Source organism: Streptomyces sp. NPDC005706, assembly GCF_040631045.1.
Lineage (GTDB): Bacteria > Actinomycetota > Actinomycetes > Streptomycetales > Streptomycetaceae > Streptomyces.
This window is the reverse complement of the sequence record NZ_JBEXYS010000016.1, coordinates 84,594-140,379: the sequence shown is the minus strand read 5'-3', so window position 1 is coordinate 140,379 and position 55,786 is coordinate 84,594. Positions and strand designations below refer to the sequence as shown.

Here is a 55,786-nt window from a genome sequence, read left to right as displayed (position 1 = left end):
CTGGGTCTGTCCCCCGCCACGGAGGGCCGCGCCGCGGTGCTGGGCCTCGACGTGGCCACCGAGGGCGCCGCCATCCGCGAGCGGGTGGGCTACATGCCGGAGCACGACTGCCTGCCGCCCGACGTCTCGGCCACCGAGTTCGTCGTGCACATGGCGCGCATGTCCGGCCTGCCGCCCACCGCCGCGCGTGAACGCACCGCGGACACACTGCGCCACGTCGGCCTGTACGAGGAGCGCTACCGCCCCATCGGCGGCTACTCCACCGGCATGAAGCAGCGGGTGAAGCTGGCCCAGGCCCTGGTGCACGACCCGCGGCTGGTCTTCCTGGACGAGCCGACCAACGGCCTGGACCCGGTCGGCCGGGACGAGATGCTCGGCCTGATCCGCCGCATCCACACCGACTTCGGCATCTCGGTCCTGGTCACGTCGCACCTGCTGGGCGAGCTGGAACGCACCTGCGACCACGTCGTCGTCATCGACGGCGGCAAGCTGCTGCGCTCCAGCTCCACCACCGACTTCACCCAGACCACGACCACCCTCGCGATCGAGGTCACCGACAGCGACGGCCACCCGGACGGCACCCGCGCGGTCCGCGAGGCGCTCCACGCGCGCGGGGTGGACACCCACGACGAGGGCGGCGGCCTGCCGGGCGCCGGACACATCCTGCTGCTGACCGCCCCCGGCGAGGAGACGTACGACCTGGTGCGCGACGTCGTCGCCGACCTCGGTCTCGGCCTGGTGCGCATGGAGCAGCGCCGGCACCACATCTCCGAGGTGTTCACCAGCAGTGACGAGCAGCGGAAGGAGGCCGTCGGTCATGGCGGTTGAGCAGCCCGCGCCGGTGACCGCCGGCGGCGACCAGTCCCGCATCCACGACATCGGCTACCGCGGCTACGACGGCCCCCGCCTGGGCCGCGGCTACGCCCGCCGCTCGCTGTACTCGCAGTCCCTGCGCGGCGCCTACGGCCTCGGCCGCTCGGTGAAGTCCAAGGTGCTGCCGATGCTGCTGTTCGTGGTGATGTGCGTGCCCGCGGCCATCATGGTGGCCGTCGCGGTGGCCACCAAGGCACACGAACTGCCGCTCGCCCACGCCTACACCCGCTGGGCGATCGTCATGCAGGCCGTGATCAGCCTGTACGTCGCCTCGCAGGCACCCCAGTCCGTCTCCCGCGACCTGCGCTTCAAGACCGTGCCGCTGTACTTCTCGCGGCCCATCGAGACCGCCGACTACGTGCGGGCGAAGTTCGCCGCGCTCGCCTCGGCCCTGTTCGTCCTCACCGGCGCTCCCCTGCTGGTGATGTACGCGGGCGCGCTGCTCGCCAAGATGGGCTTCGCGCACCAGACCGAGGAATTCGCCCAGGGGCTGGTGTCGGTGGCCCTGCTCTCGCTGCTGTTCGCCGGGATCGGCCTGGTCATCGCCGCCGTCACCCCGCGCCGCGGCTTCGGCATCGCCGCCGTGATCGCCGTGCTGACCATCTCCTACGGCGCCGTATCCACGCTCCAGGCCATCGCCGACGTGCAGGGCAGCACCGGTACCGTCCCGTGGATCGGTCTGTTCTCGCCGGTCACCCTGGTCGACGGCGTCCAGTCCGCCTTCCTCGGCGGCAGCTCCGGCTTCCCCGGCGGCACCGGCCCGTCCCACGGCGAGGGCGTGGTGTACGTCCTGGTCGTGCTCGGCCTGATCGCCGCTTGCTACGCCCTCCTGATCCGCCGCTACAAGAAGGTGGGGCTGTGACGACCCTCAGCATCGACCACGTCTCCCGCTGGTTCGGCAACGTGGTCGCCGTCAACGACATCACCATGACCATCGGCCCCGGCGTCACCGGCCTGCTCGGCCCGAACGGCGCCGGGAAGTCCACCCTCATCAACATGATGGGCGGCTTCCTCGCCCCCTCCACCGGCTCCGTCACCCTCGACGGGCAGCCGGTGTGGCGCAACGAGGCCATCTACAAGCACATCGGCATCGTCCCCGAGCGGGAGGCGATGTACGACTTCCTCACCGGCCGCGAGTTCGTCGTCGCCAACGCCGAACTGCACGGACTCGGCGCGAAGGCCGCCCAGCGGGCGCTCGCCACGGTCGAGATGGAGTACGCGCAGGACCGGAAGATCTCCACGTACTCCAAGGGCATGCGCCAGCGGGTGAAGATGGCCTCCGCGCTGGTCCACGACCCCTCCCTGCTGCTGCTCGACGAGCCGTTCAACGGCATGGACCCGCGCCAGCGCATGCAGCTCATGGATCTGCTGCGGCGGATGGGCGACGAGGGCCGCACGGTGCTGTTCTCCTCGCACATCCTCGAGGAGGTCGAGCAGCTCGCCCGGCACATCGAGGTGGTCGTCGCCGGACGGCACGCCGCCAGCGGCGACTTTCGCAGGATCCGCCGCCTGATGACCGACCGGCCGCACCGCTACCTGGTGCGCTCCAGTGACGACCGCGCCCTCGCGGCCGCGCTGATCGCCGACCCGTCGACGTCCGGCATCGAGGTCGACGTCGCCGAGGGCGCACTGCGCGTCCAGGCCGTCGACTTCGGCCGTTTCACCGCGCTGCTGCCGAAGGTCGCCCGGGACCACGGCATCCGGCTGCTCACGGTCTCGCCGTCCGACGAGTCCCTCGAGTCCGTGTTCTCGTACCTGGTCGCGGCGTAGGAGGCCCTGATGTACGACCCCACCGTCGCCCGGCTCACCTACCGGGCTCTGCTCGGCCGCCGCCGGGCCCTCATCCTCGGCGCGCTGCCGCTGCTGCTGCTCGTGATCTCCGTGGTGGTACGCGCCCTGACCGGTGCCGACGACCAGACGGCCGCCGACGTCCTGGGCGGTTTCGCGCTCGCCACCATGGTGCCGATCATCGGTGTCATCGCGGGCACGGGCGCGATCGGCCCGGAGATCGACGACGGCTCCGTGGTGTACCTGCTGTCCAAGCCGCTGAAGCGGCCGACCATCATCCTGACCAAGCTGATCGTCGCCATCGCGGTGACCATGGTGTTCTCCGCCGTGCCGACCATGCTCGCGGGCCTGATCCTGAACGGCAACGGCCAGCAGATCGCCGTGGCCTACACGGTGGCCGCGCTGGTCTCCTCCATCGCCTACTCGGCGCTGTTCCTGCTGCTGGGCACGGTGTCCCGGCACGCGGTGGTCCTCGGGCTCGTCTACGCGCTCGTCTGGGAGGCGCTGTTCGGCTCCCTGGTGCCGGGCGCGCGCACGCTGAGCGTCCAGCAGTGGTCGCTCGCCGTCGCCCAGAAGCTCGCCGGCGGTGACCTGGTGACCTCGGACGTCGGGCTGACGACGGCCACGGTGCTGCTCGTCGTGGTCACTGTCCTGGCCACCTGGTACGCCGGCCAGAAGCTGCGGGCACTGAAGCTGGCGGGCGAGGAGTAGCCCCGTGCGGGCCCCGGTCGTCCTTGACGGGGCCTTCACCTCCGCGCGGGCACACTGAACGGAGCGGATGTACGGCTGGGAGGCCGCGGATGGCTGAGCGGACACCGGAGCACGGCGGAGACGGGCGGACCGAGGGCGACGACTGGGACGAGACCGTCCTGGACGAGGCGTTCGTACGGGCCGCGGAGACCTCCGAGCCGTCCGCGCGGGCCCGGATGCTCGCCGCCCGCTGGCGCGCCGAGTCGCCGGAGCCGCGGCCCTGGCGGTCGGACGAGCCGCCCGCGGGGTGGTTCTTCAGCAAGGCGCGCCGGCGCAGATGGCGGCGCCGGTAGGGCGGGCACGGCTCCGGCTAATTCGGTGGCGCCCGCATCCCGGGCGGGGCAGAGTGGTTGTGCCCCACCCGCCGGGACGGACCCGGCGTCACGGACTGGGAGAGGAGCCGGGCGATGTCCATGCACGACAGTACGCCCAGCTCCCGTCAGGGCAGCCCGAGGCGGGCTCCGGAGTGATCGCCACATCTCCGTAGAGCTCATGGGAGCTGTCCGGGGCGGCCGCTTCGAGCACGCGATGTCGCTCTCGCGTGGGCCGCCCACCCGGAGGATTGGCCGAGCGGTAAGGCACTGGCTCGCGCTGCGTTCGATCACAGGCGAGTCATGGTCGGGTGTGAAAGCCCGCGCACGTTCGATCCGTGCATCCTCCGCGAGACGTTGTCACTGGGACTCGGGCGGATTCTCAGCCTGCGGTATCTGGAGAGGCTTGGCGGGGTTTGCCGCGGGGCTGCGCCGTGGGGCTTGGGGCCGTGATCGAGTGGCGGCGTCGTCGTGGCTCGTCGCGGTTCCCCGCGCCCCTGGAATGTTGGGGTTTGGAGGCTGGCCCCGGTTTTTCCGCAGGGTTGGGTCGTGGGGCTGGGGGCCGTGGTCGGGTGGCGGCGTCGTCGTGGCTCGTCGCGCGGTTCCCCGCGCCCCTGGAATGTTGGCGGGGTTCGGAGGGTGGACCCCCGGCGCCCCTGACGGGGGCGCGGGGAGCGGTGGCTATGGGAGCAACCGCTCCAGGACCGCCGCGATGCCGTCCTCCTCGTTGGAGGTGGTGACCTCGTCCGCCACTGCCCTGAGTTCTTCGTGGGCGTTGGCCATGGCCACGCCGTGGGCGGCCCAGGCGAACATCGGGATGTCGTTGGGCATGTCGCCGAAGGCGATCGTGTCGGCGGCCTTCAGGCCCAGGCGGCGGGCGGCCAGGGAGAGGCCCGTCGCCTTGGACAGGCCGAGCGGCAGCAGCTCCACGATGCCCGCGCCCGCCATGGCCACCGTGACGAAACCGCCGGCCACACGCCGGGCCACGTCCGCCAGCTCGTCGTCGCCGAGCGTCGGATGCTGTATGTAGACCTTGTTCAGCGGGGCGGACCACAGGTCGGCCGCGTCCGTGAACGGGGTGGCGGGGAGGTTGCCCGTGACCGCGTAGCCCGGGCCCACCAGCACCTCGCCTTCCAGACCGTCCCGGCTCGCCGCCAGGTACAGCGGGCCCACCTCCGCCTCCAGCTTCGCCAGGGCCACGCCCGCGAGCTGCCGGTCGAGGGTGACCGAGGTGAGCAGGCGGTGCGCGCCGGCGTCGAACACCTGGGCGCCCTGGCCGCAGACGGCGAGGCCGTCGTAGCCGAGGTCGTCCAGGATGTGACGGGTCCAGGGGACCGCGCGGCCGGTGACGACGATGTGGGCCGCGCCCGCCGCGGTGGCCGCGGCGAGCGCGTCACGGGTGCGCCGCGAGATCGATTCGTCGGAGCGCAGGAGCGTTCCGTCGAGGTCGGTCGCGATCAGTCGGAAGGGGAATCCGGCGCTCACTTGGCGACCGGCTCCAGGACCTCCCGGCCGCCCAGGTACGGGCGCAGCACCTCGGGAACCCGGACGGAGCCGTCGGCCTGCTGGTGGTTCTCCAGGATCGCCACGATCGTGCGCGGTACGGCGCACAGGGTGCCGTTGAGGGTGGCCAGCGGGCGGACCTGCTTGCCGTCGCGCATGCGGATCGACAGGCGGCGGGACTGGAACTCGGTGCAGTCCGAGGTCGAGGTCAGCTCGCGGTACTTGCCCTGGGTCGGGATCCACGCCTCGCAGTCGTACTTACGGGAGGCCGAGGCGCCGAGGTCGGCGGAGGCGACGTCGATGACGCGGAAGGGCAGCTCCAGCGAGGTCAGCCACTGCTTCTCCCACTCCAGCAGGCGCTTGTGCTCCTGCTGGGAGTCCTCGGGAGTCACGTAGGAGAACATCTCGACCTTGTCGAACTGGTGCACGCGGAAGATGCCGCGCGTGTCCTTGCCGTGCGAGCCGGCCTCGCGGCGGAAGCAGGGCGAGAAGCCCGCGTACCGCAGCGGCAGCTTGTCGGCGTCGATGATCTCGTCCATGTGGTAGGCCGCGAGCGGGACCTCGGAGGTGCCGACCAGGTACAGGTCGTCCTTGTCGAGGTGGTAGACGTCCTGGGCCGCCTGGCCGAGGAAGCCGGTGCCCGCCATGGACTGCGGGCGGACCAGCGCCGGGGTCAGCATCGGGGTGAAGCCGGCCGCGGTGGCCTGGGCGAGGGCCGCGTTGACCAGGGCCAGCTCCAGCAGGGCGCCGACACCGGTGAGGAAGTAGAAGCGGGAGCCGGAGACCTTGGCGCCGCGCTCGACGTCGATCGCGCCGAGCACCTGACCGAGCTCCAGGTGGTCCTTGGGCTCGAAGCCCTCGGCGCCGAAGTCGCGGATGGTGCCGTGCGTCTCCAGCGTGACGAAGTCCTCCTCGCCACCGACGGGCACGTCGGGGTGGACGAGGTTGCCGAGCTGCTGGAGCAGCTGCTGGGTCTCGGTGTCGGCCGCGTCGCGCTCGACGTCGGCGGCCTTGACGTCGGCCTTGAGCTGTTCGGCGCGCGCCAGCAGCTCGGCCTTCTCCTCCGGGGTGGCCTTGGGGATCAGCTTGCCGAGCGACTTCTGCTCGGCGCGCAGCTCGTCGAAGCGGACGCCGGAGGACCTGCGCCGCTCGTCGGCAGACAGGAGGGAGTCGACGAGCGCGACGTCCTCTCCACGGGCGCGCTGGGACGCGCGCACACGGTCGGGGTCCTCACGGAGCAGGCGAAGGTCAATCACGCGAGCAAGGCTACCGGTGCGAGCTCGCAGGTCACGACTCACTATTGCGACTCGCGCCTTACGTGCCGTTTCAGGGCAATTGCGCAGAGTGGTGGAGGGTGTCAAGAAAAGGTGTCTCACTCCCTGGAACGAGGCAGTCGGCGGATTCCCGGTTGACCGGATTTCCTTGCGGCGGGCGGGACTTGGAGGGGTCGTTGTCCACAGCGATCCGGGCCGCCGAGAGAGTTATCCACAGGCTGTGCGGAAAGTCTGTGGATTCCGGAATTGATCACTCCGGAAGTTTCGGCCGGGCGAAGGAATTCTCGTCCCGAGCAGGGGTGACGCCTACTTTCGAGTGGAAAGGGGTCGCCCCAAAAGATGAACCAAAGGAGACGGGTGGACGAAGGGTGACGTGCGGGGCAGTGGCCGCAAGGGGGACTTCCAGGGCGCTTTGTCGACGGGATCGCCCGCCCTTGTCGACTTGTCCCCAGGTCGAGAAGCGAACCTGTGGATAACTTCTGTGGATTACGAAGATATGCAGGTAGGACTGACCCGAAGCAGTCTACGGCCGCCTCAGAACCGGCCGTCCTGGCAGCGCGCCACCCAGTCCGCGGCCGCCATGAACTCCTCGTCCGACGTGCCCGGCGAAGTGGCCCGGGCCTCGCCGGGGCGGATGTCGGCGCGCGGATAGGAGCCGAGGAACCGCACCTGGAGGCAGATTCGCTTCAGCCCCATCAGCGCCTCGGCCATCCGCCGGTCGGAGATGTGCCCCTCGGCGTCGATGCAGAAGCAGTAGTTGCCGATGCCGGCGCCGGTCGGCCGGGACTGCAGCAGCATGAGGTTGATGCCCCGGGTGGCGAACTCGCCCAGCAGGTCGCGCAGGGCGCCGGGGTGGTCGTCCCGCTGCCACAGCACCACCGAGGTCTTGTCGGCGCCGGTCGGTGCCGCGGGCCGGGCCGGACGGCCGACGAGCACGAAGCGGGTCTGCGCGTTCTCCGCGTCGTGGATTCCGGTCTCCAAAGCCTCCAGGCCGTACCGGGCGGCGGCGAACTCGCCCGCGAAGGCGGCGTCGTACTGGCCCTCCTGGACCAGGCGCGCGGCGTCCGCGTTCGAGGCGGCCGACTCCCAGTGGACGTCCGGGAGGTTCGCCTTGAGCCAGTTGCGCACCTGGGGCTGGGCCGCCGGATGCGCGGAGACCGTCTTGATGTCCGCCAGCCGGGTGCCCGGCCGGACCAGCAGCGCGAAGGTGATCGACAGCAGCACCTCGCGGTAGATCGTCAGCGGCTCACCCGCGACCAGCTCGTCCAGGGTGGTGGTGATGCCGCCCTCGACGGAGTTCTCGATCGGCACGAACGCGGCCTCGGCCTCGCCGGCCCGCACCGCGTCCAGCGCGGACTGCACCGACACGTACGGCATCAGCTCCCGGGTGGCGGCCTCCGGAAGCGTGCGCAGGGCGACTTCGGTGAAGGTGCCTTCGGGACCGAGATACGCATAGCTCGCTGGCATGTCCTCACCCTAATGGGCGCCGGGGCGAGGGGCTTCCGTGTCTCACCGACGCCACTCGACCGGGTGGTTTGAAGCCCCGGAGGGGTGGTCCTCCGGCCGGAATCAGCCCTCCAGGAGCCGCTGTCCCACGTACTCTCCCTCGGCCGCGCCACCGGGCACCGCGAACAGGCCACTGGCCTCGTGCCGGATGAACTTCGACAGGGCGTCACCCCGGTCGAGCTTGCGCTGCACCGGCACGAAGCCGCGCAGCGGGTCCGCCTGCCAGCAGACGAAGAGGAGCCCGGCGTCCGGCGTGCCGTCCTGGTCGATGCCGTCGTGGTAGGAGAACGGGCGTCGCAGCATGGCCGCGCCGCCATTGCGGTCGGGCCGGGTGATCCGGGCGTGGGCGTTGATGGGAACGGCCAACGCGCCCTTGGCGTCGGTCTTGTCCAGGTCCATCGGCGTCGTCTCGTCGCCCCCGGACAGCGGGGCTCCGGTGTCCTTGCGGCGCCCGATGACCGCTTCCTGGGCGGCGAGCGACAGCGTCTCCCAGTCGTCGAGGAGCATGCGGATACGGCGGACGACCGCGTAGGAGCCGTTCGCCATCCACGCGGGCTCCGCCGAGGCGGGCACGAAGATCCGCCGGTCGAAGTCGGCGTCGGCGGGCTTGGGATTCCGGGTGCCGTCGATCTGTCCCATGAGGTTGCGGGCCGTCATGGGGTGGGCGGTGGCGCCCGGGGTGCGGTTGAAGCCGTTCATCTGCCAGCGGACACGGGCCGCGTGACCGGCGTCCTTCTGGATGGCGCGCAGGGCGTGGAAGGCGACGAGGGCGTCGTCGGCGCCGATCTGCACCCACAGGTCGCCGTCGCTGCGCGCCTTGTCGAGGTGGTCGGAGGAGAAGTCGGGCAGTGGGTCCAGGGCCGTCGGCCGCTGCTTCTCCAGGCCGGTCCGACCGAAGAAGTTGTGGCCGAAGCCAAAGGTGATCGTCAGCGAGGACGGCCCCGCGTCCCGGGCCACGCCGGTGTCGCCGTGGGGGGCCGCCTCACCCGACATCAGCCGCTCGGCCGTCGCCGACCAGCGGCGGAGCAGGGCCGCCGCTTCCCTGCGGCCCGCGCCCGCCGCGAGGTCGAAGGCGACGAGGTGGCCGCGGGCCTGGAGCCCTTCGATGATGCCGGCCTGATGTTTCCCGTGAAACATCGCCCGGCCGGCGCCCACCGAGGTCAGCGCAGTGGCCTGGGCGGGCGCGGAGGCGTATCCCACGGCACCGCCTGCCGCGCCGAGCACCAGCCCGGTGGCACCGGCGGTGCCGAGCAGTGCCCGCCGGGAGACACCACGGTGACCGTCGGCGGTGCCGTCGTGGGCGTGCGGCTCGCGCGCCGGGGAGCCGGGCGTGCGGGTCTCGGGAAGGGACTGGTCGGGCATGGTGTGGTTCAGCCGATCTGCGCGTTCTTGGAGACGGTCGCCTGGTCGATGTCGGAGGTCCGCACGGTCACGGCGACCTTCCAGTCGCCCGCCATGGGGATCTGCACTCCGCTCGCGGCCCAGTGGCCGGTGGTGATGTGGTCCGGGGTCACGGGGAGCGGTCCGATCTTCCTCGCCGTGAGGGTGAGGGCGACCTTCACCTCGGGGACGTCGAAGGCGCGTCCGTTGGGCCGCTGGACGTAGACGTGCATCTCGTTGCCGCCCACGCGCGCGGGGTCGAAGTCGATCCGGACCAGGCCCTTGCCGTCGGTGCCGCCGGTGGCGAAGGGCATGTCCAGGGTCAGTGCGCCGGACGAGGACGACGAGGAGCTGGAGGACGACGAGGAGGCCGCCCTGGCGTCCAGCTCGGTGCGGCCGGGCTCGGTCTGGGTCAGCCAGGTGGTGACGGCGAGCAGCACGACCGCGACGCCCGCCTCGGTGAGCACCGAGCGGCGCAGCCCGAAGCGGTTCGGGTCGGCGTCCCGCTGCCGCTTCTGCCGGGCGGTGTCCACCGCGGCCCGCTGCCGGGCGAGCTGGGCGGCGCGCTCGCCGTCGTCCGGGGCGGCGTCCTGGCCGGCGGACGCCGGTGCGGAGACGGGTTCCTTCGCGGGCTGCTCGGTGTGTCCGGCTTCGGTGACCGGGTCCGTGAGCCGTCCCGTCCATCGCCGGGAGATCCAGGCGATGCCGACCAGCAGGGCCACCAGTGCGATCTTGACCAGCAGCAGTTGCCCGTACCGGGTCTCGGTGAACGCCGGCCAGGAGCCGAGCTGCCGCCAGGACTGGTAGGTGCCGGTGGCGACCAAGGTGAGGACGGAGACGAAGGCGAGGCGGGAGAAGCGGTGGACGGCGGCGGCCTCGACCGGGGTGTCCGCGGGCGCCCGGTACAGGGCGACGAGCAGGGCGGTGAGGCCGCCCAGCCAGGCGGCGACGGCCAGCAGGTGCAGCACGTCGACGGGCATGGCGATGCCGGGCTGGAGTCCGGTGGAGGCGTGCTCGGCCATGGCCCAGCTCGCCGCGAGTCCGGCGGCGACGACCACTCCGCCGACGGTCAGCCCGAAGGTCAGGTCACGCTTCTCCTCGGCCTCCTCCCGCCGGTCGTAGGCGCCGAAGAGGACGGCGATGAACAGCGCGGCGGCGGCGAGCAGCAGCAGCCGTGAGACCAGCGCGGCGCCGGGCTTGGTCTGCAGCACCTGGCCGAGCAGGTCCAGGTCGAAGACGTCGCCGAACTTCCCCGAGGAGGTGTAGGAGCCGCGCAGGAGCAGCAGCCAGAGCGTGGACGCGGTGAGCGTCAGCCAGCCGCCGACCACCAGCCGCTGCAGGGCCCGTACGCCCGAGCCGCGCTGCCAGCAGGCCAGCACGAAGGCGGCGCCGCCCGCCAGCACGATGAAGCCGGCGTAGGAGACGTACCGTCCCAGGGAGTAGAGCCGGCCGACGGCCGTGTCGCCCGTTGTTGTGCCGACGCCGGAGACGACGGTCTGCGAGGGCGCCCCGACGGAGAAGGTGTAGGCACCGGCGACCGGGTGGCTGTCCGCCGAGACGACCTGGTAGCCGACCGTGTAGGTGCCCTTGGCCAGGCCGCTCTTGAGTTTCACGGCGTACGTGGTCCCGCTCACGTTGACCGGCGAGCCGACCTGGACCTTCGCGCCCTTGGGGTCGAGGACCTGCAGCGAGTCGTCGTTCATGGCCACCTTCTCGGAGAAGGTGAGCGACACCTGGGTGGGTGCCTTGTCGACCACCACCCCCTGCGCGGGGTCGCTGCCGGTCAGCGCGGCGTGCGCGGCGGCCGGACCCGCGCCCGCGAGCAGCGCGCCGGTGACGGCGATGAGCAGCAGCACCAGGGTGCGCAGGCGGGGGGTGATGGTCCGCGTCAAGGTGGTCCCTCCCTCAGTGTCCGGTCGACGGGTTGTACGTGGCGGACTTCACCGGCATCTCGACGGTGAGGGGCCCGGATTCGGCGAACGTGAGCTTCAGGGTCACGTGCTGGCCCTGCTTCGGCGTGCGCTTCAGCTCCTCGAACATCAGGTGGTTGGCGCCGCTTCGGAAGACCAGCCGGCCGTGGGCGGGTATCGAGAAGGAGGTCTTCTCCCGCATGGCTCCGGCGACGGTGCTGTGCATGGTGACCCGGCCGGCGACGTCGCTGCTGACCGAGGTCAGCGCGTCCTTGGCGCCGCCCTGGTTGGTGATCGTCAGGAACCCGGCGGCCATATCGGCGGAGACCGGCTGGGGCATGTACACCGAATTCACGGACAGCTCGGCCTTCGAGGTGCCCGAGCCGGAGTCCGGTCCCGGACCGGAGCCGCAGCCCGTGAGGGCCAGGGCGCCGGCGAGGGCGGCCGCCGGCAGGACGGCACGCCTCACGGCTTGGCTCCCTCGACGAGCTTGGGCAGGTCCTTGGTGTAGTCGTCGACGGTGGTGTCCTCGCCGTAGAGGACGTAGCCGCCGTCGGTCTTCGGCGAGAAGGCGATGACCTGGGTGCCGTGCACCGAGACGACCTTGCCGTTCTTGTCCTTCGTCGTCGGCTCGATGGAGATGCCCAGCGAGCGGGCGCCGGCCTGGATGGTGGCGAAGTCGCCGGTCAGGCCGGTGAACTGGGGGTCGATGCCCTTGAGCCACTTGCCCAGCTCGGCGGGGGTGTCGCGGTCGGGGTCGGTGGTGACGAAGACGACCCTGAGATCGTTCTGCTCGGCCTTGGGCAGCGCCTTCTTGGCGACGGCGATGTTGCTCATCGTCGTCGGGCAGATGTCGGGGCAGTGCGTGTAGCCGAAGTAGACCAGGGTGGGGTGGCCCTTGGTCTCGGCGCGCAGGTCGTACTTCTTGCCGTGCGTGTCGGTCAGGACCAGGTCCGGCTTCACGAACGGCTGGTCGAGGATGGTCGCGGCCTTGCCCGAGTCGGACTCCTCGGAGACCACGGAGACCGGTGATGTGGTGTCGTCACCGCTGCCGCAGGCGGAGAGGGTCAGGGAGGCGGCGGCGAGCAGCGCGGCCGCGGCGAACGTCTTCTTGCGCATAGAAAAATTTCCCAGATGTGAGAACTCCGGCGCGCACCGGGGGTCGTACGAAAGGGTCGCACGACCCCCGGTGCGCGTGCGGAACGGTGATCAGGCGGTCCGGCGGCGGCCCGCGAGGACGCCGTAGGCCACGCCCGCGGCACCGATGACGATGCCGACCACGCCGAGCACGCGCGCGGTGGTGTCGCTGCCGCCCTTCGCGTCCTCGTCGGCGGCCGCGGTCTGCCCGCTCTTGCTGTCGGTCTTGTCGGCCGCGTTGTCGGCGGCGGCCGAGGTGCCGTGGTGGTCGTCGGTGGCGGCGGACAGCTCCAGCACCGGGGCCGGGTTGTCGGGCTCGTCCTGGCCCTCCTGCGGCACCTCGATCCAGCGCACGACCTCCTTGTCGGAGTACGTCTGGACCGCCTTGAACACGAGCTGGTCGGTGTCCTCGGGCAGGGCGCCGATGGAGAGCGGGAACTTCTGGAAGTAGCCGGGCTCGACGCCCTTGCCGTCGGCGGTCCAGGTGACCTTGGTGACGGCCTCGTCGATCTTCTCCCCGTGCATGGTCAGCGGCTTGTCCAGCTTGGACTTGGTGACCTTCACGTTCCAGCCGGGCAGCGGCTGGGGCATGACCGAGGCCAGCGGGTGGTCGGCGGGGAAGTTCACCTCGAGCTTGACGGTCGAGGCGTCGTCGCGCTCGTTGGGGACCTTGAAGTCGACGACCGCGTAGCCGCCCTTGGCCGCGGGTCCTTCGGGCTGCACGCTGACGTGCGCGAAGGCGGTGCCGGACAGGGCGAGGACGGCCGAGCCCGCGACGGCGGTGGCGGCGGCGATACGAGAAGCCTTCATGGCAGGGAGCACTCCACTTCGGGGTGGGTTCCGGTGGTGATCGGGAGTACGCGTGCGCGTGGCGGTGCCGTTCGCTGTGCCACTGGGTGATGTGCGCACGCGCGCGTGCCGCACGACGGCGGCCCCTCCCGTCCGGCTCGTCCGTTTCGGGCTCCGGTGCGGGGGTGCTCGCGTCGTGTCAGGCGGCGAGGAGGAACGCGGCGGCGGGCGGGCCGCGCCGGATCACCGTGTGCTGGAGTTCGGTGGTGTGCGGGGCGGGCGGTTCGTCGCGGGCGGCGCGGCGGGCGCGCGGGCGCGGTCCGGCCGCGGGCAGCAGCCCGGCGCACAGTGCGCGGGTCAGCGCGAGCGCGGCGCGCAGGGAGCGCACGAGCGCCCCCTCCGTGACTCCGTGCGCCGACAGCTCGATCAGCCGCAGCACGGCCAGATCGCCCCGGCGCAGCAGCCAGCCGGTCACGACGGCCGCGACGATGTGACCGAGGACCATCGGCACGGAGGGCAGCAGCGCCGCCGGCGTGCCGCCGGAGCCGCCGGTCATGTGGTGCATGGCCGGCATGGCGCCCGCCGGATCGCCCGAGGAGTCGATGAGGTGCGCGTCGAGCAGGAGCCGGTAGGCGTGTCCGGGGGTGAGCGCCGAGGCGCTGGACCCGCACAGCAGCCGGGCGGCCCGCTCGACGAGCGCGCCGTCGCTCGCCGGCGTGCTCATCGGGCCCATGGACATCGCGGCCGCGGTCCCGTGCTGCCCCAGTCCGAACAGCGTGTGCAGCACGGTCTGGCCGAGCGCGAGGACCGCGACGATGCCGGGCAGCGAGCGCGCGCGCCCGGCGAGCGGTGCCACGAGCAGCAGGGAGCCCAGGAATCCCGCGCCGAGCGTCCACAGGGGCAGCCGCGCGCAGGAGGCCAGTGTGTGCCCGGCCGCGGCCAGCACGACACAGACCGCGGCGAACACCGCGGCCCGTAGCATCCGGAGCCCGGCTCCGGGGGGTGCCGTGCGGGGGTGGGGGGCAGTCATGGCGGGGTCATCATCGCACTGGACCCGCCCGCGCCACGCGGCAGGTCGCCGGATTCGGTCACCGTGGGTACGCCGCCGACATGGCCGGAAGATCCCATTCCGCCGGAATCGGATCTTCCATACATCGTTTTCGTCCGGAACACATCGTCCCTATGGGCGGTGTCACGTGAACGGTGTGCTTACGGCCGGGCACGCGCGGCAATAGGTAACGGTATGTCGAGCCGCGGCCAGGAGGCTGGAGCATGAGCATCTGGTGGTCACTCCATCTGCGTCGCGAGGCCGCCAGCGTCCCGCTCGCGCGCCGGCTGCTCATCGGCACGATGGAGACCGCGGGCGTGGACCCGGACGTCTCCTACGACCTGTCCGTCGCCCTCAGCGAGGCCTGCGCCAACGCCGTCGAGCACGGTGGGGACGGCGCGTCCGCAGGCTGTTCGGAGGCGTACCGGGTGACCGCCTACCTCGACGGTGAGAAGTGCCGGATCGAGGTGGCCGATTCGGGGCCCGGTTTCTCCGTCGCCCAGGATCTCCGGCCCGCGCAGTCGGACGCGGAGCACGGCCGCGGGCTCTGTCTGATCAGGGAACTCGCCGATCACGTGCACATCGGCGGCAAGCCGGGGCGGGGTGGGACCGTGGTCAGCTTCGACAAGATCCTCAAGTGGAAGCGGGACCCGTCCCTGCTCACAGCATGACGGGAGCCGATCCGGTCCCGCGCGGCCAGGGGTGCCGCCCCGGCGTGAAACCGTGCGCACCCGGAGTCCTGGGAGCCGGTCCGGCCGGAGGCCCGCCGCACCGCCGATGGCCGGGCACCCCTGCGGGTGCCCGGCCATCGGCGGCTCGTTGGTGCGGTCAGCCCTTCAGGGCCGCCATCCACGTCTCGACCTCGTCGGAGCGGCGCGGCAGGCCCGCCGAGAGGTTCCGGTTGCCGTCCTCGGTGACGAGGATGTCGTCCTCGATGCGGACGCCGATGCCCCGGTACTGCTCCGGGACCGTCAGGTCGTCGGCCTGGAAGTACAGGCCCGGCTCGACGGTGAGGACCATGCCCGGCTCCAGCGTGCCGTCCACGTAGGTCTCGGTACGGGCGGCCGCGCAGTCGTGGACGTCCATGCCGAGCATGTGACCCGTGCCGTGCAGCGTCCAGCGGCGCTGCAGGCCCAGTTCGAGGACGCGCTCGACCGGGCCCTCGACCAGGCCCCACTCGACGAGCCGCTCGGCGAGCACGCGCTGGGCGGCGTCGTGGAAGTCACGGAACTTGGCGCCCGGCTTCACGGCCGCGATGCCGGCCTCCTGGGCCTCGTACACGGCGTCGTAGATCTTCTTCTGGATCTCGCTGTAGGTGCCGTTGACGGGCAGCGTGCGCGTGACGTCGGCGGTGTACAGCGTGTGCGTCTCCACACCGGCGTCCAGCAGGAGCAGGTCGCCGGAGCGCACCGGGCCGTCGTTGCGCACCCAGTGCAGCGTGCAGGCGTGCGGGCCGGCCGCGCAGATGGAGCCGTAGCCGATGTCGTTGCCCTCCACGCGCGCGCGGAGGAAGAACGTGCCCTCGATGTAGCGCTCGCTCGTCGCCTCGGCCTTGTCGAGGACCTTCACCACGTCCTCGAAGCCGCGGACCGTGGAGTCGACGGCCTTCTGCAGCTCGCCGACCTCGAACTCGTCCTTGACCAGCCGGGCCTCGGAGAGGAAGACGCGCAGCTCCTCGTCGCGCTCGGCGGTGACCTTGTCGGTCAGGGCGGCCTCGATGCCGGCGTCGTGGCCGCGCACGACCCGCACCGGGCCGGTGGCCTCGCGCAGCGCGTCGGCCAGCTCACGCACGTCGGCGGCCGGGATGCCGTAGAGCGCCTCGGACTCGGTGAGCGAGTGGCGGCGGCCCACCCACAGCTCGCCCTGGCCGGACAGCCAGAACTCGCCGGTCTCGCGGTCGGAGCGGGGCAGGAGGTAGATCGTCTCCTTGTGCCCGCCGGCGGTGGGCTCCAGGACGAGGACACCGTCCTCGGTCTGGTTGCCGGTGAGGTAGGCGTACTCGACGGAGGCGCGGAAGGCGTACTCCGTGTCGTTCGAGCGGGTCTTCAGGTTGCCCGCGGGGACGACCAGACGCTCGCCGGGGAAGCGCGCGGAGAGCGCGGCGCGGCGGCGCGCGGTCTCGGCGGCCTGCGGGACGGGCCGCAGATCACGCATCTCCGTGTCGGCCCACCCGGACTGCATGTTCTCGGCCAGCTCGTCGGAGACGCCCGGGTACAGGCCGTTCTTCCGCTGCTTGATGGGCTCCTCGGCCTCGGCTTCCGGACCCGCTGCGGTAGCAGCCTCGTCGGTGACAGCCGGGTTGAGCTCGTCGGCCACGTGATCCTCCTCGATACGCCATGTGATCTCCCCCGGGGCCCGCGACGCTCCTGCTTGTGGCCGAGCGGGGACCTCCATCATCGTACGGTCGCACCGGAAGGGGCCCGGGGCCGGAACGGCTGTTATGGCCGGTCATGCCGACCGGTCCGGGCCCGGCCACGCCGGGTGACGGCGGTGCTCAGTCGAAGCGGGCGGCGAGCAGGACCACGTCCTCCGGGCTGTCCGCCGTGTCCCGGCCGTCCGGCAGCACGGTCCGCAGCACGTGGTCGGTGACCGCCTCGGGGTCGTGGCGCAGCGCGCGCGGGATGCTCGCGGCCGCCGCGTGCAGCCGGGCGAAGGCGCGGTCCATCGGGTCGCCGGTACGGTGCAGCAGCCCGTCGGTGTAGAGCAGGACGGTGTCTCCCGCCTCGGCCTGGACCTCCACGCTGGGCGCCTCCCAGCAGGCGAGCATGCCGAGCGGCGCGGAGACGGAGGTCTCGGCGAACTCGGTGCGCCGTTCGCCGATCAGCAGCGGCGGGCTGTGCCCGGCACCGGCCAGGGTGACCCGGCGCAGCGCCGGTTCGCAGTAGGCGAACAGCGCGGTGGCCGAACGCGCGGGCTCGGTCAGCCGCAGCAGCAGCTCCAGGTCGGACAGCACGGCGACCGGATCCTCGCCCTCCATCACGGCGTAGGCCCGCAGGGAGGCGCGCAGCCGGCCCATGGCGGCCACCGCGCTGGGCCCGGATCCGGTGACGGAGCCGACGGAGAGGCCGAGGGCGGCGTCGGGCAGGGGCAGCGCGTCGTACCAGTCGCCGCCGCCGCGCGGGGAGGTGCGGTGCCGGGCGGCGAGCTGGACGCCGGCCACCCGGGGCAGCCGGGACGGGAGCAGTTCCTCGGTGATGGTGGCCATGCACGCGCGCGTGCGCTCGACTTCCAGCAGCCGGGCCAGGTGCTCCGAGGCGTGCCGGACGTAGAGGCCGGCCAGGTGGCGGCGGCGCTCGTCCGGTTCGGCGGGCTCGTCGTAGAGCCAGACGGCGGCACCCAGGTGACCGGCCGGCCCGGTGGACAGGGGCAGGGCGTAGCTGGCGGCGTAGCCGAGGCGCGCGGCCACCTCGCGGTGGCGGGGGTCCAGACCGTCCTCGGCGAAGAGGTCGGGGTGGGCGATCCCGTCGTGCGCGCCGGTGCCCCGGCCGGCGTCGAGGAGGGTGCCGTGGGGCAGGGCGTCACGCGGCACGGTCTCCAGGTGGCCGAGATCGGCGCGGCCGAGACCGAGGCCGGCGGTGGTGCGGGGACCGAGCCCGTCGGCGGGCTCCAGGGCGACCAGGCCGCGGCGGGCGCCGACGAGGGCGGAACCGGCGCGCAGCAGCTCCTGGAGGGCGGGCTCGAGCGCGTTCGTCGCGGACAGGCGTTCGGTCAGTTCGTGGAGGGTCGTGAGGTCCGACACCCAGCCGGCCAGCCGGTCCTGGAGCAGCGTCCCGGGGGCGGGACCGGTGGGAGCGGGGGTGCTTCTGACCGGAGCCGCGGCGTCCGGGGCGTGGGCGGCGTCCGGGGCGTGGGGTGCGGGCGCGACAGTGTGTGCGGGTGTGGGAACCGTTGGATCGATTCCGGCCACTTTCGGCGGATGGGGGGCGCTCATGGCGTCCGGCCTTCAGACCGGTGCGTATTGCTCAGAAGCATCGCAAACCCCCATGTCATTCTGCGCCGCTAGCAGTGTCTCCACATGTACACGCACTCGTGAGGGGATGTCCAGCATTGTCCTGCGAGGATTCCTGGTGTCCATGGGTTTGAAGTGGCTTTCTCTCGAAACCCTTGCCTTACTACCAAGTTGGCCTAAAACTGCCTCGGGTGACGGCTCTTTGCGGTCGACTGGCGTCGTTCCACGGAGCGTCACAACGGTCGTGATGGGTACGTACTCGATGAAGGCCAGGGGTGGTTGGGGGCCACCTGGAACCTGGCGCCGGACCCGGACGTCATAACCATCGACGGCCGAGCCCCATCCTCCCGTGGCGGAGGCGGAGAGAAACACGCGCGACGGCAAAACGCCATACTTCGCCACCCCCGCGCCGCACCCGTGCTCCGATGGACGCACTGAGGACGCGGCCGACGATCGACCCCTGGGGTCCCCCTGCCGTGCGCGGGGGTGTGATGCGCCAACAGGTACGCACAGTGCAGTGATCGACACATGGTGTGATGTGGTCCACGGTGTTGCCAGCGGTGCAACGGAAAGGAACGAGCGCTCATGCGCGAGATCCTCGGAAGGCGACGCAGGCTCCTGTCCAGGCGGAACGACGGGAGGCCTGAGCCGATCAGCGCGGCCCTGACCTTCGCGGCGGAATGGCAGTGGCCGGTACTCCCGGGTGTGGCTTCGGACCCGCAGGGCCGGGCGCGCTGCGCCTGCCCGGACCCGGAGTGCACGGTGCCCGGCGCCCACCCCTTCGACCCCGGTCTGCTCGCGGCCACGACCGACGCGCGCATGGTGCGCTGGTGGTGGAACAACCGGCCGGCCGCGCCGATCGTCCTCGCCACCGGCGGTACGGCGCCCTGCGCGGTCAGCCTGCCGGCGCCCGCGGCGGCCCGCGCCCTGGACCTCCTCGACCGGCGGGGCATGCGGCTCGGCCCGGTGGTCGCCTCGCCCACCCGCTGGGCGGTGCTCGTCAAGCCGTACTCCATGGAGCAGCTCGGCGAACTGCTCTACGCCAAGGACTTCGTGCCCGGTTCCCTGCGTTTCCACGGGGAGGGCGGCTACATCGCCCTGCCGCCGTCCGAGACCGGTCAGGGCGCCGTCCGCTGGGAGCGTGCCCCGCTGCCCGGCTCGGCCTCGCCCTGGGTGCCCGACGTGGAGGCGGTGGTGGACGCCGTGGTCGACGCCCTCACTCGTACGGGTGTGAGCGCACCCGAGTTGTAGGAGTGTCCGGCGCGGACACGGCTTCCGCCCGCCCGCGATCGTTATCTTCCGCTACATGCTGCGCATTTCTGGGGGCGGCCGCACACGGTCGCCGCACCGCGGCGGGCCCGACTCCCGAAGGCTTCGTCTGCTCGCCCTGGCGGGCATCGTGGTGGCCGTGATCGCACTGCCGCTGGCCGTGGCGTCCACGGGACAGGTGGGCGACGCCGCGGCGCCCCGGCGGGCGGGCGGCCGGGACGGCGCCGGCGGCGACGCGAAGGTGCCCTCCGCCGCACCCTCGCGCTCGCCCCGGCTGCTCGGCCTCGGGCTGGCCACCGCGACCCGCTGCGGGCCGGAACTCTCCTCCGCGGAGGGCGTCGAGGCGCAGACCTGTGTGCTGACCCAGGGCGAGGACACCTGGGCGCGCACCTATTACCGCAATGCCACCGGTGAAGCCATGGAACCCGTGCTGAGCATGATGGGACCCGGCGGCCGGACCGTGCAGATCCACTGCGCCACCGGCTCCGAAGACGAGCCCGCCACCTGCGAGACGCCCCGTGAGCACACCCGGGGCGCACTGGACGGCTACACGGCCGTCACCGAGTTCGCCGTGCGTGGCTCCGACGAGCCGCTGCTGCTGCGCTCGGGCAGCAACTCCGAACTGACACAAGGCAGTTGACGCATCGCGGCGGACTGTCCGCCGGATGCGGACATGGAAAGGCCCGGTTGCTGGCGACGGGGGATGCACCAGCAACCGGGCTACTGGAACGGTAACAAGAGATCGGCTGTTCGCAAATTCGATCTCGGCTATTCGGACACCGATCCCACTGTCGTGCCGGGCAGTTGTGACAGGAGTCACCTGATGCCGGTTCCGCCGTCACGGCTGACCGGTCGGTCAGCCGTGGGACGGGCGCCGTGGCACGTCAGCTGAGCGTGACCTGCCGGTTGGTCAGTCCGCCGCGGGCCCGGCGCTCCTCGGGGGTGAGCGGCTCCCCGGACGCGAGGGCGGCGGCGAGCCGCTCGGCGAACTCTGCGGCCGGCTTCTCCACGTCCTCGGCCGTGACCCCGCTCGGCAGGTCCCAGACCGGCACCGTGAGCCCGTGAGCACGGAAGGAGCCCACCAGCCGGGTGCCCTCGCCGAGGCTGGACCGGCCCGCCGCGTGCAGCCGGGCGAGAGCGTCCAGAAGCTGCTCCTCCGGGTGCGGCATGACCCAGCGCAGGTGGTTCTTCTCCGGGGTCTCGCACCAGTACGCGGCGTCCACGCCGGACAGCTTCACGGTCGGGATGGCGGCGGCGTTGGCCCGCTCCAGGGAGGCGGCCACCTCCGGCGTGGCGTTCTCCGCGTCCGGCACCCAGAACTCGAAGCCGCTGTGCACGACCGGCTCGAACGGGCCCTCCGGGTCGAGCAGCTCCTGCAGCCTGGGACCGTCGGCGGGCGCACGGCGGCCCTCCACCGGCGAACCCGGCGCCGCCTCGAGCGTGCGCCGGAGGGTGTCGGCGAGGTCGCGGCTGATGTCACCGGAGGGCGTGTCGTTCTGCAGGCCGAGCAGGACCGAGCCGTCGTCGCGGCGCAGCGCCGGCCAGGCCATCGGCAGCACCGTGGCCAGCGTGACCGAGGGGACCCCCTCGGGCAGGCCGCCGGCGAGGGGCAGTTCGACGGTGGCGGCCGGCACCAGTTCGCGCAGCGCCACCCAGTCGCACTCGCCCGGCAGCCCCTCGAACGGGCGGCGCACCAGCTCGGTCACGGCGTGCGCGGCGGCCCGGCCGTGACACGCCTTGTAGCGCCGGCCGCTGCCGCAGGGGCAGGGCTCGCGGGCGCCGACCACCGGGATGTCCCCGTTTGCCTGCTGCGGGCGCTTGGCCTTCGTCTGGGGTCGCTTCTTGGCCATCGTGGGGTCTCCCGGTTACGGCTCGTCTGGTACGGGCGGGAGCCTAGCCGTTCGCACCCTGACCCACGGGAACCTGTGGACAACGGACACGCGGGCGACGCCTACGGCGTACGGCCGCGGCCCGCCGACGGGTCGACCCGGGGCTCAGCCCAGTTCGTCGAACGCGTCCACGAAGTCCAGTTCGGCCATGGCCGGGACCGGGGACGCGGTGACGCGCGTAGCGAAACCCCCGCGCCGGCACCTGGCGTCCGGATCGTGAACGTCCTCGTGGACCACGGCCCAGACCGTCACCTCGCCCTGGGTGTCGTCCCGGACGCCCCAGTCGTCGGCGAGCGCCGTGATGATGTTCAGCCCGCGGCCGCCGTGCGCGGTGACCGACGGAGTGGCCGGGGCCGGGCGGGTCGGACCGCCGCCGTCCGTCACCTCGACGATGAGCCGCCCGCGCGCGTCCACCCTCCACGCGGCGCGCACGGCACCGTCCCCGGCCGGGGCGTCCCCGAGCGGCCGCCCGTGTTTGCAGGCGTTGCTCAAGAGCTCGGAAAGGATCAGTACGGCGTCGTCGACGACCGACTCCGGCACCCCGCCGCCGCGCAGTTGCGCTCGCATCCGGTGTCTCGCCTTCCCCACGCCCGCAGGGCCATGGGGAACGGCCATGCTCGACGACGTGGGCACCTCCTGTGCCACCACCAACGCCACCCCCGAGACCTCCTTCGCCCCACGCCACGGTGTGGATGCCCCAATGGCCTGTACCGGAAACCGGCCAGTCCTCTTCCGCTGACGCATTCGCAACGTCTGCACACACGGCGAATACGCCGGAGCACTCCCTGTGACGGGCCGGTTACTCTGTGGCTGGATTTCAAGGGTGTGGCCGAGAAGGGAGGATGCTGCAGTCCTCCGCCCGGGGTCAAGGGGCGCGCACCGGTTCCTCACCCGGCTTGCGCGGCCCGCGAACGGCGGCCCGTGCCCGGGCTCGCGTCTCCTTCCGTTCAGCGGCCCAGCCGGCGCAGCACCGCGCGCGGGCGGTTGGTGATGATTGCGTCGACGCCCAGTTCCGCGCACAGATCGATGTCCGCCGGCTCGTTCACGGTCCAGACGTGGACCTGGTGGCCGGCTCGTTTCAGCCGTTCCACATACGCCGGGTGGCTGCGCAGGATGCGGATCGAGGGGCCCGCGATGCGCACGCCCGCCGGGAGCCGCCCGTCGCGCAGCCGGGGTGAGACGAACTGCATCAGGTAGACCGCCGGCAGCGTCGGCGCGGCGGCGTGCACCCGGTGCAGCGAGCGCGCCGAGAAGCTCATGATCCGGACCGGCGACTCGGCGGCCGAGGCCGGCGCGTCCAGCCCGAACCGTTTCAGCAGATGCAGCAGCCGCTCCTCGACCTGGCCCGCCCAGCGCGTGGGGTGCTTGGTCTCGATGGCCAGCTCCACCCGCCGCCCGGAGTCCGCGACCAGTTCGAGCAGCCGCTCCAGGGTGAGCACGGAGGTGTCCGCCGGGTCCTCCGGCCGGTGCTCCCAGTCCGGCTCCTCGTCCCGTCCGCGCCAGGCCTCGCGGGTCTTCCAGCTGCCGAAGTCCAGGGCGGCGAGATCGGCGAGCTCCAGCGCGGACACGGCACCCCGGCCGTTGGAGGTCCGGTTCACCCGGCGGTCGTGGACGCAGACCAGATGACCGTCGGCGGTGAGCCGTACGTCGCATTCGAGGGCGTCCGCCCCGTCCTCGATCGCTTTCTTGTACGCGGCCAGGGTGTGCTCCGGCGCGTCCTCGGAGGCACCCCGGTGAGCGACGACCTGGATGGTGTGGTGTGGTGCGTGGGTCACCGCGTCATGGTGCCACCGACGCGGGGTACACGGGGCGGGCGCCGGTCGGTCCGGGCGGTGAGCGGTGGCATCCGTTCTGCACCTCGGTCAAACTTTTGCGAGAAATATCCTATATAAAGAGTGGCCCTGGACCCACAGCCACCGCTTATGGTGCTCTGACGGCCCATGGGAAAAGCTGACTGCATACAAGTGGAACACCGAAACACGCAGAGCTGTCGCACCGGGCCTTTGCCGCACGGGCGACCGGCGTGCACGCCACGACGGGCGTGCCTGAGCGAGTGTGTCCGAGTGCGACCTGGAACAACAGCCGTGGATCGAGGAGAAGAGCTGTGAGCACCGAGAACGAGGGCAACGCGGTACCCCCGGCCCCGTCCGCACCTCCCGTGCCGGTGGCATCTCCCGCTGCTTCCCCGCAGGGCCCCGCGCCCGACGGGGGTGCGCCGACGACTCCGCTGCCGCCGGTGCCCCAGGGCACCCCGGGCGCCCCGGGGCAGTACCCGGCACCCGCGGCGCAGACCCCCGCGGGCCCGCCGCACGGGGCTCCGGGTCCCGCCCCCGACGCCCACCAGCCCTACGGCGCCCCCGGCGCCCCGGCCGCCGACGGCTCCTGGCCGCCGCCCACCGCCACGCCCGCCTACGGCGACGGCGGCTCCGGCGGGGCGGCGGGCGCGGGCTGGGGCTCGTCGTACCAGCAGCCCGCGCCCAAGCCCCGCAACGGGCGCGGCGGGCTGGTCGCCGCGGTCCTGGTGGCCGCGCTGGTCGCGGGCGGCCTGGGCGGCGGAATCGGCTACACCCTGGCCAAGGACAACGACGGCTCCGGCTCCACCACCGTCTCCGCCTCCGACGGCGCCTCCCAGATCAAGCGTGCCCCCGGCACCATCGCCAACGTGGCCTCCAGCGCACTGCCCAGCACGGTCACCATCGAGGCGGAGAGCACCAGCGGCGAGGGCGGCACCGGAACCGGGTTCGTCTTCGACACCCAGGGCCACATCGTCACCAACAACCACGTGGTGGCCGAAGCGGTGGACGGCGGCAAGCTCTCCGCCACCTTCCCGAACGGCAGGAAGTACGACGCCGAGGTCGTCGGGCACGCCCAGGGGTACGACGTCGCCGTCATCAAGCTGAAGAACGCCCCCTCCGACCTCAAGCCGCTCGCCCTCGGCAACTCCGACAAGGTGGCCGTCGGTGACGAGACCATCGCCATCGGCGCTCCCTTCGGGCTGTCCAACACCGTCACCACGGGCATCATCAGCGCCAAGAACCGCCCGGTGGCCTCCAGCGACGGCAGCTCCTCCAGCAAGGCGTCGTACATGAGCGCCCTGCAGACCGACGCGTCGATCAACCCCGGCAACTCGGGCGGCCCGCTGCTGAGCGCCACCGGCGCGGTGATCGGCATCAACTCGGCGATCCAGTCCAGCAGCAGCGGCGGCCTCGGCTCCGGCCAGTCCGGTTCGATCGGCCTCGGCTTCGCGATCCCGATCAACCAGGCCAAGTACGTCGCCCAGCAGCTGATCAAGACCGGCAAGCCGGTCTACGCCAAGATCGGCGCGTCCGTGTCCCTGGAGGACTCCACGGCCGGCGCGAAGATCACCGACCAGGGCGCGTCCGGCTCCGCCGCGGTCGAGTCCGGCGGCCCGGCCGACAAGGCCGGCCTGAAGCCCGGCGACGTCATCACCAAGCTCGACGACCACGTGATCGACAGCGGCCCCACCCTGATCGGCGAGATCTGGACCCACAAGCCGGGCGACAAGGTCACGATCACCTACAAGCGGGGTGGCCAGGAGCACACGGTGGACCTCTCCCTCGGCTCCCGGGCCGGCGACAGCTGACGCTTCCACCCGGGGTGCCGCGCGGGAACCCCCGGCGGCACCCGGTGTACCCACGCCCCGGCGGCGGCCCGGTAATCTGTACGCGCGCCGCCGATCACGGGCGGCCGCGGGGAGGCGTGCCCGAGCGGCCTAAGGGAACGGTCTTGAAAACCGTCGTGGCAGCGATGTCACCGTGGGTTCAAATCCCACCGCCTCCGCACAGGTCATAGACAGTGCAGGTCAGAGAGGGTGCCCCGTTCATCGGGACACCCTCTCTGCGTGTCTCACCCTGAATCCCCGGTGTCCCGGCTCTGCTGGGACCGGGGACAGGGGGCTCACGCGGGCAGGTTCAGTTGCCAGGAGACGCCGAACCGGTCGTTGACCCAGCCGAACCTGGGGCTGAAGCCGTGGTTTCCGAGCGGCATGAGCGCGGTGCCCTGCTCGACGAGGGCCGCGTAGAGACGGTCGATCTCGGCCTCGTTCTCGCATTGCACGAAGAGGGAGATCGCGGGTGTGAAAGTGAATCCGTGTTTCACGGGGCTGTCGATGCACATGAATTGCTGGCCGCCGAGCGAGAACGTCGCGTGCTGCACGCTTCCGTCCTTCCCGGGGCCGTCGGAGCCGTAGCGGGTGATGCTGACGATTTCGGCGTCGTCGAAGAGGGAGGCGTAGAAGGTCATCGCCGCTTCCGCGTTTCCCTCGAACATCAGGAAGGTGGTGACCTTTTGGGACGACACGATCTCCATGCGGCTCGCTCCTTCGGCGCTGTCGGGCTGGCGACCGTGGCCACGTTAGCGCCGGCCCGGTGCGGGGCGGCCGCCTGCCGCGGGTTGTCCGCGGGTCGGTTCCAGGTCGTGGTACATGACATGCAGGCCGACCGGGCCCAGCGCCGGATGCCGGAACGCGCCGGGCACGGTGCCGATGACGGCGAACCCGAGACGCTGGTACAGCTTGAGCGCCGGTGTGTTGGAGGCCGCGACGGCGTTGAACTGCACGCCGGCGAATCCGTGACCGCGCGCCCAGTCCAGCAGGTATTCGCCCAGGGCCTGGCCGACGCCCCGGCCGCGTGCTTCCGGCGCGACCATGAAATTACCGCTGGCGATGTGCGAACCGGGCCCGGGCCGGTTGGGGTACATGTTGGAGGTGCCGATCACGCGCCGGCCCTCCACTGCCACCACGACATGTCCCGGCGGCGGTACCAGCCACAGGTCGCGCGCCTGCGCCTCGCTCTGGAGCGGGTCGTAGCAGAAGGTGTCCCCTTCGCGGATTATCCGCTCGATGATCGGCCAGGCCTGCGGCCAGTCGCTTTCCGCGAACGTCCGAATCTCCATCCGCGCGAGGCTAACCAATGTCGGATGCCCGTTCCATCGGTTATTTCCGGCGCCGGCATTCGGAAAGGCGACGCCCGGAAATCCTCAACGTGTGGGGCCGAGGTGCGCGCCGGCGCCCGAGGCCTCCAGGAGCACCTCGCCCGCCGCCGTGCGCACGTACAGCACCGAGCGGCCGGCCCGGCGCCGTTCCACCAGGCCGGCGTCCCGCAGCACCCGCAGGTGCCGGCCCACCGAGCCCAGGCCCTGGCCGGTCACGGCGACCAGTTGGGTCGTGCTCATGGGAGTGCCGAGCAGGGCGAGGAGCCCGGCGCGCGCGGTTCCGACGAGGGCGTCGAGGCCGGCCGGGACGGGCCGGTGGCCGTGGTCCTCGGCGAGCACACCGATACACGGGTAGACGACGGCGTACCGCTCCTGTCCTTCCCACGACACCCATCCGGTCCTCGGCGTCACCGGCATGAACAGCAGCTCGGCGCCGGCGGCGATCTCCCGCGGCGGATACGCGTTGAGGTTGACCTGGAACCGGCTCTCCCCGAGCCACCGTGTCCCCGGGCGGAGGGAGTCCAGCACGGCCGCCCAGCCGCCCTGGCCGACCCGCGCGGTCCGCGCGGCCACGTCGGCCTCCAGGACCCGCCGCCTGCGCCGCCAGTACGGTCGTACGGTCTCCTCCCACACGTACGTCAGGAGCGCGGCCGCCCGCTCGGGCAGGTCGTCGCGTTCCAGGGCGGCGGGCAGCGGGCCCCGCAGGGACACGCGGAGGTCGGCCCGCGCGTCCCCGGCCCCGGCCGTCCGCACCCGGGCCACGGTCTGCTCGAAGCTCTCCCCCACGCACGAGGTGGGGCAGAAGAAGTCGGCGATCCAGGACGCGCCGAGGGCCGCCCGTACGAGCGGCCCGGCCACCGGATCGGCCGCCAGGCGCGCGCGGTAGCCGGGCAGATGCTCGCGCAGCCAGGCCTCCTCGCCCGGATGGGCACCGGTCCCCGCGTGCAGCAGTTTCAGGCTCGCGAAGGTCTCGGCGAACGGCGAGAGCACGAACCGGCTGCGGGCGAGGGTGTCGGTGTCGATCTGCCACAAGCCCATGCGTACGACCTTTCGCGTGTCGGCGAAACAGTAAACACGGCCGCCCGGCCGGCCCGAGACTCTGCCGCATGCGCAGCTACCGAACCCTGTTCCGCACCCCGGAGTTCACCCCCTTCCTGCTCTCCTTCGCCGGCTTCGCCGCGGCCCAGACGATGGGTGCCCTGGCCCTCGGCACCCTCGTCTTCCGGGCCACGGGCTCTCCGCTCCTGTCGGCGGTGAGCATGTTCGGTCCACAGCTCGCGCAGCTGGTGGGGGCCACGTTCCTGCTCTCGGGCGCCGACCGGTTGCCCCCGCGCGCGATCCTGACCGGCCTGGCCCTCGCCTTCGCGGCCGGTACGGCGGTGCTGGCGCTGCCCGGTCTGCCGGTCCGGGCGGTCCTCGCGGTCGTACTGCTGCAGGGACTGGTCGCGTCGCTGGGCGGGGGAGTGCGTGGCGGGCTGCTGAACGACATCCTGTCCAAGGACGGCTATGTCCTTGGCCGTTCGGTCTACAACATGCTCTGGGGCCTGACCCAGGTGGCCGGTTTCGCGGTGGGTGGCGCACTGCTGGCGCTCCTGTCCCCGCGGACCTGCCTGCTCCTCGCGGCCGCGCTGTACCTGGTGTCGGCCCTCGTCAGCCGTCTGGGTCTCACGGCCCGCCCACCGCGTGCCACCGGCCGCCCGTCCCTCTCGGCGACCTGGCGCACCAACGCCCTCCTGTGGTCATCGCGTTCCCGCCGCCTCACCTACCTGGGCCTGTGGGTCCCCAACGGCCTGGTGGTGGGCGGCGATTCGCTCTACGTGTCCTACGCCCCCGGCGCCGCCGGCACGCTGTACGCGTGCGGGGCGCTGGGCATGTTCCTGGGCGACATGGCGGTGGGCCGCCTCGTGCCGCCCGCGGTGCGCCGCCGGCTCGCCACCCCGCTGCGCCTGCTGCTGGCGGTGCCCTACCTGTTCTTCGTCCTGCGGCCCGGGGTGGCGCTGTCGGCCGTGGCCGCCGCCGTCGCCTCCGTCGGCTTCGCCGCGAGCCTGGTCCTGCAGGAACGCCTGATGTCCCTCACCCCCGACGACCTCACCGGCCAGGCCCTCGGCCTGCACGCCACCGGCATGGCCGCCCTGCAGGGCGCCGGTGCGGCTCTCGCGGGCACGCTGGCCCAACTGACCTCCCCGGCCACGGCGATGACGCTGATGGCGGCCGGATCGGTCACCGTGACCCTGGTCCTCGCGGCGCTGGGCAGGCAGGAGGAACAGCGGCCGGCCGTCCCCGGTACGCGTCCGGGCGTGCGGACGGAACCCGCCGCCACCGACTAGGACCGGCCCCGGCTGCGGTGCCGGAGGACCGGGCGGCCGTCAGGGCCGGTGGCCGGTCATGCGGGCCGCAGAGGCGATCGTGGCGCGGGCCTCGAGTTCGGTCAGGCCGGTGCCGACGGCCGCTTCGATCAGGGGAGCCAGCAGGGCGGGACCGATGCCGTTCTCGTAGGCGCGGCAGGCCGCCCAGAACAGGCGGGTGTTGCGCTGGCCCTCGTGCGCGGTGAGCACGAAGTGGATCAGGCCCCGCCCGTGGTCGCCGGCCGGCGGCGGCGCCGGGTGCGCGGCGCGTGGCGGGGGCAGGAGCAGGCGCAGCAGGGCCGGCGGGCAGGCGGCGGGGGCCAGGTGGCCGGTTCCCGGAGCGGTCGCGTACACGCCGTGCTCGGTGCGGGAGCCGGGGCCGACGAGGTATCCGCCGGCGCCCCGGATGTCGATGCCGGGGGCGAGGCGGCCGGCGGAGTTGGGGACGACGGCGTCCGGCGGGCCGGTCAGCCACAGGTGGCGGCCGCCGCTCGGGGTGATCACCACGACCGTCTCGGGGATCGTGAACAGATGCCGCAGGGCCAGTTCGCGCAGCGCGGCCGAGGAGTCGGTGCCCGTCTTGGTGTCGAGGTCCACGCCGATGAGGTGGTGCGGGGGCAGCCCGCAGGCGATGCCGTAGCCGCCGGCCCAGGGCGCGGCGGCGAACAGCTCGCGGATACGGGCGGGGTCGGTGGAGGCGTCGTACACGCCGTGCCCGAAACGGCCGCACTCGCCGTGGCAGGAGGTGGGGCCGGGGTCGTCGTGGTGGGGGGAGCGCAGGGCCGGGAGCTTGCTCCGGGACAGGGGGATGACGGCCAGTCCGCGCTCGGCGGCTGACAGGGCGTGTGCGAGGGCCAGCGTCGTGGCCTGCCGGTCGGTGGTGGCCATGACTCTATGTTCGTACGTACGTTCGAAAAAGGAAAGGGGTGGCCGTGGGGGCGTGCCGGGAATGGGAATTCCAGCCGGAAATCGGGCGGAACGATTCGCCCCTTGCGTGGCTCGGGGAGTGGGGGATCCGTGCTGCGGGTTTGCGTGCCGTGAAGCGAAGAAAGGTGGTGAAAGGGGTTTATCGACATGTCATCACGCTTGCGTGCGAATGCCAGCGTCTGGGGTGGTTCGCCGGGATTCGGTGGGCAAGTCTGGATGCGCGACGTCGTTCACGACAGCCGAGCCGGTGGGCCAACCGCCTTGGCGCAAGCCGTACTTCACGGACCTCCGGCCGCTCCGGCCGGAAGGTGCCCGGTTCTGGAGGGACAACATGGCAAGTATCCGTACCGCCCGCGTTCTCGCCGCCGTCTCCGCACTACCGCTCGCAGCCGCTCTCTTCACCGGCGTCGCGGGTGCGGACAACGGCGCCCTCGCGGGCGACGGATCGACCGCCGGCGTGGCGAGCCTCGCCGGCAGCGGCGTCGGCCGTGACAACGGCGGGAACGTCGCGCAGATCAACGGCTCCGAGCTCACGGCCCTCCAGCAGGGCACCGAGAACGTGGCCTTCCACTTCACCCCGCTGTGGTGAGCCGGGGGCGGGGACCGTTGTGGTGAGGGTTCCCGCCGGGTGTGCTTCGGGGTCGTAGGACGGCTGCGCGGCGGTGCTTCGGTGCCGCCGCGCAGCCGTTTCCCGGTTCGCGGACCCCGGTGGCCGCCGGAGCCGGAGGGTGCCGGCCCCGGGACTGCTCCGGGGAGCCCGCGGGCGAGCCCGCAGGGGACAACCCGCAGAGACCGTCATCCCGCGGTCCACCTTCAGGAGGTGCGGACGGCCCCACCCCTACAACCTGAGGGGGACTTGGCATCGGGACCTGGGGCCGATCCGCGGGCGGCCGGTCCGCTCCTAGCGTGGAGCCATGACCACACCCGTCTGCACCAGCGCCTCGGCCGCCGCCGCACCGGCGCGGCAGACCCACTCGTTTCCGTCGTTCGCGTCGTACGTGCGGGCCCGCCAGCCGGTGCTGCTGCGCACCGCGCGGTCGCTGACCGCCAACCCGAGCGACGCCGAGGACCTGCTGCAGACCGCGCTGACCAAGACCTATGTGGCCTGGGAGCGGATCGAGGACCACCGGGCGCTGGACGGCTACGTGCGCCGGGCGCTGCTGAACACCCGTACCTCGCAGTGGCGCAAGCGCAGGGTGGACGAGTTCGTCTGCGACGAGCTGCCCGAGCCCGAGCCCGCGGGCGGCTCGGGGGACCCGGCCGAGCGGCAGGCGCTGCGCGACGCCATGTGGCGGGCGATCACCAGACTGCCCGCGCGGCAGCGGGCGATGGTCGTCCTCAGGTACTACGAGGACCTCAGCGAGGCTCAGACGGCCGAGGTGCTCGGCGTCTCGGTGGGCACGGTGAAGTCGGCGGTCTCCCGGGCCCTGAGCAAACTGCGCGAGGACCCCGAGCTCGGCCTGGTTCGCTAGGCCATGTCGCTCGGCACCCCGGGGTCCGTCGTCAAACTGTTTCTCTTCTCCTAGTGACATACCGCGCGGTATGTGCGCAGAATCAGCGCAACCCCGACCACCGCGTAGGCAAAGTCGCCCGGGAGGACCACCGTGCTGAGCACCATGCAGGACGTACCGCTGCTGATCTCGAGGATCCTGACCCACGGGTCGACGGTCCACGGGTCGTCGCGGGTGATCACCTGGACCGGCGAGGCCGAGCCGCACCGCCGTACCTTCGCCGAGATCGGGGCCCGCTCGGCACAGCTCGCCCACGCGCTGCGGGACGGACTCGGGGTGCGCGACGACGACCGTGTCGCGACGCTCATGTGGAACAACGCCGAGCACGTCGAGGCGTACTACGCCATCCCCTCCATGGGCGCGGTGCTGCACACGCTGAACCTGCGGCTGCCCGCCGAGCAGCTGGTGTGGATCGTCAACCACGCCGCCGACCGGGTGATCGTCGTCAATGGCTCGCTGATCCCGCTGCTCGCGCCGCTGCTGCCCAAGCTCCCGACGGTGGAGCACATCGTCGTCTCCGGTCCCGGCGACCGCGCCCCGCTCGAGGGCGCCACCGCGCGCGTGCACGAGTACGAGGAGCTGATCGCGGGCCGGCCCACCGCCTACGACTGGCCGGAGCTGGACGAGCGTCAGGCCGCCGCGATGTGCTACACCTCCGGCACCACCGGCGACCCCAAGGGCGTGGTGTACAGCCACCGTTCGATCTACCTGCACTCCATGCAGGTCAACATGACCGAGTCGATGGGCCTCACCGACCAGGACACCTCGCTGGTCGTGGTCCCCCAGTTCCACGTCAACGCCTGGGGCCTGCCGCACGCCACGTTCATGACCGGCGTGAACATGCTGATGCCGGACCGCTTCCTGCAGCCCGCCCCGCTCGCCGAGATGATCGAACGGGAGCGGCCGACGCACGCGGCGGCCGTCCCCACCATCTGGCAGGGCCTGCTCGCCGAGCTGACCGCCCGCCCCCGTGACGTCTCCGCCCTCACCCAGGTCACCATCGGCGGTTCGGCCTGCCCGCCCTCCCTCATGGAGGCCTTCGACGAGCTCGGCATGCGGGTCTGCCACGCCTGGGGCATGACGGAGACCTCCCCGCTGGGCACGGTGGCCCGCCCGCCGGCCCACTCGGTCGGCACCGACGAGGAGTTCGGCTACCGCCTGACCCAGGGCCGCTTCGCGGCCGGCGTGGAGGCCCGGCTCACCGGCCCCGGCGGCGAGCGCATCCCGTGGGACGGCGAGTCGGCGGGTGAACTGGAGGTGCGCGGCCCCTGGATCGCGGGCGCCTACTACAACGGCCCCGACGCCGAACCGCTCCGTCCCGCCGACAAGTTCAGTGCGGACGGCTGGCTGAAGACCGGCGACGTCGGCACCATCTCCCCCGACGGCTTCCTCACCCTCACCGACCGCGCCAAGGACGTCATCAAGTCCGGCGGCGAGTGGATCTCCTCGGTCGAGCTGGAGAACGCGCTCATGTCCCACCCGGACGTCGCGGAGGCCGCCGTGGTCGCCGTGCCGGACGAGAAGTGGGGCGAGCGCCCGCTGGCCACCGTGGTCCTCCGGGAGGGCGCGAGCACCGACTTCGAGACGCTGCGCGCGTTCCTCGCCGAGGAGGGAAAGATCGCCAAGTGGCAGCTCCCGGAGCGCTGGACGGTCATCGCCACGGTCCCGAAGACCAGCGTCGGGAAGTTCGACAAGAAGGTGCTCCGCAGGCAGTACGCGCAGGGCGGCCTGGACGTGACCAGGCTCGGCTGACGCCCGGCGCGTGAACGGACAGCCCCCGGCGTGTGCCGGGGGCTGTCCGTTCATGCGGGGCGAACGCCGCCTGTCAGGGCACTAGTTCGTGCCGATGCCGGCCAGCAGGTCGACGATCCGGCTCTGCACCTCGGGACTGGTGGACCGCTCGGCGAGGAACAGCACGGTCTCACCGGAGGCCAGCCGGGGCAGGTCGGCCGGATCGACGGCCGCGGTGTAGACGACGAGCGGGGTGCGGTTGAGCTGCCCGTTCGCACGCAGCCAGTCGATGATCCCGCTGAACCCGGCCTGCCGGCGGTGCACCTGCATCAGGTCCATCACCACCAGGTTCGGCCGGAACTGCCCCGCCAGCGTCACCGCGTCGCTGTCGCTCGCGGCCCGCGCCACCTGCATCCCGCGCCGCTCCAGCGTCGAGGTCAGCGCCAGCGCGATCTCCGCGTGCTCCTCGATCAGCAGCACGCGCGGCGGATGCTGCTCGCTGTCCCGCGGCGCCAGCGCCTTCAGCAGGACGGCGGGGTCGGCGCCGTACGCCGCCTCGCGCGTCGCCTGCCCGAGCCCGGCCGTGACCAGCACCGGCACCTCGGCGGCGACCGCCGCCTGGCGCAGCGACTGCAGCGCGGTACGGGTGATCGGCCCGGTGAGCGGGTCCACGAACAGCGCGGCGGGGAAGGCCGCGATCTGCGCGTCGACCTCCTCACGGGAGTGCACGACGACCGGCCGGTAGCCGCGGTCGCTCAGCGCCTGCTGGGTCGTCACGTCCGGCGCGGGCCACACCAGCAGCCGGCGCGGGTTGTCCAGCGGCTCCGGCGGCAGCTCGTCGTCCAGCGGCTGCGGACGCGGGGTGTCGGCGATCTCCACGGCCCCGCCGGGACCGTCCAGCGGCTCCGGCCCCTCGGCCGCGTTCGCGTCCGGGGCGCCTATGGCGTACGACCGTCCGCCGCCCTCGGCGGTGGGGGCGAGCCGGGACTGCCCCGCGAGCGAGGGCTGCGCGGGCGGCTGTTCGGCCGGCGGATGCGGCCGCGCGCCCTGCTCCGGCTGCGCCTCCTGGCGGGCCGCCGGGTCGGGCGGCGTGCCCAGCTTCCGCCGGCGGCCGGAACCGCCGGGCGCGTGCGGGGGCGGGGTGGGCGTCGGCTGCTGCACCTGCAGGGCCTGCCGCGCGAACGGCACGCCCTGCCCGAGCGTACGGACGCTGATCGCCCGGCCCTGAGTGGAGTTCGGGTCGGCTGCGTTCCCCGGTGCCTCGGAGGGCAGGGGCAGCGCGGCCGGCAGGGGCTGCGCGGCGGCGTGCTCCGGGGGCAGCGGGGTGCCGGTGGCGGGAGTGGTGGCCGGGTTCGGCCGCGGCGCCGGACCCGCCGGGGGTACGGCCACGCCCGCGCCGGAGGTGGCGTCGGCACCGGGCCACTGCTGCGGTACGGCGGCGGGGGTACCGGTGGCCGGACCGCCCTGGGCCACCGGCGCCTGACCGGCGGCCGCCTCGGCGGGCAGCGGCTGGGCGGCCGGAATCCCGGCCGGGGGAGTGGCCTGCGGGGCGGCGGGCTGCTGCCCCTGGACGGACGGGTGCGCCTCGGGGGCGGCCTGAGCGGGCAGCGGCACTCCCTGAGCCGGGGTGCCCTGTGCGGGTACGCCCTGACCCCGGGTGCCCTGCTGCGCGGGCAGTAGGGGCCGGCCGGGCGTGCCGGGGGCCACCTGCGCGGGAACCGGCCGGCCGGAGGGTACGGCCGCGGCCTGAGCGGCGGTGCCCTGCGCGGGCACGGCGGCGTGCGGTACCGCGGTCGGCTGACCGGGAGCGGCCTGAGCCGGCACACCGGCCTGAGCCGCGCCGCCCGGCTGCCCGGCGGGGCCCGCCGGTGCGGCCGTCCCCTGCGCCGGAATTCCGTGCCCCGGGACCGGCTGCCCGGCCGGTCCCGTGACGGCCTGCCCGGGGGCCGGCTGCGCGTGACCCGCCTGGGCCGGGGCCGCCTGCGCCGGAACGGCCCGTGCCGGAGCGTCGGCGGCCGGAGCGGGGCCCTGAACCGGCTCCGCCGCCTGCGCCGCCTCGCCCGGCTGGGCCACGGCCCGCCGGCGGCGGCCGGTCGGCGCGCTGGTGGGGTGCGGCTGCGGCGGGGTGTGGTCCTCGGCCTGGTCGGACGTCATGGCGTCGTGCCGGCCGTCGTCGTCCGTTCCGCCCGCGACGGCCACCGGGGTCTGGCCGACCACCGGCGCCGGTCCGGCGGATTCGGGTGAGCGGTCGGCCTCGGCGGGCGGCAGGGCGAAGACCGTACGGGCGCCGGACTCCTGCGCCGCGGCCCGCTCCTGCGCCGCGGCCAGCGCCCGCCGGCGCCGGCCGGTCGGCTGCGCGTCGTCGGCCGCACCGGCCTGGGCCTGCTCCGCACCGGCCGCGGGCAGCGCGGGCGGCAGGGCGGCCTGCGGTGCGTCCGCGTCCCGCCGGGCACGGCGGCCCGTGGGCACGGGCACGCCCTGCGGCGGCACGGCGCCGCCGAGTCCGTTGCCCGCGGCGGCGGTACCCGCGGCGTGCTCGGCCGCCGTCATCACGGCGCCCTCGCTCACGCCCTCGCCACCGGAGTCACCCGCACCGGGCTCGGCGGCCGGGCCGCGTCGCCGTCCGGTCCCGCCGTCCTGGGCCTCGGCCACGACCGGCGCCGCCGCCTCGACGGCGGCCGCCGCACGCCTGCGGCGCCGCCCGGTAGGCGATTGCGACTCCGTCCCGCCGTCGGCGGGCTCACCGGACCCGCCCGGAACGTCGCTCTCCAGGAAGGCGTCCGTCGAGGCCCGGCGCGCCCGGCGCCGGCCGCCACCGGTACCCGGCCCGGCGGCCTCCATCACAGCCTCCCCGGCGTCCGGGACCTGGGCGGCGACCGCCCCGGCCCCACCGCCGAGCGGCACCTCGAGCACATAGGCGCTGCCGCTCATGCCCGGCACCTCGTGCGTCTGCAGCACTCCGCCGTGCGCCCGGACGATCCCGCGCACGATCGGCTCGTGCACCGGGTCGCCCCCGCTGTACGGCCCGCGCACCTCGATCCGCGCGACCTCACCGCGCTGGGCGGCCGCGACCACGACCGTGTTGTCCAGGTATCCGCCCGCCGAGACGGGCGTGTTGCCGGTGGCGTCGACACCGGCCACGTCGGCGACGAGATGCGCGAGCGCGGTGGCGAGCCGCTGCGCGTCGACCTCGGCCTCGATGGGCGGCGCGTGCACGGCGAACTGCACCCGGCCGGGCCCGATCAGCTCGACGGCCCCGTCCACACCGGCCGCGACGACGGCGTCGAGCATCACCTTCGTCCGGGCGATGTCCTCGCTGCCGGCGTCGAGGTGCTGGTAGCCGAGCACGTTGTCGATCAGCGTGGTGATGCGCGAGTACCCGGCGGACAGGTGGTGGAGCACCTGGTTGGCCTCGGGCCACAGCTGTCCGGCGTCGTCGGCGGCGAGGGCGGACAGCTCGCGGCGCAGTTCGTCCAGGGGCCCGCGCAGCGACCGGCCCAGCAGCGTGAGCAGTTGCTCGTGCCGCCCGGCGAGCGCCTCGTAGCGGTCCTTCTCCCGCTCGCCGAGGGCGGCGTACCGCTCCTCGCCCGCCGCCAGCTCCTCCTGGTGCTGCTCGCGCAGTTCCTCCAGCTCGGTGACGTGCGCCTGGCGCAGCGCGGTCAGGTCGGAGGCGTGCTCCTCGGAGAGCCGCTCCAACTCCTCGGCGTGCGCCTTCTCCAGAGTGGACTTCTCGTCGGCGAGGTCGTCGTACGGCCGGCGGTCGGTGAAGGTCATCACGGCGCCGACGAGCTGGTCGCCGTCGCGCACGGGCGCGGTGGTCAGATCGACCGCGACCTGCTCCCCGCCCTTGGACCACAGCACCTGCCCGCGCACCCGGTGCTTGCGTCCGGAGCGCAGGGTGTCGGCGAGCGGGGACTCGTCGTACGGGAAGGGCGAGCCGTCGGCGCGCGAGTGCACCACGAGGGTGTGCAGCTCCTTGCCGCCCAGCTCACCGGCCCGGTACCCCAGTATCTGGGCGGCGGCCGGATTGACCAGCACGATCCGCCCGTCGGTGTCGGTACCGACGACACCCTCCGACGCCGCCCGCAGGATCATCTCGGTCTGCCGCTGCGAACGGGCCAGCTCGGCCTCGGTGTCCACGGTTCCCGACAGGTCCCGCACCACGAGCATCAGCAGCTCGTCACCGGTGTAGCCGTAACCGTCGTACGCCTGCTGCCCGTTCTCCAGATTCGCGCTCGTGACCTCGACCGGGAACTCCGTCCCGTCGGTCCGCCGCGCGATCATGCGGGTCGGCTTGGTCCGCCCGCGCGGGTCCATGTGATCGGGCCGCCGCATCGAACCGGGGATGAGCCGGGAGTCGAACTGCGGCAGCAGATCGAGCAGCCCGCGCCCGACGAGCGCGGTCCCCGGCGCCTCGAAGGCCTCCAGGGCGATGGTGTTGGCGTTGACGACGGTTCCGTTGGCGTTGACCAGGACCAACGCGTCGGGCAGCGCGTCGAGTATGGCTGCGAGGCGAGCAGCGCCTCGGGATGGCCTGCTGCTCACGAGACGCTTCCTCCTTGTTACCGCACCTTGCCTACCGCTCGGGCCATCTTGCCAACCGGCCCGCAGGGTGTCACGCGAGGGAGTCTAAAGGCACGGGTTGCGCTCGCGACGCCGGATGAGAGGGAGGTCGCACGACGAAGTGACGGCGAACATGTGACCGTACGCGTCCGTCGTGCGGCCGGCCGCTTCCCGGCCGCTTCCCGGCCGCGTTCCGCTCTCGTCCCGGCTCCGCGAGACCTTCGCGGGACCTTTACGTGAGCTGTGGCCGCACCGGGTACCGCCTACGCGGGCGAACCGAGGTCGGGGAGCAGCGGCACCATCCGGTCCCACCGCGTGATCTCGCATCCGTTGCCCCGCTCGTACGCGGCGTCGACCGGGCGTCCGGCCCAGGTGCCGGTGACCCGGGCGGTGGCCGGCCCGCCGTAGACCATGGTGCAGACACTGTCGGGGGCGACCGGGGCGAAGGTGTCCCGGCCCCACTGTGTGTTCGCGTCGAGCGCCCGGCAGGCTCCCGCCGCGTCCGGGTGGTTCCCGGCCGTGGGATGGCAGGTCACCTGGTACGTACCGTCCAGCCCGCGGCCCGCGTGCCGTACGACGACGGTGAGGTGATCACCGGTCTCGTCCTCGGGGCGCGCCGGCGGGGGCATGAGGCCCGCGCCGGGCGGGGTGGGCGCCAGGTTGGCGAGGTCGCCGAGGTGGGCGAGGTGGGCGAGGTGGGCGGCGGTGGCGGCCGGTGCCGCCGAGGCGGCTGGGGCGGCCGTGGCCGGTGCGGCGGCGAGGGCGGACAGGGACGGGACCGAGAGGGCGGCGAGGGCCGACACCAGGACGCCCCGCGGGACGACCGACATGACAGAGACCATGCCCTGATCAACGCCCAGGGCCCCCGGACGTTGCGGCGCCGCACCGCCGGGCGAAGCCCTTTGCCCTGTGACCCCGGTGCCTAGTACCGTGGGGGTCGATTGGTGACAGCACGCTCGACTGTGTCATCATCTGCACGCACCAGTCGCGCGCTCGCGTGAGTGGTTGTGCTGGAGGCGTCGCCTAGTCCGGTCTATGGCGCCGCACTGCTAATGCGGTTTGGGCCTTAAAGCCCATCGAGGGTTCAAATCCCTCCGCCTCCGCGCCCATCCCGAAGCCCCGGTCCCAGGACCGGGGCTTCGGCGTTGTCGACTCCACTCGCCCTCATCCGCGTTTTCGCAGGTCACAAGGGGTATGCGAATCGGATTTCACATGACGGCGGCAGTCATGTAATGTTCTTCCTGTCGCCGCGAGCGGGCCGGAAGGGCCGGGAGCGAAGGACAAAAACTAAAGAACAAGCACTCGTAGCTTAACGGATAGAGCATCTGACTACGGATCAGAAGGTTGCAGGTTCGAATCCTGCCGAGTGCACACAGGTTTAAGGCCCCGGAGAGATCCGGGGTCTTCTGCGTTTCCGGAAAAGTGCCGGACCCGCCGCGGCCCGCCGGCGCTGGAACGGGCTCGCGGGGGAGGCGGTTGCTCAGCACTCCTCCTGCGGGTCGTTGCGGTTCAGCTTCTCCAGGTACTCGTGGGCCAGTGCCGTCGCCCGGGTGAACCAGTCGGTGATGACCGACAGCTCCTCGGGGGAGTAGTCGGCGAACAGGGCCGTGACGCGCTGGTAGTGGCCCGCGTACACGGCCTCGACGCGGGTCACCGCGGCCGGGACGGGGGCCACCCGGACGCGGCGGCGGTCGGTGGGGTCGGGGCGGCGGGTGACGTAGCCCGCGCGTTCGAGGCGGTTGAGGATTCCGGTGACCGCGCCGGTGGTCACGTGGGCCCGGGCCGCGAGGTCGCCGGCCGTGAGCAGTTCCTCGCCCGCCTCCAGGACGAAGCCGAAGCAGGTGAGGTCGGTGACGTTCAGGCCCAGCCGCCGGGCCAGTTCCTGCTGGCCGATCAGGTGGGCGGCGATGAGGTGGTCCATCGCCGACAGCGCCTGCGCCGGATCGGCGGGCGGTCGGAGCGTGCCGTCCATCTTCCTCAATCCCTTAGCTCGTGAGATATTCGGTCGGTAAATGTCTTAGTCCGTGAGGGAACTTTTGTCGCTGTCCCTGGAGGCGGCCTTATGAGTCTGTACGACGAGGGTCACACGATCGCCGGCTGGACCGGCGCCGGCGTCGCGACCGTCGGAAGCGGCGTGCTGGGGTGGGGCGTGTGCGCCGCCTCGGCGGCGGGGGTGGCCGGCGGCCTGGCCGTCGTCGCCGTGAGCGTCCTGGTGACCTGGGCGCTGCACCTGTCCGGCTGGGGCAAGCCGCCGGGCGTGCGGCCACGGGCGCAGTGGGGCATGCGGGTCCGCGACACCCAGGCCCGCGCGGGACACCCGGACTGCGTCAGCTGCCGCCTGGCGGGACGGGGGCGGCAGAGCGCGAACGCCGTGGTGGCGGTGCCGGGCGAGGCGGGCGCGGAATCGATACCTCTGTCTCCTATCGAGTGAATGTGCTTTCTGTGCCCGGGTGTTGACGATCATCCTGCCTGGCTTCCGGGATGGAGGTGATGCTCGATGTACGAGCAGAACGACACGGCGACGGAACGGTCGGCGGTACGGCAGCAGGACGCGATCGACATCGGCGACTTCGTGTTCGCGGCCACGGGGGCGCGAGTGCGGAGGCTCACGACGCCGGAGGGCGAGCACTGGTTTCCGGCTGTGGACGTGGCCGTCAGTCTCGGCTACGCGAACACGCGGCAGGCGCTGTCGTGGCATGTCGCAGCAGATTGTCAGCAGATTGTCAGCAGAGTATCGGGGATCTTGCTGGAAGCGTCTATGGACTAGACGCTTCGAGCAAAATTGCAGGTCATGGACTCAAGAAGTCGATGCGGATGGTGAATCGACGCGGATTGATCGCGCTCGTCAACGGTTGCACCAAGCCGGAGTGCGCGCCCTTCAAGGCCTGGGTGTCGGAGGTCGTCGAAACCGTCCAGCGTGACGGTTCCTACTCCCTCGACCTTGCCCCCGTGCAACCCGCCCCCACCGGCGGTACCGCCTACCTCATGCCCCAGCCGATCGCCGATGCCATCGTCCGGCTGGAGGAGGTGGCGAGCCGTACCGGGCTCACGCTCGGCCGGGTCCACGACTGTGTGCGCATGCTGATCAAGCGAGGGTGTGTGCGGCAGGTGGGGAGCGCGGAGGACGGGGTGCCGGTGTACGTCCTGCCGTAGCCCGGCGACACCGGCGAAGGGCCCGAAGCCGCATCGCGAGGTTGCGGCTTCGGTCCCCTGCGTACCGTAGCGCTCGCGATCGCCCCAAGGGCACTGTCAGTGCTCCCCTCTACCCTCAAGAGTGATGGGACGCGTGTGGAAGTGCTCGGGGCTGCGGTGGACGTCCGGTGGTCCCGTGCTGGTCTGGGACGGGGGGCGGCGCAGTGGGCTGTCCTGGGGGAAGAGGGTGGCCTTCGCCGTGCCGGAGGGGGCCGTGCGGCGGTGTGTGGGGGCCCGGGGGAACGCGTGTCCGGTGGCGGCCGGGGTGCCGGGGCGGAGCAGGGGGGCCCGGTGCGAGGAGTGCGCGCGGCTGGACCGGGCGCACTCGGTGGCCGCGGACACCCTCGCCGATGATCCGCGGCCGTACCGGGTGTACCTGGCCTGGTTCGGGCCCGGCCTGGTCAAGGTCGGGATCACCGCCGTCGAGCGCGGTCCGGTCCGGCTGCTCGAACAGGGCGCCGTCTGTTACACCTGGCTGGGTGCCGGTCCGCTGATGGCGGCCCGGCGGACGGAGGAACTGCTGCGGGCCGCGCTCCGGGTGCCGGACCGGATCCCGTACGCGGACAAGCGGGCCGTGCGGGCGGCGTTGCCCGGGACGGCGGCCGAACGGGCGGCCGAGGTGGAGGAGTTGCACGCGCGGGCCGTCGCGCTCGGAGGGTGGCCGGAGTCGCTGAGCCGGAAGCCGTGCCGGGTGGTGGACCACGTGGAGCGGTTCGGGCTGCTCACCCCGGCGGCAGCGGCGGCCGCCGGGGAGGTGGTGGAGCTGGTGCCGGGCGGGGCCGTGAGCGGGGAGCTGGTCGCGGCCGCCGGGCCCGATCTGCATCTGGCGGTCGGCGGGCGGCACGGGGTCGTCGTCCTCGACACGCGGCTGATGAGCGGGTGGGAGGTGGTTCCCCGGGCGTCGGACTCCGGTGAACCCGGTGAACTCGGTCTTCCGGTACGAGAGTTCGCGAGGGAGCCCGACGGGCTGTTCTGAGGCGCGGGAGGGGATGGGCGGTTCCCAGGTGTTCCCTGAGAACCGCCTGTGTGTTTCTCAGGAAAATCACAGACTGGGGAAAGCGTCTTCTCAGAGGACCCCGACAGGGTGTCCACCATGACCACGATCTCGCCCCAGGGGCGCACCGAACTGCTGAGGCCGGACGGGAGCCCCGTCCGCGTGCTTGTGGTGGACGACGAACTGTCGATCACCGAACTGCTGAGCATGGCTCTTCGCTACGAGGGCTGGCAGATCAGGAGCGCGGGCGACGGGCAGGGCGCCATACGGACGGCCCGCGAGTTCCGGCCCGACGCCGTCGTCCTGGACATGATGCTGCCGGACATGGACGGGCTGACCGTCCTCCAGCGGCTGCGCCGCGATCTGCCCGACGTGCCCGTGCTCTTCCTGACCGCCAAGGACGCGGTCGAGGACCGGATCGCCGGGCTCACCGCGGGCGGCGACGACTACGTCACCAAGCCGTTCAGCCTGGAGGAGGTCGTGGCCCGGCTGCGCGGGCTGATCCGGCGCTCCGGCGCGGCCGACCGGAGGTCCGACTCCATGCTCGTCGTCGGTGACCTGACCCTGGACGAGGACAGCCACGAGGTGTCGCGGGGCGGGGACAACATCCACCTGACCGCGACCGAGTTCGAGCTGCTGCGCTTCCTGATGCGCAATCCGCGGCGCGTCCTCAGCAAGGCGCAGATCCTGGACCGCGTGTGGTCGTACGACTTCGGCGGGCAGGCCAACGTCGTCGAGCTGTACATCTCCTATCTGCGCAGGAAGATCGACGCCGGCCGGGAGCCGATGATCCACACCCGCCGTGGGGCCGGTTATCTGATCAAGCCCGCCGTGTCATGAGCGGACGACGACGGCCGCGTCCGCGGAGACGAGCGGGACAGCCGCGCACCCTGCGGACCCGGCTCGTCGTCGCGTCGGTGGTGCTGATCGCCGTGGTCTGCTCGGTGATCGGCACCGTCACCACGCTGGCGCTGCGCTCGCATCTGTACGACCAGCTCAACGGGCAGCTCGACGAGGTGGCCAGACGCGCGTCCGGTTCCTTCGGCCCGCCAGGCGAGGAGCCCGGGGGCGGCATGGCACCGGGCGGGCAGAAGCCCAAGACCCATCCCCCGGTCCTCACCAGCTTCGTCACCAAGGGCCCGCAGCCGCAGGGCACCATCGCGGCCGTGGTCGAGAACGGTGTGATCACCGACGCCGAGCGTGGCAAGCAGTCTCCCAGCGATTTCGAGATGGAACCGAAGCCGCTGACCAAGGCGCAGATCGCCGTCCTCCAGGCCGTTCCGCGGGAGGACGGGGGACAGCACACCGTCGACGTCCCCGGCCTCGGCACGTACCGGGTCGAGTACCGGACCGGTGACAACGGCGCCTACTACGTCGCCGTACCGACGGCCTCGGTCGACAGCACGATCGACACCCTGATCCTCGTCGAGATCAGCGTCACCGCGGCCGGTCTCGTCGCCGCCGTCATCGCCGGATACGCGCTCGTCGGCGTCGCCACCCGACCCCTGCGCAAGGTCGCCGCCACCGCCACCCGGGTCTCCGAACTGCGCCTGCACACCGGTGAGGTGAACCTGAGCGAGCGGGTGCCCGACGCGGAGTGCGACCCGCACACCGAGGTCGGCCAGGTGGGCGCCGCGCTCAACCGCCTGCTCGACCATGTGCACGGCGCGCTGCACGCCCGGCAGCAGAGCGAGACCCGGGTACGGCAGTTCGTCGCCGACGCCAGCCACGAACTGCGCACGCCGCTCTCCTCCATCCGCGGCTACGCCGAGCTCACACGGCGCGGACGCGAACAGGTCGGACCCGACACCCGGCACGCCCTCGGCCGTATCGAGTCCGAGGCCGGACGGATGACCCTGCTCGTCGAGGACCTCCTCCTGCTCGCCCGGCTCGACGCCGGACGCCCGCTGCAGTTCGAGCAGACCGATCTCGTGCCGCTCGTCGTCGACACCGTCAGCGACGCCCGCGCGGCCGGCCTGGACCACAACTGGCGGCTCGACCTGCCCGACACACCGGCGCCGGTGTCCGCGGACGCGGCCCGCCTGCAGCAGGTGCTGGTCAACCTGCTGGGCAACGCCCGCAACCACACCCCGCCGGGGACGACCGTCACCGCGCGCGTGCAGCGGCGCGGGGCGTGGATGTGCGTCGCCGTCGAGGACAACGGGCCGGGCATCCCGGCCGAGCTGCTGCCGCACGTCTTCGAGCGGTTCGCCCGCGGGGACTCCGCCCGCTCGCGGGCCACCGGGTCCACCGGCCTGGGGCTCGCCATCGTGCAGGCCGTCGCGGCCGCGCACGGCGGCTCCGTGACCGTGGACAGCGTGCCGGGGCGGACGGTCTTCACCGTGCACCTGCCCGCGCTCGGCCCCACCGAGGTGCGCCCGGACCCCGCGACGAACTGGGAATCGCACTCACAGGCACGGCACAGTGCCACCACATGGGTGGAACAGGGCGCCTGAGGAGAGTCGGTGCCATGCGAACCGACTCTTCTCCCGGCACCCTGCCGGCGCGGGAGCACCTCCCGGCCGGAAACGCCGGTACGCCTGTCCTGGACGTAGTGATCCCCGTCTACAACGAGGAGAAGGACCTCGAGCCGTGCGTGCGCAGACTGCACGAGCACCTCGCGCGCACCTTCCCGTACGCCTTCCGCATCACCGTCGCGGACAACGCCTCCACTGACGGCACCCCGCGGGTGGCGGCACGGCTGGCGGAGCAGCTTCCCGGGGTCACCGCGTTCCGGCTGGAGCAGAAGGGCCGCGGCCGGGCACTGCGGACGGTGTGGTCCGCGTCCGACGCGCCGGTCCTCGCCTACATGGACGTCGATCTGTCCACGGACCTCAACGCCCTGCTGCCACTGGTGGCGCCGCTGATCTCGGGCCACTCCGACCTCGCGATCGGCTCCCGGCTGGCCCATGCCTCACGGGTCGTGCGGGGTCCCAAGCGGGAGTTCATCAGCAGGGCCTACAACCTGATCCTGCGCGGCTCGCTGCAGGCTCGCTTCTCGGACGCGCAGTGCGGCTTCAAGGCCATCCGGCGTGAGGTGGCGCAGGTGCTGCTGCCGCTGGTGGAGGACACCGGCTGGTTCTTCGACACCGAGATGCTGGTGCTCGCCGAGCGGGCCGGGCTGCGGATCCACGAAGTGCCGGTCGACTGGGTCGACGACCCCGACTCGACCGTGCACATCGTGCGGACCGCGACCGACGACCTCAGGGGCGTGTGGCGCGTCGGCCGGGCGCTGGCCACCGGTTCGCTGCCGCTGGACCGGCTCGCCCGGCCCTTCGGGGACGACCCGCGCGACCGCGACATCCAGGACGTGCCCCGCGGTCTTGCCCGCCAGCTCGTCGGGTTCTGCGTGGTCGGCGGTCTTTCGACGCTGTTCTACCTGCTGCTGTACAGCGTCTTCCGGCAGTTCTCCGGCTCGCAGATCGCCAACGCACTCGCGCTGCTGGTCTCGGCGGTCGCCAACACGGCCGCCAACCGCCGGCTGACCTTCGGGGTGCGCGGCCGGGGCGGTGCGGTCCGGCACCAGGCGCAGGGCCTGGTCGTCTTCGCCATCGGACTCGCCCTGACCAGCGGCTCCCTGGCCGCCCTGAACGCGGCCGGCGGCAGCCCCGCGCACTCCACCGAACTGGCGGTGCTCATCGCCGCCAACCTCGCGGCGACCGTGCTGCGCTTCCTGCTCTTCCGGGCCTGGGTGTTCCCGGACCGTCCGGAGGACGGCCCGGTCTCCACCGTGGTCGCCGCGCACACCCCGTCCGCGCACCTCCTGCCCGCGACGGCCCACGCCACGGCGTCCTCGCCGACGTACGCCACGACGTCCGTGCCGGGCCACGCCACGCCCGCGCCGTACCGGCCGGACGGGCCGCTCCCGCGCCGCCCGCTGCCGCACCCGGCGTACGGCCCGCACCAGACCACCGCCCAGGTCCGCGCCGGTGAAGCCGCGGACGGCACCTGGAGGGACGGCACCATGCCGCTGCAGCCGGTGCGCCCTCACTACACCGACCCGGGGGACCCCCGATGACCACGCACTTCGACCAGCCCGCCCAGCAGGGCACCCCCGCCGTCTGGGGCCCGCCCCCCACGGCTCCCCCGCCGGCTCCGGAGGCGGCCGAGCCCCGTCGGCCCTTCGTGTCCCGGGTGTGGCGCGGCCGCCCCGAGGACCCGCGCTGGGCGCGGCCGGCCTTCCTCGGTCTGCTGGCCCTCGCCCTCGTCACCTACCTGTACGACCTGAGCGCCTCCGGCTACGCCAACTCCTTCTACTCGGCGGCCGTCCAGGCGGGCAGCAGATCCTGGAAGGCGTTCTTCTTCGGCTCGCTGGACGCGGGCAACGCCATCACCGTCGACAAGCCCTCGGCCTTCATGTGGCCGATGGAGCTGTCGGTGCGGATCTTCGGCCTGAACTCGTGGGCGGTACTCACGCCCCAGGTGCTCATGGGCGTCGGCACGGTGGCGGTCGTCCACGCCGCGGTACGGCGCCGGTTCAGCCCCGCCGCCGGTCTGATCGCGGGCGCGGTGCTCGCGCTCACCCCGGTCGCCGCGCTGATGTTCCGGTTCAACAACCCGGACGCGCTGCTGGCCCTGCTGATGTCGCTGGCCTGCTACTTCGTCGTCCGCGCGGTGGAGGACGGGCGGACCCGGTGGCTGGTGTGGGCGGGTGTCGCGATCGGCTTCGCGTTCCTCGCCAAGACCCTGCAGGCGTTCCTCGTCCTGCCGCCGCTGGCGATCGTCTACGCCGTCTGCGGTCCGGTCCGGCTGCGCAAGCGGCTGGTGCAACTGGCTCTGGCGACCGTCGCGCTCGTGGTGGCGGGCGGCTGGTGGGTCGCGATCGTCGAGCTGTGGCCGGCCTCCTCCCGCCCCTACATCGGCGGCTCGCAGAACAACAGCTTCCTCGAGCTGACCTTCGGCTACAACGGCCTCGGCCGGATCAGCGGCGACGAGACCGGCAGCGTCGGCGGCGGTGGCGGCGGCGCGGGCGGCTCCGGCCAGTGGGGCGAGACCGGCTGGGACCGGATTTTCGACTCCGAGATCGGCGGCCAGATCTCCTGGCTGATCCCGGCCGCGCTGATCCTGCTGGCCGCCGGCCTGTGGGCGACCCGCGGGGCCCGGCGGACGTCGGCCACGCGCGCCTCGTTCCTGGTGTGGGGCGGCTCGCTGCTCATGACCATGGTGGTCTTCAGCTACATGGCGGGCATCTTCCACCAGTACTACACGGTGGCCCTCGCCCCCTACGTCGCGGCCGTCACCGGCATGGGCGCCGGGCTGCTGTGGGAGCGGCGCCGGGAGACCTGGGCGTCGATCACGCTCGCCGCCGCCGTGGTGGCCGCGGCCGCCTGGGGCTACATCCTGCTCAACCGCACCTCCGACTACCTGCCCTGGCTGAGGTGGCTGGTGCTGGTCGGCGGCCTCGCGGCCGCGTTCGGACTCGTCTTCGCCGGCCGGATCTCCCGGCGACCGGCCCTCGGCGCGGCGGCGGTGGGCCTGGTGGCCGCGCTGGCCGGCCCGGCCGCGTACACCCTCAGCACGGTGAACTCGGCGCACACCGGCTCCATCCCGACGGCCGGTCCGGCGGGTGCGAGCACGATGGGCTTCGGCGGCGGACGCCCCGGCGGCGACGGCGGTGGCATGCCGGGCGGCTTCGGCGGGGCGTCGGGCCAGGGGCAGCAGAACCAGCAGGGGCAACAAGGCCGGCCGAACGGGAACGGGAACCGGCCGGGCCAGGGCCAGGGTTTCCCCGGTGGGGGCATGCCGGGCCAGAACGGCAACACCCAGGGCCAGGGGCCGCGGAACGGGAACGGCTTCCCGGGCGGCGGTGCCATGGGCGAGGGCGGCCGCGCGGGCGGCGGTGGCGCCGGCGGTCTGCTGGACGGCGCGCAGGTCGGCTCGGCGGCGAAGAAGCTGCTGGAGACGGACGCGGGCGAGTACACCTGGGTCGCCGCCTCCCTCGGCTCCCAGAACGCCGCGAGCTACCAGCTCGCCACCGGCGACCCGGTGATGGCGATCGGCGGCTTCAACGGCACCGACCCGTCCCCGAACCTGGCCCGGTTCAAGAAGTACGTCGCCGAAGGGAAGATCCACTACTTCATCGCCGGTGGCGGCATGGGCGGCAGCGGCAGCGGTTCCGCGTCGGAGATCAGCTCGTGGGTGCAGGGCAACTTCAAGAAGGTGACGGCCGGTTCGGCCACCTTCTACGACCTGACGAAGAGCGCCTGACGAAGAACGGCCGATGACGACCGCCGTACACCGCGGGGCCCAGGCCGCGCGGTGTACGGCACGTCCGTTTCCCCCGGTCGGGTCGGCTCCCGCACGGACCGCCTAAGAGCCTGCGGCCCTGGGTATGCGTGCCGCTGCGGGCGGTGTGCGGTCGGCCGCGCCCAGGCGGCGGAGCCCCGTACCGACACGGCCGCGCGCCCCACGTCCGGGGCGGTGACCGGAGTTCGAGAGAGGTGCGTCGGTGGCCAGGACCGGTGACGGGTCGGCGCGGGGCAGCGTCTGGCTGGCGGCGAGGACACGGCGCGGCGGACGGGGTGGCCGGCCCTCGGGCCTGGACCGGGAACGGATCACCGCGGCCGGCGTGCGGCTGCTGGACGCCGAGGGCCTGGCGAAGTTCTCCATGCGGCGGCTGGCCGCCGAGCTGAACGTCACCGCCATGTCCCTGTACTGGTACGTCGACACCAAGGACGACCTCCTCGAACTCGCCCTCGACGCCGTTTACGGCGAACTGCGGCTGCCGGACCCGGAGGACGACGGCGCCGACTGGCGGGAGCAACTGCGGGCGCTGGCGGGCGAGTACCGGGCGCTGCTGGTGCGCCACGCCTGGCTGTCGCCGCTGGCCGGGCGGTACCTCAACATCGGCCCCAACTCGCTGGCGTTCTCCCGCGTGGTCCAGCGGGTCGTGCGCCGCGCCGGGCTGCCCGCGCACGGAGTCACCGGCGCCATCTCGGCCGTATTCCAGTTCGTGTACGGCTACGGCACGGTCGAGGGCCACTTCCTCGCCCGGACGGCGGACACGGGACTGACCGCGGACGAGTACTACCGCCAGGCCATGTCCCTGGTCGCCGAGGACCCCGGGACCGCCGCGATGTTCCGGGAGTCCCGGGAACTGATGGCGGCCCGGGGCGGCGACACGGTCGGCGAGATGATGGACCGGGACTTCCGCTTCGCCCTCGACCTGCTGATCGCCGGCATCGAGGCGATGGTCGCCAGGGGCTGACGGCGACCGGCCGGCCGCCGTCCCGCAGCCACGCCGGGAGACCGGCCGTTCGCCGCCAAGGGGACGTGGGCCCCGGCTAGTCGCCCTCCGCCAGCCGCGCCGGGAACCCGCCGGTCGCCACCGGGCCCCAGCGTTCCGGTGTCACCCGGATGATCGACTTGCCCTGCTTGCGCATCGCCTCGCGGTACTCGTCCCAGTCCGGGTGCTCACCGGCGATGTTGCGGTAGTACTCGACCAGGGGCTCGACCGAGTCGGGCGCGTCGATGACCTCGGCCGTGCCGTCGATCTGGACCCAGGGCCCGTTCCACTCGTCGCTGAGGACGACCAGGCTGACCCGGGAATCCCGCTTGGCGTTACGGGTCTTGGCGCGCTCGGGGTAGGTGGAGGCCACGATCCGGCCCGCGTCGTCCACCCCGCAGGTGAGCGGGGAGCCCTGGGGGCTGCCGTCGGTCCGGCGGGTGAGCAGGATGGCGCGGTGCCTGGGGCGTACGAAGTCCAGCAGCTCGGCCTGCGATACCCGGGTGTTCGTCGCGATGTTCGGTGCCATGGACGCAGCCTAGGGCGAGCGGGGCCCGGTCAGCCTGACCCTGTCGGGCACAGGATCATCCGGGCGTCACTTCACCGCAACGGAGCAGCTAAAGTGCAGATGTCGTGTGCTCGCAGTCAGGAATGTGCTGCGGAGCTCTCCTGAGCATGGCCGTATGGCCGTGACACCCGAGAGGTTCGTGGTGGCTTCCCCTGACTTTTTCGACGTGACCCGCTTTCCGGCCGGCCTGGAGCTGGCGGAGGCGCTCACGCTGGCGGCTCGGCAGCTGCACGAGACCACCACCCCGCAGGCCACGCTGAGCACCGCCGTCCGGCTCGCCGTGGAGCTGCTGCCCGGCGCCGAGCACGCCGGGGTCCTGGAGATCGACCGCGGAGAGGGCCGCCGTACGGTCGCCTGGACCGACGACATCGTGCGGGACGCCGAGGCCCCGGAGCTCCCGCACTGGGAGCGGCTGTGGACCTCGCCGGTGGTGCGGCTGCCCGACGACGCCGAGACCGAACGGGGACCGCTGCCGGACCTGGGGCTGCGCTCGGTGCTGTCGCTGCGGCTGCGCGCCGACCGGCGCCGGCTCACCGTGCTCACCGCCTACTCCGGCAAGCCGCGCGCCTTCGACGACACCACCGCCCGCCTCGGCCGCCTCTTCACCGCGCACGTCAGCCTCGCCCTGAACGCGGTGACCGTCCATGAGCAGCTCACCGAGGCCATGCACACCAGGGACCTGATCGGGCAGGCCACCGGTGTCCTCATGGAGCGTCTCGACATCGACGCGGCGGCGGCCTTCGAGAGCCTGGTGCGCGCCTCGCAGCGGGAGAACGTCAAACTGCGGGACCTGGCCCGGCGCATCGTGGGCGCCACCGACAACTGAGCCACCGGAAACGACGACGGCCCGCGGCCACTGCGAGTGGCCGCGGGCCGTCGGCCGTTCGCGTCAGGCGGCGGGCAGTGACTCGCCCTGGACCGCCTGGATGTCCAGTTCGACCCTGAGGGTCGTGCCGATGGCGGCGATGCCCGCCTGGAGGACCTGGTTGTAGTTCATCGCGAAGTCCTCGCGGTGCAGTTCGGTGGTGGCCCGGAAGGCCGCTCGGGTGCCGCCCCACGGGTCGGCGCCGGTGCCGAGGTAGGCCAGGTCCAGGTCGACCGGCCGCACCACGCCGTGCATCGCCAGCTCGCCGTGCACGGTCCAGCGGTCCGGGCCGGCCACCGTCACGCCCGTGGAGCGGTAGGTGATCTCCGGGTGCCGCTCGACGTCGAGGAAGTCCGCGGACCGCAGGTGCGTGTCCCGCATGCCGTTGCCCGTGTCGACGGACGCGGCCCGGATCACCGCCTCGACGCGGGACTTGGTCACGTCGTCCGGGGCGATCTCGATGGTCCCGCCGAACTCCGTGAACCTGCCGTGCACACTGGAGATCCCCAGGTGCTGGGCGACGGCGGCGACGGAGGAGTGCGCCGGGTCGATGGTCCACGGGCCGGGCGGCGGCAGTTCGGTGCCGCCCTGCCGGGCCAGCGTGACGGTGCCGACCTCGGCCCGTCCGCTCGCGGTGACGATGGCGCTGGAGGCGGCGGGCGCGTAGCCGACGGCGGTCACGATCACTGTGTACGCCCCCGGCGCCAGCTCGGTGACGTCCCGTACGGCGCCCTCGGGGTCCGCCTCGGCCCGCAGCACCTGCGTACCGGTCATGTCGGTCATCGTGACGACGGCGTGCGACACGGCCCATCCGTCCCGGGTACGGATCCTCGCGGTCAGTCCCATCCCGTCTTCTCCCTGAAAAGCCAGATAAATCGGTGGTATGGAACCGGCCCGTGACGGGCGCGTCTCTGCTCAAGGCGCGCGCCGTCACGGGCCGGGGATCGAACTACTCGCCGGGGTGGGCGAGTTCGATGTCGTGGCCGTCGACTCCGGTGCCGTTCACCGTCAGGGCCGTCGCCACCGGCGGGTAGCCCGTCGCGATGACGGTGTAGTCGCCGCCGTCCAGGTCGGTGAAGGCGTACGCCCCGTCCGTCCCGGTGGTGGCCGTGCCGACCACGTTGCCCGCCTGGTCGACCAGGGTCACGCGGGCGTCGGCCAGCGCGCCGTGCGGAGCCCGCACGACACCCTGCAGCCGGGCGCCGGCGTCCAGGTCGACCTCGATCCGGGTGACCCCGGTGGTGGCGACCTCGACCGGCAGCGCGCGCGGCCGGAACCCGCTCGCGTTGACCGCGACGGTCACCGCGCCCGGCACCAGGTCGGTGAAGGCGAACTCGCCCTGCTCACCGGAGGCGGCGGTGGCCAGCAGGTCCCCGCGCACATCGGTGACGATCACCATCGCGTCCTTGACCGGCAGCGCGCTGCCGGCCGAGCGGACCACACCGGTCAGCCCGCTGGTGCCGCTGAGCAGGATGTCGTAGGACAGCGGCTCCTCGCCCACCACGATCGTGGAGGCCTGCGGCTGGAAGCCGTCGGCGGAGGCGATCAGGACGTAAGAGCCGGTGCCCGGCGCGTCCACCGCGTAGGAACCGTCGGCCTGGGCGACCGAGCGGCCGAGCTGGCGGCCGGACAGCGAGATCAGCGTGACCGCGGCCTGCGGGACCGGGGCGCTCTCGGCGCCGCGGACGAATCCGTGCACCGGGGTGCCGCCTCCCGTGCCCGGCTCCGCGACCGTGGCGACCGCGGTCACCTGCCGCGCGGCGGCCGCCGGGGCGGTGCCCTCGGACCCGGTCCCGGTGGTCGCGGCGACCGCGGCCGGGATCGTCTGCGCCTCGGCGACGACCGGGGCGGCGGCCGGGTCCAGGGCGGGCGCCTCGGCGTCCGCGGCCTGGGCCAGCGCGCCCTTTGTCTTCAGCGGGACCTCCTTGATGAACAGCGTGATCAGGAAGGCGACGGCGGCGAGGGCGGCCGCGATGTAGAAGACATCGGCGATGCCGTGGCCGTAGGCGCTCTCCAGCAGCGTCCGGATGGGCAGCGGCAGCTTGTCCATGTCCGGAATGGTGTCGGTGGAACCCGAGCCGGCCATGGCGGCCTGGTACTTGGGGCTCAGGGCCCCGATGCCGTCCGTGACGTAGTGGGTGATCCGGTGGGCCATCACCGCGCCGAGGGCGGAGACGCCGACCGCACCGCCGAGGGAGCGGAAGAAGGTGACCGTGGAGCTGGCCGAGCCGAGGTCCGAGGGCGCCACCTGGTTCTGCGTGGCGAGGACCAGGTTCTGCATCATCATGCCGATGCCGAGACCCAGCAGGGCCATGAAGATGGCCATCTTCCAGTAGTCGGTGTCGTACCGGATGCTGCCCAGCAGGGCCAGGCCGGCCGTCACCAGGAGGCCACCGCTGACCAGCCAGCCCTTCCAGCGGCCGGTACGGGTGATGAACTGACCCGAGACGGTGGAGGAGATGAACAGGCCGCCGATCATCGGGATGGTCAGCACGCCCGACATCGTCGGGGACTCGTCGCGGGCCAGCTGGAAGTACTGGCTGAAGAAGACGGTGCCGGTGAACATCGCGACACCGACGAACAGCGAGGCGAGCGACGCCAGCGTGATGGTGCGGTTGCGGAACAGGCGCAGCGGGATGATCGGCTCGCTCGCCTTCGCCTCGACGAGGACGAAGAGCGCGCCGAGCACGACCGAACCGCCGACCATCGCGTAGGTCTGCCAGGACACCCAGTCGTACTTGTCACCGGCGAAGGTGACCCAGAGGAGCAGCAGGGAGACGGCGGCGGAGATGAAGAACGCGCCGCCCCAGTCGACCTTGACCTCGCGCTTGACCACGGGGAGGTGCAGGGTCTTCTGCAGCACGATCAGCGCGATGACGGCGAACGGGACACCGACGTAGAAGCACCAGCGCCAGCCCAGCCAGGAGGTGTCGGTGATGACGCCGCCGAGCAGCGGGCCGCCGACGGTGGCGACGGCGAAGGTCGCACCGAGGTAGCCGGAGTAACGGCCCCGCTCGCGCGGGGAGATCATCGCCGCCATGACGATCTGGGCCAGGGCCGACAGACCGCCGACGCCGATGCCCTGCACCACGCGGCAGACGATCAGCATGCCGGGGTTCTGCGACAGGCCGGCCGCCATCGACGCGACGACGTAGATGACCAGGGCTATCTGGACGAGCGCCTTCTTGCTGTACAGGTCGGCGAGCTTGCCCCACAGGGGAGTGGCCGCGGTCATCGACAGCAGGGCGGCCGTGACCACCCAGGTGTAGGCGGACTGACCGCCGCCGAGGTCGCCGATGATCTCCGGCAGGGCGTTGGAGACGATCGTGGACGACAGGATCGCCACGAACATGCCGAGCATGAGCCCGGACAGGGCCTCCATGATCTGCCGGTGGGTCATCGGGGCGTGACCTGTGCCTCCCCCGTGCTTGGCGTGAGCCCGCACACCGGCTGGTGTGGTCGTTGCCATGGGCTTCCTTTACTTACGTGCTTGCGGGTGTACGGGTGGTCTCTTCGACTACGGGCGCGGGGATCCGGACCGGGGTCGAGCGGCAGTCGCCGAAGGACGCGCGCAGGCGCGCCATCAGCCTGATGAGCTGGCCGACCTCGTCGTCGGTCCAGTCGTCGAGCCGCTCCGCCAGCAGACGCGTGGTCCGCCGGGACAGCTCGTCCAGCTGCTCCAGACCGTCGGGCGTCAGGCGCAGGATGCGCGAGCGCTTGTCCGCGGGGTCCGGGTGCCGTTCGATCCAGCCACGCGCGGCGACGTGCGCGACATGCCGGCTGGTGACCGACATGTCCACGGAGAGCAGCTCGGCGAGCTTGCTCATGCGCATGTCGCCGTGGCGGCCGAGCAGGGTCAGCACGGCGGCCGAGCCGGCCGGGCACTCGGACGGCAGGATCCGCCCCAGCTCCCGTTTCACGGCTCCGAAGGCGCTGAACTGACGCACCAGCTCCTCGTACTGCGTCTGCTCGGCCATCACACCTCCCGTATTCGTTGCTTAGGGCAACCATAGAGCGGTTGGTTGCTGCAGGCAAATAACCAGGGGCCTAGCGGCGCAAAAACTTGGCAAAGGCAAGTATTGCGAACGTAAATACGCTGGTCGGAGTGGCCGCCCGCACCCCGTCTGTCCCGGTGGACCCCCACTTGGGTCGCACCACCGGATTCGCTAGTGTCTCGGGCCATGGCTAACACCCAGGGCCCCCAGGGCAATTACGACCCCGCAGGCAGCACCCAGATGTTCCGCGCGTTCGTCGACGAGGGCCCCCAGGGGCGGCAGCAGCAGCAGCCCGCCTCCTCCGGACCCCGGGTCGGCCTGATCATCGGCGTCGTGCTGGCCGTGGTCGTCGTCGCCGCCGTCGCCTGGCTCGCGCTCAAGTAGGACACCCGCCCGGCTCCGGACACACGAAGGCCGCCGAGGCTGCCGCGACGGCGGCTCGGCGGCCCTGTGCCCGTCAGTCCGAGATGAGGCCCTCCCGCAGCTGGGCCAGGGTCCGGGTCAGCAGCCGGGAGACGTGCATCTGGGAGATGCCGACCTCCTCGCCGATCTGCGACTGGGTCATGTTGGCGAAGAAGCGCAGCATGATGATCCGGCGCTCCCGGGGCGGGAGCTTGGCCAGCAGCGGCTTCAGGGACTCCCGGTACTCCACGCCCTCCAGCGCGGTGTCCTCGTAGCCGAGGCGGTCGGCCAGAGAGCCCTCGCCGCCGTCGTCCTCGGGGGCCGGGGAGTCGAGCGAGGAGGCGGTGTAGGCGTTGCCGACCGCGAGGCCGTCGACCACGTCCTCCTCGGAGACCCCGAGCACGGCGGCCAGTTCCGTGACCGTCGGGGAGCGGTCCAGCTTCTGGGACAGCTCGTCGCTGGCCTTGGTGAGGGCCAGGCGCAGTTCCTGGAGCCGGCGCGGGACGCGCACCGACCACGAGGTGTCGCGGAAGAAGCGCTTGATCTCACCCACGACCGTCGGCATCGCGAACGTCGGGAACTCCACGCCCCGTTCGCAGTCGAAGCGGTCGATCGCCTTGATCAGGCCGATGGTGCCGACCTGGACGATGTCCTCCATCGGCTCGTTGCGGGAGCGGAAGCGGGCCGCCGCGTAGCGCACGAGGGGGAGGTTGAGCTCGATCAGGGTGTCCCGGACGTACGCGCGCTCGGGGCTGCTCTCGTCGAGTGCGGCCAGCCGCAGGAACAGGGACCGGGACAGGGTCCGGGTGTCGATGTCCGCCGCGACCGGCGGGGCCGGGGCAGGGGCGGTGGCCGGGTCGGCCTGGGCCGGCACGGCATCGAGGGCCGTGACGCCCTCGATGCCGTCGAGGACGTCGAGAGCGTGGAGCTCCTTGGGCGCTGCCTCGCTCGTGGGCGTGAGGACCTTCGAGCTGCCCTGGTCTGCGGACATGCCACCCCCTTTGGGTCGCGGGACGGTCGCGGCGGTGCTGCCTTTCGAGCAACGCAGCCTTCACCTGAATACCGGCGCCGGAGCTCCGGCAAACGCGCTTCCCGCAGAATGTCACATGTCGGCAACACGCTGTAGTGACATGTCGACA

Annotated in this window: 50 protein-coding genes and 4 tRNA genes (1 of these 54 running past the window's edge); 28 read left to right on the top strand and 26 right to left on the bottom strand. The window is 72.4% G+C overall.

Annotated features, from left to right (window positions below):
- The 6 genes from ABZ478_RS24740 to ABZ478_RS24715 form a co-directional block, all read left to right on the top strand.
- Window positions 1-828, top strand: the 3' portion of a protein-coding gene (locus ABZ478_RS24740; protein ID WP_358929848.1) for an ABC transporter ATP-binding protein. 138 nt of this gene lie to the left of the window's left edge; the window shows 828 of its 966 coding nt (coding positions 139-966); its start codon lies off the left edge, out of view; it ends in the stop codon at window positions 826-828.
- The gene (locus ABZ478_RS24735) at window positions 818-1,735 is read left to right on the top strand and encodes an ABC transporter permease (RefSeq protein ID WP_359552792.1); all 918 of its coding nucleotides are present in this window, start codon (window positions 818-820) and stop codon (window positions 1,733-1,735) included. The genes ABZ478_RS24740 and ABZ478_RS24735 overlap by 11 nt, the downstream gene beginning before the upstream one ends.
- The gene (locus ABZ478_RS24730; RefSeq protein ID WP_359552791.1) at window positions 1,732-2,643 is read left to right on the top strand and encodes an ABC transporter ATP-binding protein; all 912 of its coding nucleotides are present in this window, start codon (window positions 1,732-1,734) and stop codon (window positions 2,641-2,643) included. Before ABZ478_RS24735 ends, ABZ478_RS24730 begins: the two co-directional genes overlap by 4 nt.
- A gap of 9 nt (window positions 2,644-2,652) precedes the next feature.
- Window positions 2,653-3,372, top strand: coding sequence for an ABC transporter permease (locus ABZ478_RS24725; RefSeq protein ID WP_358929763.1), 720 nt, complete (start codon window positions 2,653-2,655; stop codon window positions 3,370-3,372).
- A gap of 89 nt (window positions 3,373-3,461) precedes the next feature.
- On the top strand, window positions 3,462-3,704 hold the full coding sequence (locus ABZ478_RS24720; RefSeq protein WP_359552789.1) for a hypothetical protein: 243 nt from the start codon (window positions 3,462-3,464) through the stop codon (window positions 3,702-3,704).
- Between the two features lie 263 nt (window positions 3,705-3,967).
- Window positions 3,968-4,072 (top strand) — tRNA-OTHER (locus ABZ478_RS24715).
- Between the two features lie 331 nt (window positions 4,073-4,403).
- Here the strand turns inward: ABZ478_RS24715 and ABZ478_RS24710 are convergent.
- From ABZ478_RS24710 to ABZ478_RS24670, 9 genes are all read right to left on the bottom strand, one after another.
- Window positions 4,404-5,207, bottom strand: a complete 804-nt coding sequence (locus ABZ478_RS24710; RefSeq protein WP_359552788.1) for an HAD-IIB family hydrolase — start codon at window positions 5,205-5,207, stop codon at window positions 4,404-4,406.
- Window positions 5,204-6,481: a serine--tRNA ligase gene (gene serS / locus ABZ478_RS24705; RefSeq protein ID WP_359552786.1), complete on the bottom strand. Its 1,278-nt coding sequence runs from the start codon at window positions 6,479-6,481 to the stop codon at window positions 5,204-5,206. The genes ABZ478_RS24710 and serS overlap by 4 nt, the downstream gene beginning before the upstream one ends.
- Before the next feature lie 552 nt (window positions 6,482-7,033).
- The gene (gene pheA, locus ABZ478_RS24700; protein ID WP_359552784.1) at window positions 7,034-7,966 is read right to left on the bottom strand and encodes a prephenate dehydratase; all 933 of its coding nucleotides are present in this window, start codon (window positions 7,964-7,966) and stop codon (window positions 7,034-7,036) included.
- 102 nt (window positions 7,967-8,068) lie between these two features.
- Window positions 8,069-9,367 (bottom strand): iron uptake transporter deferrochelatase/peroxidase subunit, encoded by a 1,299-nt coding sequence (gene efeB, locus ABZ478_RS24695; RefSeq protein WP_359552782.1) that lies wholly within the window; start codon window positions 9,365-9,367, stop codon window positions 8,069-8,071.
- A gap of 8 nt (window positions 9,368-9,375) precedes the next feature.
- On the bottom strand, window positions 9,376-11,277 hold the full coding sequence (locus ABZ478_RS24690; protein ID WP_359552780.1) for a copper resistance protein CopC: 1,902 nt from the start codon (window positions 11,275-11,277) through the stop codon (window positions 9,376-9,378).
- Window positions 11,278-11,290: 13 nt separating this feature from the next.
- Window positions 11,291-11,764 (bottom strand): copper chaperone PCu(A)C, encoded by a 474-nt coding sequence (locus ABZ478_RS24685; RefSeq protein WP_359552778.1) that lies wholly within the window; start codon window positions 11,762-11,764, stop codon window positions 11,291-11,293.
- Window positions 11,761-12,414 (bottom strand): SCO family protein, encoded by a 654-nt coding sequence (locus tag ABZ478_RS24680; RefSeq protein ID WP_359552777.1) that lies wholly within the window; start codon window positions 12,412-12,414, stop codon window positions 11,761-11,763. Before ABZ478_RS24680 ends, ABZ478_RS24685 begins: the two co-directional genes overlap by 4 nt.
- 90 nt (window positions 12,415-12,504) lie before the next feature.
- Window positions 12,505-13,242 (bottom strand): YcnI family protein, encoded by a 738-nt coding sequence (locus tag ABZ478_RS24675; protein WP_359552775.1) that lies wholly within the window; start codon window positions 13,240-13,242, stop codon window positions 12,505-12,507.
- Between the two features lie 178 nt (window positions 13,243-13,420).
- The gene (locus ABZ478_RS24670) at window positions 13,421-14,251 is read right to left on the bottom strand and encodes a hypothetical protein (RefSeq protein ID WP_359552773.1); all 831 of its coding nucleotides are present in this window, start codon (window positions 14,249-14,251) and stop codon (window positions 13,421-13,423) included.
- Between the two features lie 242 nt (window positions 14,252-14,493).
- On the opposite strand from ABZ478_RS24670, the gene ABZ478_RS24665 reads away from it, so the two are divergent.
- The gene (locus tag ABZ478_RS24665) at window positions 14,494-14,940 is read left to right on the top strand and encodes an ATP-binding protein (protein ID WP_359552771.1); all 447 of its coding nucleotides are present in this window, start codon (window positions 14,494-14,496) and stop codon (window positions 14,938-14,940) included.
- A 157-nt stretch (window positions 14,941-15,097) separates the two neighbouring features.
- On the opposite strand, the gene ABZ478_RS24660 is transcribed toward ABZ478_RS24665, so the two are convergent.
- Window positions 15,098-16,585: an aminopeptidase P family protein gene (locus tag ABZ478_RS24660; RefSeq protein WP_359552769.1), complete on the bottom strand. Its 1,488-nt coding sequence runs from the start codon at window positions 16,583-16,585 to the stop codon at window positions 15,098-15,100.
- Between the two features lie 178 nt (window positions 16,586-16,763).
- On the bottom strand, window positions 16,764-18,200 hold the full coding sequence (locus tag ABZ478_RS24655) for a PP2C family protein-serine/threonine phosphatase (RefSeq protein ID WP_359552767.1): 1,437 nt from the start codon (window positions 18,198-18,200) through the stop codon (window positions 16,764-16,766).
- Window positions 18,201-18,803: 603 nt separating this feature from the next.
- On the opposite strand from ABZ478_RS24655, the gene ABZ478_RS24650 reads away from it, so the two are divergent.
- Window positions 18,804-19,469, top strand: a complete 666-nt coding sequence (locus tag ABZ478_RS24650; RefSeq protein WP_359552765.1) for a bifunctional DNA primase/polymerase — start codon at window positions 18,804-18,806, stop codon at window positions 19,467-19,469.
- Between the two features lie 55 nt (window positions 19,470-19,524).
- A complete protein-coding gene (locus ABZ478_RS24645) occupies window positions 19,525-20,127 on the top strand; it encodes a hypothetical protein (RefSeq protein WP_359552763.1) in 603 nt (200 codons plus the stop codon).
- Window positions 20,128-20,371: 244 nt separating this feature from the next.
- Here ABZ478_RS24645 and ABZ478_RS24640 read toward each other — a convergent pair whose 3' ends face one another.
- The 3 genes from ABZ478_RS24640 to ABZ478_RS24630 all read right to left on the bottom strand — a co-directional run bounded on the left by ABZ478_RS24640 (window position 20,372) and on the right by ABZ478_RS24630 (window position 23,151).
- Entirely contained in the window at window positions 20,372-21,337 is a 966-nt protein-coding gene (locus ABZ478_RS24640; RefSeq protein ID WP_359552761.1) for a DUF5926 family protein, read from the bottom strand.
- Between the two features lie 144 nt (window positions 21,338-21,481).
- On the bottom strand, window positions 21,482-22,120 hold the full coding sequence (locus tag ABZ478_RS24635; protein WP_359552759.1) for an ATP-binding protein: 639 nt from the start codon (window positions 22,118-22,120) through the stop codon (window positions 21,482-21,484).
- 203 nt (window positions 22,121-22,323) lie between these two features.
- Complete coding sequence (locus ABZ478_RS24630; RefSeq protein WP_359552757.1) at window positions 22,324-23,151, bottom strand: glycerophosphodiester phosphodiesterase; 828 nt, start codon at window positions 23,149-23,151, stop codon at window positions 22,324-22,326.
- A 329-nt stretch (window positions 23,152-23,480) separates the two neighbouring features.
- On the opposite strand from ABZ478_RS24630, the gene ABZ478_RS24625 reads away from it, so the two are divergent.
- Together ABZ478_RS24625 and ABZ478_RS24620 are read left to right on the top strand one after the other, a co-directional pair.
- Window positions 23,481-24,980 (top strand): trypsin-like peptidase domain-containing protein, encoded by a 1,500-nt coding sequence (locus tag ABZ478_RS24625; RefSeq protein ID WP_359552755.1) that lies wholly within the window; start codon window positions 23,481-23,483, stop codon window positions 24,978-24,980.
- Between the two features lie 110 nt (window positions 24,981-25,090).
- Window positions 25,091-25,177: transfer RNA gene (locus ABZ478_RS24620), tRNA-Ser, on the top strand.
- A 117-nt stretch (window positions 25,178-25,294) separates the two neighbouring features.
- Here the strand turns inward: ABZ478_RS24620 and ABZ478_RS24615 are convergent.
- The 3 genes from ABZ478_RS24615 to ABZ478_RS24605 form a co-directional block, all read right to left on the bottom strand.
- Window positions 25,295-25,705 carry a VOC family protein gene (locus tag ABZ478_RS24615; protein ID WP_359552753.1) on the bottom strand — a complete coding sequence of 137 codons (411 nt, stop codon included), beginning with the start codon at window positions 25,703-25,705 and terminating at the stop codon, window positions 25,295-25,297.
- A 45-nt stretch (window positions 25,706-25,750) separates the two neighbouring features.
- On the bottom strand, window positions 25,751-26,290 hold the full coding sequence (locus tag ABZ478_RS24610; protein WP_359552751.1) for a GNAT family N-acetyltransferase: 540 nt from the start codon (window positions 26,288-26,290) through the stop codon (window positions 25,751-25,753).
- Between the two features lie 84 nt (window positions 26,291-26,374).
- Window positions 26,375-27,367 carry a helix-turn-helix domain-containing protein gene (locus ABZ478_RS24605; protein ID WP_359552749.1) on the bottom strand — a complete coding sequence of 331 codons (993 nt, stop codon included), beginning with the start codon at window positions 27,365-27,367 and terminating at the stop codon, window positions 26,375-26,377.
- A gap of 68 nt (window positions 27,368-27,435) precedes the next feature.
- On the opposite strand from ABZ478_RS24605, the gene ABZ478_RS24600 reads away from it, so the two are divergent.
- Window positions 27,436-28,656 (top strand): MFS transporter, encoded by a 1,221-nt coding sequence (locus tag ABZ478_RS24600; protein WP_359552747.1) that lies wholly within the window; start codon window positions 27,436-27,438, stop codon window positions 28,654-28,656.
- Window positions 28,657-28,695: 39 nt separating this feature from the next.
- Here ABZ478_RS24600 and ABZ478_RS24595 read toward each other — a convergent pair whose 3' ends face one another.
- The gene (locus ABZ478_RS24595) at window positions 28,696-29,562 is read right to left on the bottom strand and encodes a bifunctional DNA primase/polymerase (protein ID WP_359552745.1); all 867 of its coding nucleotides are present in this window, start codon (window positions 29,560-29,562) and stop codon (window positions 28,696-28,698) included.
- 370 nt (window positions 29,563-29,932) lie between these two features.
- Here ABZ478_RS24595 and ABZ478_RS24590 point away from each other — a divergent pair, with 370 nt between their 5' ends.
- From ABZ478_RS24590 to ABZ478_RS24580, 3 genes are all read left to right on the top strand, one after another.
- Window positions 29,933-30,190 carry a hypothetical protein gene (locus tag ABZ478_RS24590; RefSeq protein ID WP_358929822.1) on the top strand — a complete coding sequence of 86 codons (258 nt, stop codon included), beginning with the start codon at window positions 29,933-29,935 and terminating at the stop codon, window positions 30,188-30,190.
- Window positions 30,191-30,515: 325 nt separating this feature from the next.
- Window positions 30,516-31,073, top strand: a complete 558-nt coding sequence (locus ABZ478_RS24585; protein ID WP_359552743.1) for a SigE family RNA polymerase sigma factor — start codon at window positions 30,516-30,518, stop codon at window positions 31,071-31,073.
- A 132-nt stretch (window positions 31,074-31,205) separates the two neighbouring features.
- Window positions 31,206-32,864 (top strand): long-chain fatty acid--CoA ligase, encoded by a 1,659-nt coding sequence (locus tag ABZ478_RS24580; RefSeq protein WP_359552741.1) that lies wholly within the window; start codon window positions 31,206-31,208, stop codon window positions 32,862-32,864.
- 81 nt (window positions 32,865-32,945) lie between these two features.
- On the opposite strand, the gene ABZ478_RS24575 is transcribed toward ABZ478_RS24580, so the two are convergent.
- Both ABZ478_RS24575 and ABZ478_RS24570 read right to left on the bottom strand, forming a co-directional pair.
- Complete coding sequence (locus ABZ478_RS24575) at window positions 32,946-37,388, bottom strand: PAS domain-containing protein (protein ID WP_359552739.1); 4,443 nt, start codon at window positions 37,386-37,388, stop codon at window positions 32,946-32,948.
- Window positions 37,389-37,669: 281 nt separating this feature from the next.
- Complete coding sequence (locus ABZ478_RS24570; protein ID WP_359552737.1) at window positions 37,670-38,236, bottom strand: SSI family serine proteinase inhibitor; 567 nt, start codon at window positions 38,234-38,236, stop codon at window positions 37,670-37,672.
- A 182-nt stretch (window positions 38,237-38,418) separates the two neighbouring features.
- Here ABZ478_RS24570 and ABZ478_RS24565 point away from each other — a divergent pair.
- Window positions 38,419-38,509: transfer RNA gene (locus ABZ478_RS24565), tRNA-Ser, on the top strand.
- A 195-nt stretch (window positions 38,510-38,704) separates the two neighbouring features.
- Window positions 38,705-38,777 (top strand) — tRNA-Arg (locus tag ABZ478_RS24560).
- A 109-nt stretch (window positions 38,778-38,886) separates the two neighbouring features.
- Here ABZ478_RS24560 and ABZ478_RS24555 read toward each other — a convergent pair.
- Window positions 38,887-39,378, bottom strand: coding sequence for a MarR family transcriptional regulator (locus ABZ478_RS24555; protein ID WP_359552735.1), 492 nt, complete (start codon window positions 39,376-39,378; stop codon window positions 38,887-38,889).
- Window positions 39,379-39,468: 90 nt separating this feature from the next.
- Between ABZ478_RS24555 and ABZ478_RS24550 the strand changes: the two genes are divergently transcribed.
- The 9 genes from ABZ478_RS24550 to ABZ478_RS24510 all read left to right on the top strand — a co-directional run bounded on the left by ABZ478_RS24550 (window position 39,469) and on the right by ABZ478_RS24510 (window position 48,799).
- Complete coding sequence (locus ABZ478_RS24550) at window positions 39,469-39,837, top strand: HGxxPAAW family protein (protein ID WP_359552733.1); 369 nt, start codon at window positions 39,469-39,471, stop codon at window positions 39,835-39,837.
- A gap of 66 nt (window positions 39,838-39,903) precedes the next feature.
- Window positions 39,904-40,173, top strand: a complete 270-nt coding sequence (locus ABZ478_RS24545) for a BRO family protein (protein WP_359552731.1) — start codon at window positions 39,904-39,906, stop codon at window positions 40,171-40,173.
- 47 nt (window positions 40,174-40,220) lie between these two features.
- A complete protein-coding gene (locus ABZ478_RS24540) occupies window positions 40,221-40,559 on the top strand; it encodes a hypothetical protein (RefSeq protein ID WP_359552729.1) in 339 nt (112 codons plus the stop codon).
- Between the two features lie 124 nt (window positions 40,560-40,683).
- Window positions 40,684-41,574, top strand: a complete 891-nt coding sequence (locus ABZ478_RS24535; RefSeq protein WP_359552727.1) for a DUF2797 domain-containing protein — start codon at window positions 40,684-40,686, stop codon at window positions 41,572-41,574.
- A 117-nt stretch (window positions 41,575-41,691) separates the two neighbouring features.
- Window positions 41,692-42,432, top strand: coding sequence for a response regulator transcription factor (locus ABZ478_RS24530; protein ID WP_359552725.1), 741 nt, complete (start codon window positions 41,692-41,694; stop codon window positions 42,430-42,432).
- The gene (locus ABZ478_RS24525; protein ID WP_359552723.1) at window positions 42,429-44,048 is read left to right on the top strand and encodes a HAMP domain-containing sensor histidine kinase; all 1,620 of its coding nucleotides are present in this window, start codon (window positions 42,429-42,431) and stop codon (window positions 44,046-44,048) included. Before ABZ478_RS24530 ends, ABZ478_RS24525 begins: the two co-directional genes overlap by 4 nt.
- 14 nt (window positions 44,049-44,062) lie before the next feature.
- Window positions 44,063-45,610: a bifunctional glycosyltransferase family 2/GtrA family protein gene (locus tag ABZ478_RS24520; protein WP_359552721.1), complete on the top strand. Its 1,548-nt coding sequence runs from the start codon at window positions 44,063-44,065 to the stop codon at window positions 45,608-45,610.
- Window positions 45,607-47,799 carry a glycosyltransferase family 39 protein gene (locus ABZ478_RS24515; protein ID WP_359552719.1) on the top strand — a complete coding sequence of 731 codons (2,193 nt, stop codon included), beginning with the start codon at window positions 45,607-45,609 and terminating at the stop codon, window positions 47,797-47,799. Before ABZ478_RS24520 ends, ABZ478_RS24515 begins: the two co-directional genes overlap by 4 nt.
- Window positions 47,800-48,040: 241 nt before the next feature.
- Window positions 48,041-48,799: a TetR/AcrR family transcriptional regulator gene (locus tag ABZ478_RS24510; protein WP_359552717.1), complete on the top strand. Its 759-nt coding sequence runs from the start codon at window positions 48,041-48,043 to the stop codon at window positions 48,797-48,799.
- 76 nt (window positions 48,800-48,875) lie between these two features.
- Here the strand turns inward: ABZ478_RS24510 and ABZ478_RS24505 are convergent, their stop codons facing one another.
- Window positions 48,876-49,346 carry a PPOX class F420-dependent oxidoreductase gene (locus ABZ478_RS24505; RefSeq protein ID WP_359552715.1) on the bottom strand — a complete coding sequence of 157 codons (471 nt, stop codon included), beginning with the start codon at window positions 49,344-49,346 and terminating at the stop codon, window positions 48,876-48,878.
- Window positions 49,347-49,500: 154 nt separating this feature from the next.
- Here ABZ478_RS24505 and ABZ478_RS24500 point away from each other — a divergent pair, with 154 nt between their 5' ends.
- Entirely contained in the window at window positions 49,501-50,211 is a 711-nt protein-coding gene (locus tag ABZ478_RS24500) for an ANTAR domain-containing protein (RefSeq protein ID WP_359552713.1), read from the top strand.
- A gap of 63 nt (window positions 50,212-50,274) precedes the next feature.
- Here the strand turns inward: ABZ478_RS24500 and ABZ478_RS24495 are convergent, their stop codons facing one another.
- The 3 genes from ABZ478_RS24495 to ABZ478_RS24485 form a co-directional block, all read right to left on the bottom strand.
- Entirely contained in the window at window positions 50,275-51,096 is an 822-nt protein-coding gene (locus tag ABZ478_RS24495) for a YceI family protein (protein WP_359552711.1), read from the bottom strand.
- Window positions 51,097-51,199: 103 nt separating this feature from the next.
- Window positions 51,200-53,719, bottom strand: a complete 2,520-nt coding sequence (locus ABZ478_RS24490; RefSeq protein WP_359552709.1) for an MFS transporter — start codon at window positions 53,717-53,719, stop codon at window positions 51,200-51,202.
- 13 nt (window positions 53,720-53,732) lie between these two features.
- Window positions 53,733-54,227 (bottom strand): MarR family transcriptional regulator, encoded by a 495-nt coding sequence (locus tag ABZ478_RS24485; RefSeq protein ID WP_359552707.1) that lies wholly within the window; start codon window positions 54,225-54,227, stop codon window positions 53,733-53,735.
- Window positions 54,228-54,431: 204 nt separating this feature from the next.
- On the opposite strand from ABZ478_RS24485, the gene ABZ478_RS24480 reads away from it, so the two are divergent.
- Complete coding sequence (locus ABZ478_RS24480; protein WP_359552705.1) at window positions 54,432-54,629, top strand: hypothetical protein; 198 nt, start codon at window positions 54,432-54,434, stop codon at window positions 54,627-54,629.
- Between the two features lie 73 nt (window positions 54,630-54,702).
- Here ABZ478_RS24480 and ABZ478_RS24475 read toward each other — a convergent pair whose 3' ends face one another.
- A complete protein-coding gene (locus ABZ478_RS24475) occupies window positions 54,703-55,638 on the bottom strand; it encodes an RNA polymerase sigma factor SigF (RefSeq protein ID WP_358939337.1) in 936 nt (311 codons plus the stop codon).
- Between the last annotated feature and the right edge of the window lie 148 nt (window positions 55,639-55,786).

Excerpts from the sequence above, each read along its gene's own strand:
- ABZ478_RS24735 (WP_359552792.1), top strand. The coding sequence starts at position 818 with ATGGCGGTTGAGCAGCCCGCGCCGGTGACCGCCGGCGGCGACCAGTCC.
- ABZ478_RS24725 (WP_358929763.1), top strand. The coding sequence starts at position 2,653 with ATGTACGACCCCACCGTCGCCCGGCTCACCTACCGGGCTCTGCTCGGC.
- ABZ478_RS24720 (WP_359552789.1), top strand. The coding sequence starts at position 3,462 with ATGGCTGAGCGGACACCGGAGCACGGCGGAGACGGGCGGACCGAGGGC.
- pheA (WP_359552784.1), bottom strand. The coding sequence starts at position 7,966 with ATGCCAGCGAGCTATGCGTATCTCGGTCCCGAAGGCACCTTCACCGAA.
- efeB (WP_359552782.1), bottom strand. The coding sequence starts at position 9,367 with ATGCCCGACCAGTCCCTTCCCGAGACCCGCACGCCCGGCTCCCCGGCG.
- ABZ478_RS24680 (WP_359552777.1), bottom strand. The coding sequence starts at position 12,414 with ATGCGCAAGAAGACGTTCGCCGCGGCCGCGCTGCTCGCCGCCGCCTCC.
- ABZ478_RS24675 (WP_359552775.1), bottom strand. The coding sequence starts at position 13,242 with ATGAAGGCTTCTCGTATCGCCGCCGCCACCGCCGTCGCGGGCTCGGCC.
- ABZ478_RS24670 (WP_359552773.1), bottom strand. The coding sequence starts at position 14,251 with ATGACTGCCCCCCACCCCCGCACGGCACCCCCCGGAGCCGGGCTCCGG.
- ABZ478_RS24665 (WP_359552771.1), top strand. The coding sequence starts at position 14,494 with ATGAGCATCTGGTGGTCACTCCATCTGCGTCGCGAGGCCGCCAGCGTC.
- ABZ478_RS24655 (WP_359552767.1), bottom strand. The coding sequence starts at position 18,200 with ATGAGCGCCCCCCATCCGCCGAAAGTGGCCGGAATCGATCCAACGGTT.
- ABZ478_RS24650 (WP_359552765.1), top strand. The coding sequence starts at position 18,804 with ATGCGCGAGATCCTCGGAAGGCGACGCAGGCTCCTGTCCAGGCGGAAC.
- ABZ478_RS24645 (WP_359552763.1), top strand. The coding sequence starts at position 19,525 with ATGCTGCGCATTTCTGGGGGCGGCCGCACACGGTCGCCGCACCGCGGC.
- ABZ478_RS24640 (WP_359552761.1), bottom strand. The coding sequence starts at position 21,337 with ATGGCCAAGAAGCGACCCCAGACGAAGGCCAAGCGCCCGCAGCAGGCA.
- ABZ478_RS24635 (WP_359552759.1), bottom strand. The coding sequence starts at position 22,120 with ATGCGTCAGCGGAAGAGGACTGGCCGGTTTCCGGTACAGGCCATTGGG.
- ABZ478_RS24615 (WP_359552753.1), bottom strand. The coding sequence starts at position 25,705 with ATGGAGATCGTGTCGTCCCAAAAGGTCACCACCTTCCTGATGTTCGAG.
- ABZ478_RS24610 (WP_359552751.1), bottom strand. The coding sequence starts at position 26,290 with ATGGAGATTCGGACGTTCGCGGAAAGCGACTGGCCGCAGGCCTGGCCG.
- ABZ478_RS24605 (WP_359552749.1), bottom strand. The coding sequence starts at position 27,367 with ATGGGCTTGTGGCAGATCGACACCGACACCCTCGCCCGCAGCCGGTTC.
- ABZ478_RS24600 (WP_359552747.1), top strand. The coding sequence starts at position 27,436 with ATGCGCAGCTACCGAACCCTGTTCCGCACCCCGGAGTTCACCCCCTTC.
- ABZ478_RS24595 (WP_359552745.1), bottom strand. The coding sequence starts at position 29,562 with ATGGCCACCACCGACCGGCAGGCCACGACGCTGGCCCTCGCACACGCC.
- ABZ478_RS24590 (WP_358929822.1), top strand. The coding sequence starts at position 29,933 with ATGGCAAGTATCCGTACCGCCCGCGTTCTCGCCGCCGTCTCCGCACTA.
- ABZ478_RS24585 (WP_359552743.1), top strand. The coding sequence starts at position 30,516 with ATGACCACACCCGTCTGCACCAGCGCCTCGGCCGCCGCCGCACCGGCG.
- ABZ478_RS24570 (WP_359552737.1), bottom strand. The coding sequence starts at position 38,236 with ATGTCGGTCGTCCCGCGGGGCGTCCTGGTGTCGGCCCTCGCCGCCCTC.
- ABZ478_RS24555 (WP_359552735.1), bottom strand. The coding sequence starts at position 39,378 with ATGGACGGCACGCTCCGACCGCCCGCCGATCCGGCGCAGGCGCTGTCG.
- ABZ478_RS24550 (WP_359552733.1), top strand. The coding sequence starts at position 39,469 with ATGAGTCTGTACGACGAGGGTCACACGATCGCCGGCTGGACCGGCGCC.
- ABZ478_RS24545 (WP_359552731.1), top strand. The coding sequence starts at position 39,904 with ATGTACGAGCAGAACGACACGGCGACGGAACGGTCGGCGGTACGGCAG.
- ABZ478_RS24540 (WP_359552729.1), top strand. The coding sequence starts at position 40,221 with ATGGTGAATCGACGCGGATTGATCGCGCTCGTCAACGGTTGCACCAAG.
- ABZ478_RS24535 (WP_359552727.1), top strand. The coding sequence starts at position 40,684 with ATGGGACGCGTGTGGAAGTGCTCGGGGCTGCGGTGGACGTCCGGTGGT.
- ABZ478_RS24530 (WP_359552725.1), top strand. The coding sequence starts at position 41,692 with ATGACCACGATCTCGCCCCAGGGGCGCACCGAACTGCTGAGGCCGGAC.
- ABZ478_RS24525 (WP_359552723.1), top strand. The coding sequence starts at position 42,429 with ATGAGCGGACGACGACGGCCGCGTCCGCGGAGACGAGCGGGACAGCCG.
- ABZ478_RS24520 (WP_359552721.1), top strand. The coding sequence starts at position 44,063 with ATGCGAACCGACTCTTCTCCCGGCACCCTGCCGGCGCGGGAGCACCTC.
- ABZ478_RS24515 (WP_359552719.1), top strand. The coding sequence starts at position 45,607 with ATGACCACGCACTTCGACCAGCCCGCCCAGCAGGGCACCCCCGCCGTC.
- ABZ478_RS24505 (WP_359552715.1), bottom strand. The coding sequence starts at position 49,346 with ATGGCACCGAACATCGCGACGAACACCCGGGTATCGCAGGCCGAGCTG.
- ABZ478_RS24500 (WP_359552713.1), top strand. The coding sequence starts at position 49,501 with ATGGCCGTGACACCCGAGAGGTTCGTGGTGGCTTCCCCTGACTTTTTC.
- ABZ478_RS24495 (WP_359552711.1), bottom strand. The coding sequence starts at position 51,096 with ATGGGACTGACCGCGAGGATCCGTACCCGGGACGGATGGGCCGTGTCG.
- ABZ478_RS24490 (WP_359552709.1), bottom strand. The coding sequence starts at position 53,719 with ATGGCAACGACCACACCAGCCGGTGTGCGGGCTCACGCCAAGCACGGG.
- ABZ478_RS24485 (WP_359552707.1), bottom strand. The coding sequence starts at position 54,227 with ATGGCCGAGCAGACGCAGTACGAGGAGCTGGTGCGTCAGTTCAGCGCC.
- ABZ478_RS24480 (WP_359552705.1), top strand. The coding sequence starts at position 54,432 with ATGGCTAACACCCAGGGCCCCCAGGGCAATTACGACCCCGCAGGCAGC.
- ABZ478_RS24475 (WP_358939337.1), bottom strand. The coding sequence starts at position 55,638 with ATGTCCGCAGACCAGGGCAGCTCGAAGGTCCTCACGCCCACGAGCGAG.